The following is a 57671-nucleotide window of genomic DNA, read 5'->3' on the forward strand; positions in this document are numbered from 1 at the left end:
GAGAATACACTAATGCAATTCTATATTCTGGGAGCTATTTTTATGATTTTAACGATCCTTATTTTTGGAAGCGTAGCTTTACTCGCTGGAAAGATATCTACCTATCTTAAAAAACACAGGCAATCGGGATTGGTTCTAAAATGGTTGCAGATTATAGTTTTTTTAGGAATTGCTGTATTTATTATAGTTTAAATTAGGAGGAGAAGTTTTATAAGAAACTTAATATTAGGGAAGATAAAGTGATTTAGCTTTAATAAAACGAAATTTTTAAAGCTGTTTTTAAATATTCCTTAAAATACTATCTTTGGAGGTATGGATAAAATTAAGCTTATCGAGTGTCCGCGAGATGCCATGCAGGGAATTAAAACTTTTATTCCTACCGAAAAAAAAGTGCAGTATATTCAGTCTTTACTGCGCTGTGGATTTGACACCATAGATTTTGGAAGTTTCGTTTCCCCAAAGGCGATTCCTCAAATGGCGGATTCTGCTGAAGTTTTATCCAAATTAGATCTCTCTACCACCAAAAGTAAACTACTTGCCATTGTTGCAAATACGCGGGGTGCGCAAGATGCTTCGGTACACCCAGAAATTGATTATTTGGGTTATCCGTTTTCTATTTCTGAAAATTTCCAGATGCGGAATACCCATAAAACTATAGCCGAATCTGTGGAGATTTTAAAAGAAATTCTTGAAATAGCTGATAGATCTAATAAAGAAGTAGTAGCTTATCTTTCAATGGGCTTCGGGAATCCTTACGGTGATCCCTGGAATGTGGAAATTGTAGGGGAATGGACTGAAAAACTTTCGGGAATGGGAGTGAAAATTCTTTCTTTATCTGACACCATAGGGAGTTCAACTCCAGATATTATAGATTATCTTTTTGCAAATTTAATTCCGGAATATCCCGAAATTGAATTTGGGGCACATCTTCATACCACACCTTCTAAGTGGCACGAAAAAATTGACGCAGCTTACAAGGCCGGCTGTAAAAGGTTTGATGGGGCAATCCAGGGGTTTGGAGGCTGCCCAATGGCTAAAGACGAATTAACCGGAAATATGCCTTCAGAAAAAATGCTTTCTTATTTCAATTCAAAAAAAGCAGATTCCAATATTAAAATGACCAGTTTTGAATCTTCCTACAACGAAGCCTCAAAGATTTTCGGTGCTTATCATTAACAATCTGATTTCAGCAAAAAATAAAAAAGCCGGAAATTTATCATTTCCGGCTTTATCTTTTTTAGAACCTTATCTTTTAAAATCTTGCGCTTATTCCGCCATAGATTCCCATTGGGTGTCCAGGTCTAAGACCTGCAGGAACCCTTGCTACTGCATAATCATTATCCAGAAGGTTAATTGCGTTTGCAGTTAGACTTAAATATTCATTTAAATGATATTTAGCTGAAAGATCTACAACAAAATTACTTTCAATTTTTTGATTGGCAGCAATAGCACCACTACCAACCATAGTTCTAAATTCTCCCATATAGCGACCGCTTAAATGGGTTTCAAATTTGTTGTGTTCCAGGCTAATCCCTGCGTTGAATTGATGATTTGGAATGTAAGGCATTTCATCACCTTCATTTACCACACCCCAAATATCTACAGCGCTATCAAAACTGTTTTGAAACTCTGTGTTGGTATAGGTGTAAGCGAAACTTAACGGCAATCTAAAATCACTATTAGATTTTAGAAGATCGTAATTAAGTAATAACTCAACTCCACGAACTAAAACTTCACCTGCGTTAAACTGCTCTAAAGTTCCGGTTCCTCCGGTTGCGGCCAGGTCACTTCCTAACAAATTGCTATAGTCATTATAGAAACCTACAATTTCACCCTGGAAACCTGCAAAATTAAATCTGGAACCTAACTCCACATTAATACTTTCTTCTGCATCTTCTCCGGTTGAGTTCCCTGGAGGTGAGAAGCCTTTATGAACGCCTCCAAAAAAGCTTAGACTGGGATTTGTTTTATAGTTAAAACCAACTCCGGGTATAAATACATCTATTTTATTTTCTCTCGTGCTAAGATCGCTACCCGTTCTGTCCAGATCTTCAGTTCCGTAATTTGTTCTCCCCAGGGTGATATTTTCATATCTAAGTCCGGGGGTGAAAGTCCACTTCTTATATTTTAATTTATATAATGCGTGGGTAGCAAAAGCCTTAGCATCACTTATACGGTTGGCATCGGTACCGGGAATTCCGGCATTACTTAGTTGCATTTGTCCATTAATCATTTGGTAATCGTCTACCCATTGGAAACGATCTTCTTCATCTACGTGATAACGTAATCCAACTTCAAGATCGTGCGAAACTTTTCCTGTTGCCCAATGGTAGTCTAGTTTTGTTTGCACTCCCTGGGAAAGATATTCCCGGTTATTGTTTTTAACAACAAGGACGTCACCTGGTTCAGAATTTCCCCCGGTAACCAAATTAAAAGCACTTGCAAATCCTACCGGGTTGTCCAATAAATCAGAGATCCCAACATTTACATCATTTGCGGTTACATCATTTAACTTATACCAGTTTCTACTGAATTCATTACGGTATCCTGTAGTGGTGATTCTAAAATAATCGTTGAAGTTTAATGTGTGGGTAGCCATATACTGAAGGTGATCTGCATTCATCTGGTCTCTTTGCGAGCCTGCATATCTTCTGTAGGGGTCGGCAGCATAATCATCTGCAGTTAAACCTAAATACGTTTCATCAGATACTTCATCAGAATATTGAAACTTTAAATCTAAAGATTGCTGAATGCTGGCATCTGCACTGGTATTTAATCTGAACTTGGCTACCAGGTCGTCTTTGTTAAACCCTGTATCTCCACCACCATCAAGGTTTTTAAACCCGTCAGAACGGTAATTCTGGTATTCAATCATGTAGCCAATATTTTCATAAGAATTACCTACCCTGGCATGTAAGTTTGAGGTATTATAACTACCATAATTAGCAATTAAAGAGCCAGAAAAGTCTTCAGGAATTTGGGAAGAGATAAAATTTATAGCGCCTCCCGTAGTATTGGGGCCATATTGAACCTGGCTACTTCCCTTGAGTACTTCTACAGCCTGCATTCTTCCTACAGATGGGAAATAGTAAGCTGCCGGGGCGCTATAGGGGGCAGGAGCAATTAATACTCCATCTTCCATAATGGTAATTTTAGAACTTCTTTCTGGCGAAGTTCCACGTAAACTAATGTTTGGTCGAAGACCAAAACCGTCTTCCTCATAAATATTTACACCCGGTATTTCGCGGAATACCCTGTTAATATCGGTGTAGTTATGCTTTTGTAAGTCTTTTTGAGAAACATAATAGGCAGAACCAGTTCGGTTTCTTGCTTCAAATTTACTTCCAAAAAACACATTTGCCGAGATTACTACCTCTCGAAGGTTTTCAATACTATCATTCTTTTTATTATTCTCCTTGTCCTGGGCATTTAGGAGTCCGGTGAAGCATAGGCATAGAGAAAAAAGTAGTAGCTTTTTCATTTTAATTTAGATTAGTTTTAAATAGTTCGGCAAAAATATATTCCCCTCTAGAATTGCGCAAACTTATTTAGACTTAATTTAAATAGAAATTTAAAATTTACACTGAAACAGTTATTTACGCGGAATATTTAACTTTTGTTCGATTTAAATTCCCTCATATTTTTCAAATATTTTATTTAAACCTATTCTAAATAATTATATTTGAACCGAAATTTAAAACCTCAAAAAATGAAAAAAACGCTTATTGGGCTTTTAGCTTTAACTCTAATGTTCTCTTGTAAAAATGCTGAGGATAAAAATGAAAATGCTGAGAATGAAAAGCAGGAATTAAATGTCTATACCCATAGACACTATGAATCTGATCAGGATTTGTTTAAGCAATTTGAAGAGGAAACCGGAATAAAGGTAAATGTGATAAATGCCAGTGCAGATGAGCTTATTCAAAAGATGCGCATGGAAGGTGAGCAATCTCCGGCAGATGTTTTAATTACTGTAGATGCAGGTAGGTTGGAAAGAGCAAAAAGCAGTGATCTTTTACAGGCAGTTTCATCAGATATTTTGGAAGAAACCATTCCTTCACACCTTAAAGATGCCGATAATTACTGGTTCGGACTTACTAAAAGAGCCAGGGTTATTGCTTATGCGAAAGACCGGGTAGATGAAAATGAATTATCTACTTATGAAGATCTGGCTTCAGATAAATGGAACGATAAATTATTGATTCGTTCTTCAGGAAACATCTACAATCAATCTTTAATGGCATCTATAATTGTTCATAATGGTGAAGAAGAAGCTAAAAAATGGGCTGAGGCCGTAGTTGAAAATATGGCTCGCGCTCCAAAAGGAAATGATCGTGACCAGGTAAAAGCCGTGGTTGCCGGAGAAGGTGATCTTGCCGTGGTGAATACATATTATATAGGTAAACTTCTAAACTCTGAAGATCCTGAAGAAGTGAAGGCAGGAGAAAGTATTGAACTTTTCTTTCCAAACCAGGAGGGTCGTGGTACCCATATAAATGTTAGTGGTGCCGGAGTTGCAAAACACGCTCCCAATAAAGAAAACGCGGTTAAGTTTATTGAATTTCTAATTTCTGAGGAAGCCCAAAAAATATTCGCGCATTCTAATTATGAATATCCGGTGAACGAAGATGTAGCTCCTGCAACTTTACTCCAGGAGTGGGGAGAATTTAAAGAAGACACCCTTAATTTATCTACACTGGGAGAAAATAATAAAAAAGCAGTAATGCTATTTGATGAAGCAGGCTGGAAGTAGTGATATATTTTCGATAAAATCAAGGTTAAGGCGACTTAAAAGAGATACAAATCGATGGTCAATATTTACATTGGCCATCGTTCTTTTTATTGCCTTACCGGTCATTGCTATTGCCTTAAAATTACTGGAAGGTCCGGGGGAAACCTGGCAGCATCTGGTGAATAACCTCCTGGTAGATTATATTGGGAATTCGTTCTTTTTGATTTTTGCCTGTAGTGTACTGGTACTTATCCTGGGCGTGGGTAGTGCCTGGCTGGTAGCCCGATTTGAATTTCCGCTTAGAAAGCAGCTGGAATGGTTGTTAATTTTACCGCTCGCTATTCCCTCTTATATTGTTGCATACGCCTACGCAGGGGTTTTTGATTACGGCGGTAGCCTCGAGCTTATCTTAAGAGGATTAAACCTCGAATTTATTCGTATAGATATCATGAATAAATTCGGATTGGCCTTTGTACTTAGTATTTCCCTTTTTCCTTATGTGTATGTGAGTTCTCGTGCATTCTTTTTAAATCAAGCCGGGAATTTACTGGAAGCTTCCACAATGCTTGGTGTTGGGGAGTTCAAATCTTTTTTTAGGTTGATGCTGCCTTTGGCCAGGCCGGCAATTATCGCCGGACTTATCCTGGTTTTAATGGAAGTTTTAAACGATTATGGTGCTGCTCAGTATTTTGGAGTCAATACTTTTACCACCGGAATTTTCAGGGCCTGGTTCTCCTTAGAAGAGCCGGAAACCGCAGTTTACCTTTCTGCATTGCTTATTTTTATTGTTTTTGCACTTATTTTATTCGAAAAATGGCAAAGGAAACACATACAGGTTACGGGAAATAAAGCCTCCGGCCGTACCCATAGAAAATTGGGAACAAAACCCATGCAATGGCTAAAGTTTATCCTGGTTTTAATTCCTGTAATGTTAGGGTTTTTTATCCCGGTAGGGCAATTGATGTACTGGGCTTTTTTAACGGCAGAAAAAGTATTCGATTTCGATTTTATTCTTCTTTCGTTACAAAGTTTTGGGATTGCTTTAGTTACTTCGATGGTAACCGTGCTTTTTGCAACTTTACTTATATATTTTGCGAAGTGGAGCAGTATAAATGGTATTAAAAGTATATCCAGGTTAGGGATTTTAGGTTACGCCATTCCCGGCGCGGTTGTGGCGATTGGAATTATGATTCCTACCCTGGCTTTTGATAAGTGGTTTATTAACACAATGGATTCGGTCTTTGGTGTAAAAACCGGTTTTTTATTTAACGGAACGCTGGTGGCATTGGTTTATGCATATTGCGTTAGGTTTTTAGCGGTAGCTTACAACCCTATAGAATCTACAGCTTTAAAAGTAAGTAATAGCATTCCAGATTCTTCTAAAATGCTGGGTGTGGGAAATTTTAAAACCTTCTTTAAAATAGAATTTCCGCTTATTAAAACAGGAATTTTAAGCGCAGTAATCCTTGTGTTTATAGATGTTTTAAAGGAATTACCATTAACCTTAATATTAAAGCCATTTCATATTAATACGCTTGCTGTGAAAGCTTTTGAGTATGCGAGTGACGAAATGGTTATGGAGGCCGCAATTCCTTCATTATTTATTATCTTCACGGCTACCATTCCCGTGATATTTTTGAACAGGTTATTGATAAAAGAATAAGATGCTAAGCATAAATTCCATTTCTAAAAGCTTCGATAAAGGCAAAACTTTTGCTCTTAAAGAAGTCTCATTTAAGCTAAAAGAAGGAGATGTATGTGCTATAGTGGGCGAAAGCGGAAGTGGAAAAACAACGCTGGTTAGGCTCATTGCCGGTTTGGAACGACCCGATCACGGGAGTATTATTCTCAATAATAAAGAGCTTTCTTCAGTAAAAAAGCTTGTTCCGCCCGAAAAGCGTAAAATAGGGCTGGTATTCCAGGAATACGCCTTGTTTCCCCATTTCGATCTTCTTAAAAATGTGAGCTACGGAATTTCAAAACTTAAAAATAAAAAAGAACGTGCATTGGAAATGCTGGAGCTGGTAGGACTTAGCGGACTTGAAAAACGCTATCCGCATCAACTTTCTGGTGGGCAGCAGCAACGCGTGGCCCTGGCCAGGGCATTGGCACCAAATCCATCTTTGTTGATCTTAGACGAGCCTTTTAGTAACCTGGATGCTATGCTTAGAATGCAATTGCGTAGTCAGGTTTTTGAGATTATAAAGAAAACCGGTGTTACGGCAATCTTTGTAACCCATGATACGCAGGACGCACTTTCTGTGGCCGATGAAATCCTTATCCTTCAGCATGGGAAAGTAATTCAAAAAGACCAGGCTTCAAATTTGTACATCAAACCTAATTCGGTTTACGTGGCTTCACTTTTTGGAAATACCATTCAGCTGAATAAAGAGCTGCAAACAGCTTTTAATTGCCCATTAAATCCTAATTGTAATCACGCAATTCGTAACGAAAACCTTAGTATTAACGAGGAATGTGAGTATATAACTCACGCCCGGGTTTTGAAAAAAACCTTTTTAGGTAACGCTACACAATTACTGCTGAAACTTGATAACGGTCAAAAAATTTCAGTAGTCACAAAAGATACTAATGTGGCAGATCTAATAAAAATTGGATTCAATTCTACCGATGTCCTGGAATTCGCCGGATAAGTCTTCCCAAGTAATTTTCTGATAACTAAAAGCTTTTAAGCCTGTTTTTCCTATAAAAAACGTATATTTGCACGCAATTAAATCTTTAATTGCTATGATCGCACACGAATCCAAAATCTTAGGAGAAGGCCTTACTTACGACGATGTACTGCTTGTTCCCGCTTATTCTGAAGTATTACCTAGAGAAGTAAGCATTCGCACAAAATTCACCAAAAATATTTCTATAAACGTTCCAATTGTTTCTGCAGCAATGGATACGGTTACTGAATCAAGAATGGCAATTGCTATGGCTCGTGAAGGTGGAATTGGTGTTTTGCACAAAAATATGACTGCCGAGCAGCAAGCGCTTAAAGTAAGAAAAGTGAAAAGAGCAGAAAGTGGGATGATTATAGACCCCGTTACTTTGCCAATTACCGCTACTGTAAGTGATGCTAAAGCAAGTATGCGAGAGCATAGCATTGGAGGAATTCCTATTGTAGATGAAGAAGGGAAATTGTTAGGAATTGTCACGAACAGGGATCTGCGATTTGAGAAAAACAACAAAAGACCTATTTCAGAAGTGATGACTTCTGAGAACCTGGTTACCGTTGCTGAAGGTACTTCACTGGATGAGGCAGAAGATATTTTACAGGAATATAAAATTGAAAAGTTACCTGTAATAAACGAAAATAAAAAATTGGTTGGACTTATCACTTTTAGAGATATAACCAAACTTACCCAAAAGCCAAATGCCAATAAAGATAGCTTCGGAAGACTTCGTGTAGCAGCTGCTATTGGCGTAACTGCTGATGCTGTAGAACGGGCTAAAGCCTTAGTAAATGCAGGAGTAGATGCTATAATAATTGATACCGCACATGGGCATACCAGGGGTGTGGTATCGGTATTAAAAGACGTGAAATCTAAATTCCCCGATTTGGAAGTGGTTGTAGGAAATATTGCCACTGCCGAAGCTGCAAAATACCTTGCTGAAGCTGGTGCAGATGCGGTAAAAGTAGGGATTGGTCCTGGTTCTATTTGTACTACAAGAGTAGTAGCAGGTGTTGGTTTTCCTCAATTTTCAGCGGTACTTGAAGTAGCTGCAGCTTTGAAGGGAAGTGGTGTGCCGGTGATTGCCGATGGTGGAATTCGTTATACAGGAGATATCCCAAAAGCACTAGCTGCAGGAGCCGATTGTGTGATGCTTGGTTCTTTACTTGCCGGGACTAAAGAGTCGCCTGGGGAAACCATTATTTACGAAGGAAGAAAATTTAAATCTTATCGTGGTATGGGATCGGTAGAGGCGATGCAAAAAGGTTCTAAAGATCGCTATTTCCAGGATGTGGAAGATGATATCAAAAAGTTGGTTCCAGAAGGAATTGTTGGTCGAGTTCCATATAAAGGTGAATTAGAAGAAAGTATTCATCAGTTTGTTGGTGGCTTAAAAGCTGGAATGGGATACTGTGGCGCTAAAGATGTAGAAACTTTAAAAGAGACTGCAAAATTCGTGAAAATTACTGCTTCGGGAATTCACGAGAGCCATCCTCACGATGTAGCTATTACTAACGAATCTCCTAATTATAGTAGATAGATCTATTGCCTTATAAATATAAAAAGCCCTCTCAAATTTTATAATCTGAGAGGGCTTTTTTTAATACCTCATCCTTAACTTGTTTCAGGATCTAACTCCCTAGTGCTTGAGAAGCTGAAACAAGTTTAGCTTGACGAAAGATTTTCAGGGCTTAAAATATTAGCTTATTCTTGCTCGGCTTCAGTCTGGGCGGTAGGTTCAATTCCCAATTTTTTCAATACTTTATCTGTAATATCGTATTCTTCTGCTGAAAAGGCGAGGCTATTTCCACCTGCATGAAGAATTTGAGTAAAACCTTCTTCCTGAATTACAGAACGCATTGCGGCATCAATCTTTTTATAAAGCGGATCGGTGAGTTCGTTTCTTCGCATTTGCATCATTACCTGGGCCCTTTGTCTAAATTGTTTGATTTGGTTCTCCAATTCAATTATTTCAGATTCACTTTCCTGCCGGGCTTCTTCTGCAAGAGTTTCAGCATTAGACTGATAGCTTTTTACCAGAGTATCATATTGTTTTACATTTGCCTGAAAATCCTGTTGAAGTTCCTGGTCGTAGGTTTTTAATCCAGAATTTACTTCTTCCATTTCCGGCATTTGTGAAATGATAAAGTCAGTATCTATGGTTCCTACTTTGGTTTGTGCGTTTAGAACAACGCTAAAGCATAAAAAGACAATTAATAAACTGCTTCGTATCATAATAATATTGTTTTTGGCAAATATAATCGCAGCTTTTAATTTTTCATATTAATTCTCTTAAAACTATTTTAATGATAGGAAATAATTTTAAAAATATTATTTTTTATATCCTGTAATCGATTAAGTATAAGCTTGTAGAACCTAAAGGAATTCTTATTTTTGCTCACTCGCAAATTACAGGTTGTTAGTTATTTGAAAATGGTATGTAAATTGCTAGTCTCAATAATGATGAGTTTGAAGAAATTACCTGTTTTAGTCGTTTTTTTTCTGTCCGGTTTTATATTGGCAGGTTGTTCCTATTTTGAAAGCGAAGACAATCGTAAAGTTCTGGTAAGGGTGAATGATTCTTATTTGTACGAAGAAGATATTAATGCACTTATAAACGAGAATACTTCTAAAGAAGATAGCGCGGTAATTGTTTCTAATTATATAACCCGTTGGGCCACGCAGAAACTGCTTATAGACAGAGCGCAACTAAATCTTCCTGAAAGTCAACAAAGAGAATTCAGGGATCTTATTGAGAATTATAAGAATGAACTATTTACCAGTGCTTATAAAGACGCCGTAGTTAGTAGAAAGTTGGATAGCTCTTTAAGTTTGGAAGAAAAAACCGCTTATTTTGAAGAAAACAAGGGGAATTTTAAACTAACAGAAGATCTATTGAAGCTAAGATATGTGAATCTTGAAGAGAATAATACCAATAGAGATGAAATAAAATCCTATTTAATTCGCTTTAATGATGAGGATAGGCAGAAGCTGGATAAGCTTTCGCTTCAGTTTAAGAATTATTCTTTAAACGATTCGGTTTGGGTGAAAATAAAAACGGTTTACGACAAAATTCCTACATTATCATCTAATCATAGGGATAAACTTTTAAACAAATCTAATTTTCTTCAGGTAGAAGATTCATTAGGTGTATATTTGATTTATATAAATGACGTTTTAGAGCGAGGGCAGGATGCTCCTTATGAGTATGCAGAGCCTACAATAGAAAAGATTTTGCTTAATAAGCGAAAGCTTAATTTAATAAAAGAACTGGAAAAAGATATTACTAAAGATGCAATTAAAAATGAACATTTTGAAATCTATAATTAAAACAATCGGCTTTGTTTTGGCCGTTTTATTTGGGATTACCGGTTATTCACAAGATGTGATTGTTACCGACAGTACTTCCATACAACCAGAAGACGAAATCGCGCAAAATACAGTGGTTGAAGAAAATACTTCAGAACGCAGAAAAGTAGATGGGATTGCGGCTGTTATTGGGGATTATATAATCCTTGACAGCGATGTTGATATGATGTATAAGGATATGCAAAGCCAGGGAATGTCTACTGCCGATGTTACCGATTGCCAACTTGCAGGTTCTCTTATGGAAAACAAACTATATGCTCACCACGCTATTCAGGATAGTATTATTGTGATGGATGCTGAGGTTAATAATTATATAGATCAGCAAATTTCTGAAATGGTTCGCCAGGTAGGTTCTATAGAGAAAGTTCTTGAATTTTATAATAAAGAAAATGAAGCTGAATTTAGAAGTGAATTATTCAACTTAAATAAAGAGCGCCAATTGGCCAGCCGTATGCAACAGCAAATTGTTGAAATGGTAGAAATAACTCCTGAAGAAGTACGGGCTTATTACGAAAGTATTTCTGAAGATGAACTTCCGGTTTTTGGAGAAGAAGTAGAACTTTCTCAAATTATAGTAGAGCCTGAAATTCCTGAAAGTGAAAAGCAGAAAGTGATTGATCGTCTAAACGATTTTAGAGCCGATGTTTTAGATAATGATGCCAGTTTTGCTACAAAAGCTGTGCTATATTCTCAGGATCCAGGAAGTGCAAAAGATGGTGGTAGAATTTCGCTATCAAGGAAAGACAATTTTGTAAAGGAATTTAAAGATGTGGCCTTTGCGCTGCAGGAAGGCGAAGTTAGTGAACCTTTTGAAACTGAATTTGGATACCATATTATACAGGTAGAGCGTATTAGAGGACAAAATGTAGATTTAAGACATATATTGCTTATTCCAGATGTTACCAATGCATCTGTAGAAGAGGCCAAAGCAAAAATTGACAGCATTCGAAAGAGAGTCGATGAAGGCGTTTTAGATTTTGCAGAAGCTGCTCGTGAATTTTCTGATGAAGAAGAGACAAAATCTGATGGAGGTAAACTTATAAATCCAAGAACCGGTGATACTCGTTTTGAACTTTCTAAAATAGATCCTAAGCTTTACGATGATGTTGGTGATTTACAGGAAGGTGAACTTTCGTTGAGAATTCGCGAACAGGATAGAACTGGGCGCCCTTTCTATAAACTTATTATGGTGAATAAAAGAATTACTGAGCATGAGGCAAATTATGCAACAGATTTTACGAAGATAAAAGAACTAGCCTTACGCGATAAGCAATTAGAAGTGATTGAAGAATGGCAAAAAGATAAAATTGGCGATACTTATATTAAAGTGAACGGAAGATTTAAGGACTGTGAGTATAGTAGTAACTGGTTAAAAAAATAGTTCTTTATCAATGTCAGACGTTGCTCTTGTAGAAAAACTGGTAGTTAAACATCAGGATTTAAAAAAGGAAATTGCCAAAGTAATTGTAGGGCAGGATGTGGTTGTAGACCAAATCCTGCTTTCTGTTTTTTCAGGAGGGCATTCATTGCTTGTTGGAGTTCCCGGTTTGGCGAAAACGCTAATGGTAAATACCATTTCGCAAGCCCTGGGTCTCGATTTTAAAAGAATACAATTTACGCCAGATCTTATGCCCAGTGATATTCTTGGTGCCGAAATTCTGGATGAGAATAGAACATTCAAATTTATTAAAGGACCCGTATTTTCAAATATAGTTCTTGCCGATGAAATTAACCGAACGCCACCTAAAACCCAGGCAGCTCTTTTAGAAGCTATGCAGGAGCGATCTGTAACTGTAGCCGGTCATAACTATAAATTGGCAAATCCTTATTTTGTTTTGGCTACTCAAAACCCAATCGAGCAGGAAGGAACCTATCCTTTGCCTGAAGCCCAGTTAGATAGATTTATGTTTTCTATTTTGTTGGAATATCCAAGTTTTCAGGAAGAAGTAGACGTGGTAAAAAACACAACTTCAGATAAGTCACAACAAATAAATGCGCTGTTTTCTGCAGAAGAAATAGTGGAAATTCAGCAGTTAATTAGAAGAATTCCTGTTGCCGATAATGTGGTTGAATACGCGGTTAGATTGGTTGGTAAAACCAGGCCAGATTCTGCTGAAGCGCCAGAATTTGTGAAGAACTATTTAGATTGGGGAGCAGGCCCAAGAGCTTCGCAAAACCTAATCCTTGCAGCCAAATCTCACGCCGCCGTAAACGGAAAATTCTCACCAGATATTGAAGACGTGCAAGCCGTTGCCATTGGCATTTTACGGCATAGAATTATTAAAAATTACAAAGCTGAAGCCGAAGGAATTTCCGAAGAAAAAATAATTCGTGACCTATTTTAATGATACGTACCTTTATTAAATATAGGGTTTTAGTTAGTGTGATTTTCTATATTTTATGGGGAAGCGATTTTATTACAAATGTTTTTGGCTTAAGTGAAGAAATAAGCACTTTTTTAAACTGGACCGCAGTTGCGATTCTATTTGTTTTCTGGTTAATGATTCTGGTAGATATGGTTAAGCAGAAATTGAAAAACAAAGCCTTCTGGATTCTCTCTATGTTTTTTGTTCCATTTTTCGCACCAGTGGTGTATTTATTCAGAAGAAAGAATCTTTTGCACTTGCGAAATAATAAATTCACCAATTCAAAATTGCCTTGATTGCTGCTCCTTATCAAGAATGGGTTTAAATTCAGATTTCTTTCCATCTATACCTTGATTTTTTATCAATTCTGCTTTTTTAATTTACGAAATTCATAATATTTCACCTTATTTTTATGTTTAGTTAATTTTAGACTACCATAAATTGAGAATTGCAAAATTATTTTCACTAAATTTTGATAATCACTTCTTATTTTCAAAATCCACTCGAAATCCTTAAATTTGCTAGACTTTTTTAGAACTAAATACACAATAATATGGCATACGATATTGATATGATCAAAAAGGTGTACAGCCAAATGGCCGAACGTGTTAATACTGCACGTGAGGTGGTTGGAAAACCTTTAACCCTTTCAGAAAAAATCCTTTATTCGCATTTATGGGATGGAGCGGCCAAAGAGGCTTACCAAAGAGGAAAAGACTATGTAGAATTTGCACCAGATAGGATTGCCTGCCAGGATGCAACTGCCCAAATGGCTTTGCTTCAATTTATGCAGGCTGGGAAAAAACAGGTTGCTGTGCCAACTACAGTGCATTGTGATCACCTTATCCAGGCCAAAATGGGAGCCGCAATAGATTTGCAAGCTGCTAATAAATCCAGTAGTGAAGTTTTTGATTTTTTGGAATCTGTTTCTAATAAATACGGAATAGGTTTCTGGAAACCAGGAGCAGGAATTATTCACCAGGTAGTATTAGAGAATTACGCATTCCCTGGAGGAATGATGATTGGTACTGATTCTCACACGGTAAATGCCGGTGGTCTTGGAATGGTTGCCATAGGTGTTGGTGGTGCTGATGCAGTAGATGTAATGGCAGGAATGCCATGGGAACTTAAATTCCCAAAACTTATTGGGGTTAAATTAACCGGAAAACTTTCTGGATGGACTTCCTCTAAAGATGTTATTTTAAAAGTAGCCGGTATTCTTACCGTAAAAGGTGGAACCGGATCAATTATAGAATATTTTGGCGAAGGAGCTCGCTCTATGTCAGCTACCGGAAAAGGAACTATTTGTAATATGGGAGCTGAAGTTGGTGCAACCACTTCAACTTTTGGTTACGATGAGTCGATGTCACGTTACTTAAAAGCTACAGATCGTGCCGATGTTGCAGATGCCGCCAATAAAATTAAGGAACACCTTACCGGAGATGATGAGGTTTACGCAAATCCCGAACAATATTTTGACGAGGTAATTGAGATTAATCTTTCAGAATTAAAACCTCACCTTAATGGACCTTTTACTCCAGATTTGGCGACACCGATTTCAGAAATGGCTGCAAAAGCGAAAGAAAACGACTGGCCAATTAATGTAGATTGGGGATTAATAGGTTCTTGTACCAACTCTTCTTACGAAGATTTAACCAGGGCTGCCTCAATCGCAAAACAGGCGGTTGAAAAAAAGGTAAAGGCAAAATCAGATTTTGGTATTAATCCTGGATCTGAACAAATCAGGTTTACTGCAGAGCGCGACGGCTTGCTAAAGATTTTTGAAGATCTTGATGCTACAATTTTCACTAATGCCTGTGGTCCTTGTATTGGCCAGTGGGATAGAAGTGACAGAAAGGGCGAAGAGAAAAACACCATTGTGCATTCTTTTAACCGTAACTTCTCAAAACGTGCTGATGGAAACCCAAATACCCATGCCTTTGTAGGTTCTCCAGAAATGGTGGCCGCAATTGCAATCTCAGGACGTTTAGATTTTGATCCAACTCGCGATAAGTTGATGAATGAAGATGGTGAAGAAGTAATGTTGGATGAGCCAACAGGAATTGAATTACCTTCAGATGGCTTTGATGTGGAAGAAGATGGTTATGTACCACCAAATGAAGATGGAAGCTCTGTTGAAGTAAAAGTAGCTGAAGATAGCGAAAGACTTCAATTGTTAACTCCGTTTGAGCCATGGGATGGTAAAAACCTAACCGGCGCGAAATTGCTAATTAAAGCCTTCGGAAAATGTACAACTGACCATATTTCTATGGCAGGACCCTGGTTGCGTTACAGAGGACACTTAGATAATATTTCTAACAACTGTCTAATTGGAGCAATCAATGCATTTAATAAAAAGACAAACTTTGTAAAGAACCAACTTACCGGAGAGTATGATGGTGTTCCAGCGGTACAAAGAGAATACAAAAAGGAAGGTGTTCCAACGGTTGTTGTGGGAGATCATAATTATGGTGAAGGTTCTTCTCGAGAGCACGCGGCTATGGAGCCTCGTCACCTTGGAGTGAAAGTGGTATTGGTTAAATCTTTTGCCCGTATTCACGAAACAAACCTTAAAAAACAAGGTATGTTAGGATTGACTTTTGCTAATGAGGCCGATTATGACCTTATCCAGGAAGACGATACCTTTAACTTTATAGATCTTGAAGATTTTGCTCCAGACAAGCAAATTACGGTAGAAATCGTACATGCCGATGGTAGCAAAGACACTATTAAAACAAACCATACTTATAACAAACCTCAAATTGAGTGGTATAAGCACGGTTCAGCACTTAACTTGATTAAGAAGCAAAATGCGGCTTAATTAGTTAAGGATTATATTTTATAAAGAGGGCTGATTAATATTTGATCGTTTCGTCATTCTGAACTCGTTTCAGAATCTAGAATTCTTAGGAATTATACCCTGAAACAAGTTCAGGGTGACGTGGTGAAAAATCAATATTAATCAGCCTATTTTTTATGCTTACAATTTAGATGTTAAGTACCTTTGTTTTCTACGTCTAAATATTCAAATTCAGTAATGAAGCCGGCATAATGCTGGACGTTAGAATTTTCAAATTGTTTATTTATAGAATTTGAAAATTTCTAACTTTTTGATCAAAATTAAACTAGATGAAAAAGCTTTTTAGTAACCAGTGGGCCAATATTATTTTTATTGTTCTTATTCTAGTGATGATTATACCACAAACCAGAAAACCTATTCAGATTGTGGTGAATAAGATTTTCGCCTTTAGTCCTTCGGTAACCGATGAAGAAGATAGAAAAGAACTGGAAACTTATAATTGGACTTTGGAAACAGAATCTGGTAAAAAAGTAGATTTTGCTGAATCTAAAGGAAAAGTAATTATCGTAAATTATTGGGCAACCTGGTGCCCGCCCTGTATTGCCGAAATGCCAAGTTTCCAGGAGCTTTATACCGATTATAAAGATGAGGTTGAATTTTATTTTATATCCGGAGAGGACCATGAAACCACCAATAACTTCCTAAAACGTAAAGGCTATAATTTTAATAGTTATAGAATGTTATCTGAAGATCCTAAACCTTTAGATGGTTATACCTTACCATCAACTTATGTGATTGATAAAAAAGGAACTATTGTAGTGGATAAAAAAGGTGCAGCCGACTGGAACAGTCAAAATTTTAGAAATACCTTAGATCAATTATTAACTGATTAGGTCTATAAGCATTTTCTAAAAAAGGACTTTACAAAATCGAAATTATTGAGAGACAACATAATTTTTATATCCTCTGAAACTGAAGTTTCTTCATCTAGATACTTAAAAATATCCTGCGGGGTGTTTTTGGTGTAGAATTTAGAGAAAATAGCCTCTCCTTTATGGTTGTTTTGCGCGAGAACATCTAAAAAAATAGCATCGTATTTTCTGAATTTTTTATTGATTAAATTCTCACCCGGAAGTTTTCCGCTTTTTATATTTTCAATAATTTTCGCAATCCGTTTTTCGGTATTTTTAAAGGAGTATCCTGTAGAAGGTTTTACCCAACCGCCACCAGTACCAATTTTTGTAATTTTTCTACTATTGGATTTATCAAATGGAAAGTCTGTCATGGGAATTACACCGGCTTCAGTACTTTTTATCTCAAAGTCTTTTGTTTTCAGGATATTTTGAAAATATTTCTGAAGCATCTCATCATAAACTTTATCTTCAGTTAAAAAGGGAGTAAAAAACGTATATTCAACTAAGGCTTTTGTTTCGGTAAAGGGGAGGATATAGGTAAATGCAGTAGCTTCTGGATATTTAATGCGGTAGTCCATCATCGTAAAAGAATCAGGATTAAAGACAGGCTCTTTAGTTTCTACTTCCCAGCCTTTAAAATGTTGAAAAATAGTATTGTGTTTTTTACTTTCCAGGTAAGAGGGATCTACTCGACTATCAAAAAAATGAGTGGCACTATAGGTGTCTTTATCGCCCTTAGCTTTCATCGTTACAGGATCTATTTCTTTAATTTCATCTGTAATAAAGACAATATCCCCAGATTGTTCTATTTCCTTCTGTAAATCCTGATGATATTTTGCTGAATTTATCATCTTGTAATTGTAAGGGGATAAGGATAAATCTATATTATCTTCAGAGGAAATAAATTTGCCCTTTTTCCAGCTTTTGGTCATCAGCTCGTCCCATTTTCCAGAACCTTTTTCCCAAAAACACCAGGTTTTAACAGGCAATGAGAAGTCTGAATCTATAACGGCTATTTTTTTTCCTTTAAAAAAAACATCCCGGCTAAGTTGCCGGGCGAGTTGTAAGCCTGCGAGTCCTCCTCCAATGATTACATAAAAATATTTTGGGACAATCATAAGCTTAGAAACAGCATTAGCTGATTATTTTTTAAAGTATTTGGAAGGTACGAATAACATTCCAAAACATTCTCCATCATCTTTCCCAAGATGTTTGTGATGCATCTTATGTGCTCTTCTTATTCCTTTAGCATACCTATTTTTTGCATTTCTAAAAATCTTAAAACGCTGGTGTATAAAAATATCATGAACCGCAAAATAAGTAATGCCATAAGCTAATATTCCAAGACCAATAGGCAAACCTACCCAAAGATCTTCAAAACGCCATAACATAATAAAAGTTATACTTACTAGTGCGTAAAATATGAAGAAAAGATCATTGCGTTCCCACCAGTGGCTGTGATCTTTATGATGATGATCTTTATGCAATTTCCATAGTACACCATGCATAATGTATTTATGGGTGAACCAGGCCATTCCTTCCATACCTGCAAAAGTGGCCAGGAATATCAAGATCCAAAATAAAATATCCATATTAAATAAGTTTTAATCTATAAGAAATATAAGATTTGGCTAAAAGACCCGCCTTTTGATAATCTGGAACTCTAACTCTACTATTCCTAATTTCCAGGGATGGTACTTTCTTTAATTTATGTAATAATTTTCTATAATAAATATAAGCCGTATAAACACCAAATTTAGCTTCTACTGGTAAATGTGCAATGCCGTTTAAGCCGTGTTTAAAATCTTCTTCAATTTCTTCTATAATTCTTTGTTTACTTTCTTCATCTAATTGTGCAAGATTTGTGCCCGGAAAATAACTACGGCTAAGATCTTCAAAATCGGCTTTCAGGTCTCTTAAAAAATTTACTTTTTGAAAAGCAGAGCCTAAACTCATCGCCGATTGCTTTAGTTCCTCATATTTTTTGTTGTCCCCATTAACAAAGACCTTTAAGCACATAAGGCCTACAACATCTGCACTGCCGTAAATATATTCTTTATATTCTGCTACGCTAAGATAATCAGATTTATGCAAATCTAAACGCATACTTTTCATAAAGGAGTGATAAAGTGACCTGTCTATTTCATACTTATGAACGGTCTCCTGAAAAGCATTTAAAATTGGATTTAAACTAATTTTATTTTCAATTGCTTTATAGAGATCTACTTCAAAATCGTTGAAGAGTTTTTCTTTATCATAATCGTGAAAAGTATCAACGATTTCATCGGCAAAGCGTACAAAACCATAAATATTATAAATATCCTGCCGAATGGTTGGGGCAAGCATCCTGGTTGCAGTAGAAAAGGATGTGCTGTATTGATGCGTAACAGTTTTACTACAAGCCCGTGATACGTTGTCAAAAATGGCTTTCATAATTTAATCTTCTTTTTGAATTAAACCGGCGGCTAACTTTCCTGAGATTAAGGAAGGGGGCACCCCGGGACCGGGAACACTTAGTTGCCCGGTAAAAAATAATTTATGCACTTTTTTACTCTTCAATTTAGGTCTTAAAAATGCAGTTTGCAAGAGGGTATTTGCCAGGCCATAGGCATTACCCTTGTAGGAATTATAATCTTCTTTAAAATCATTTACACAAAAGGATTCTTTAAAAAGAATATGATCGGTTACGTTTTGGTTGGTTAAACTTTCAAAACGGTTAATAATTTTTTGAAAATACTTCTCTCTTTTTTCTGGAGTATCTTCAACATCTGGTGCAAGGGGAATTAAAAATATACCAGCTTCTTTATCTTTAGGCGCAGCCACTTCATCTGTTACTGAAGGGAAACTAGCGTAAAAAAGTGGATTTTCAGGCCATTCTGCATCATCGTAAATCGCTCTGGCGTGTTTCTCGAAATCTGTATCAAAAAACAAAGTGTGATGCGTTACATTTTCGAGTTTCTTATCAAATCCTACAAAGAATAACAGGGCAGAGGGAGCAAAGGTTTTCTTGGCCCAGTACGATTCTTTATACTGTCTTTTATATTCCGGCAACAAAGTTTCGGTATGATGATAATCGGCACCGCTAAGAATATAATCTGCTTCAATTTTCTTATCGTTCACCTGCATCCCGGTTGCAGTATTATTTTCTACAAAGATCTCAGAGACCGGTGCATTAGTATTTATCTTAATACCTAAAGATTTAGCCAGGCTCTCCATGCCTTCAATTACCTTATACATCCCACCTTTTGGATGCCAGGTCCCCAGACCAAAATCGGCATAATTCATAAAACTATAAAAAGCCGGAGTATTGCTGGCTTTAGCTCCCAGAAATAACACTGGAAATTCAAGAATCTGAATCAATTTTGGATTGGTGAATTCTTTTCTAACTTCTTTAGAGATCGTACTAAAAAACTGACCTATTTTTCCTGCAGTGGTTGGAGTCACCAATTCTAATGGAGATACACCTGGGCGATAAACCAGATCTTTTATAGCGATGTCATAATTAGTTTTAGCTTCTTCTATAAATTGTTTAAGCTTTTTGGAACTTCCGGGTTCTTCAGCTTCAAAAGCAGTGCAAATCTTCTCGAGACTGTCTTCTATAGTGATGTTATCATCTTTTCCGAAGAAAACTTTATATGCGGGGCTTAACTTTTCTAATTCATAATAATCTGAAGGCTTTTTGCCAAAATCGGCGAAAAAACGCTCAAAAACATCTGGCATCCAATACCAGGTTGGACCTATATCAAAACAAAACCCGTCTTTTTTTAACTGCCGCGCTCTACCGCCTACGTTAGCATTTTTCTCAAATATTTCTACTTCATAACCATCTCTTGCCAGGTAACATGCTGCGGCAAGGGAGGCAAAGCCTGAACCAATTATAGCAACTTTTTTTTTCATAATAATTTAAAGGGTGTCTATAAATTGGTTCATATTAATATGGGTTTTTACAAAAGAAGGAACTTCCTTATGTTGTATTTCCCTTATTTTATGGCCGAATAATAATAATTCGTAAGATTTCTTTTCGCAAACCTGTTCGTTAAATTGAGTAATAAAATCTTCAACATCACCAGGTGCGGTAGTAAAATAACTAACAAAACTTATATTATCGTGACGTTCTAATAGATAGCCAAGATCTGTTAGCGGTAAGCTTGGCCCCAGGTAAATTGCTTTGTTCCCGTGATATAATAGTTCGTAATATAAATAAATAATTCCAATATCATGAATTTCGTTTTCAGGTAGGAAAAGCACATATAATTTATCAGAACTAGGTTTAACCTCCCGTTTTATTTCCGCAAGATTAAAATAAAGCTTTTGTTTAATTAGATCTACTATATAGTGCTCGTGAATTGGTTTTATGGTATCGGTTTGCCAAAGCATACCTATTTGTTCCAGTAATGGTAAAAATACCTGGTGAAAGATTTCGCGAAAACTTTTATCTTTTTGAAGGGTTTCATAAGTTTTGTTGAATAAATCTTCATCAAAATTCATCATAGAAAGTTTAAATGAATTCTGAGCGCGATTTTCCTTACTTGAACTTGCAGAGATACCTCGCACCATTTTAGAAATTTCTTCGTCACTCAACTTAGAAATCCTGGAGATCTTATAACCGTGTTCGTTTAGGAAGGCGACGTTTAAAATCTTCTGTAAATTAGAACTATCATATGTTCTTATATTTGTTGAAGTGCGATCGGGATTTAGGATACTGTATCTTTTTTCCCAAATCCTTATAGTATGAGCCTTGATACCGCTTAAATTCTCAAGGTCCTTAATGCTGAAGTTTTGTTTTATTAGTTCCATAATATTATTAAGATCCTCAAATCTAGTTAAAATTGAACATTAAACAGTTTATGGAATTGTTAAAATGTTTAATCGTTTAGTTAAAAAGTTAAACAGTGAATTTTTATGACGAAAATATCCTCTAAGCTTGTGCTTATAACCGGTGGAGCTTCCGGTATTGGCAAATTAATGGGCCGTGAAATTTTAAAGCGCGGTGGCAGGTTAGTGATTTGGGATTTAAATAAAATCCATCTTCAACAAACACTTAATGAATTTGAAGAACTTGGAGATGTTTATGGCTATACCGTAGATATAACCAATACGCTGTGGGTGAAAGAAATGGCAAAACAGGTGGAAGATGAAATTGGGCCGGTAGATATTTTGATAAATAATGCCGGAATAGTCTACGGGGGATATTTTCACGAAAATACTTCAGAAAAAATAGATAAAACAATGAAGGTAAATGCTATTGCGCCAATGCAGCTTGCCTTAAATTTTCTTGCCGGAATGATGAATAGAAAGCTGGGGCATATATGCAATATTACATCTTCTGCCGGCCTGGTCTCAAATCCTAAAATGGCGGTTTATGCAGGGAGTAAGTGGGCAGCAACCGGCTGGTCTGATAGTTTACGCCTGGAGATGAAACAGCTAAAAACAGGCGTTGCAGTAACCACAGTAACTCCTTATTATATAAATACAGGAATGTTTGCAGGTGTAAAATCTAATATTCCAATTCTTGATCAACATAAAGTAGCATTAAAGGTGATTAGGGCAATTGAAAGGAATAAGGTATATTTAAGTATGCCTTGGAGTATGCGTTTTGTAAGATTTTCGCAAGGGCTTTTTCCTATTTGGTTTTACGACTGGTTCGTTGGGGGTGTAATTGGCGTCTATAAAACTATGGATGATTTTAAAGGTCGAAAATAATAAGCCCTGGAAACTAACTTGAAGCCCGGCTTTAAAATAGTAAAATAATTCCTTTATTGAATAAAAGTTAAAAGATGAAAGAGACTTCAGCAGAAAGCATATCGCAAAATTTTAAGGCACAAAAGGCCTTTTTTAATTCTCAGGAAACAAAAGATCCTGAATTTAGGATTAAACAGTTAAAGAGGCTAAAGGAGGCAATCTATAAATATGAAGAGAAAGTGAACGAAGCGCTGTGGCAAGACCTTCATAAGTCTAAAGAAGAAGCTTTTCTTACCGAAACGAGTTTATTGATTGAAGAGATTAATTATCATATAAAAAATCTTAAATCCTGGATGAAACCCAAAAAGGTGGGAACCCCATTGCAGATTAAGCCTTCCAGATCAAAAATTCTTTACGAGCCGCTTGGGATAGGTTTAATAATCGCTCCCTGGAATTATCCGTTTCAGCTCACCATCAACCCTTTAATAGGTGCAATATCTGCAGGTTGCTGTGCCGTTCTAAAACCTTCACCAGATACGCCAAATGTAGCCAGCGTGATAGAAGAAATGATTTCAGAGTGTTTTCCATCCGATTATATTTCGGTAGTGCAGGGAGGGAAAGAAGCGAACCAGGAGTTGTTTAAATTTCCGTTTGATATTATGTTCTTCACGGGGAGCTCAACTGTAGGTAAAATTGTAATGAAAGCCGCTGCGGAGCATTTAAGTCGAGTTGTATTGGAATTAGGGGGCAAAAGCCCGTGTATTGTTAATAAAGACGCCAATTTAAAAATTGCCGGAAAACGTATTGCCTGGGGAAAAATTATAAATGCCGGTCAAACCTGTATCGCGCCAGATTATCTATTGGTGCACCAGGATGTAAAAAAAGATTTACTAGTTGAAATCGCTAAGGCTTTTGAAGAAATGCTGGGAGAAGATATTGCAAATTGTAATTATTATGGGAGAATTGTAAGTGAGAACGCAGTGAGGCGATTAATGAAATATTTAGACGGAGATATTTATTATGGAGGAAAAGTAAATTTGGAAGAAAAATATATAGAACCCACCATTTTAAACAATGTACAGTCTGAAGATGAAATTATGCAGGAAGAGATCTTCGGGCCAATTTTACCGGTAATGGAATTTGGAGAAATGGAGGAAGCTTTGTCTTATATCAACAAAAATAAAAAACCGCTCGCGCTATATTATTTTGGAAAGAATGCTGAAGGAATATTGAAACAAACAAGTTCTGGTGGTGCTTGTATAAATGATACTCTTTTACACGTAGCAAATCATAAATTACCCTTTGGCGGGGTAGGAAATAGCGGTATGGGAAAATATCACGGCAAAGAAAGTTTTTTAGCTTTTACCCACGAAAGAGGAGTGGTGAATTCTTCAGCAAAATTAGATATACCATTTAAATATCCGCCTTATAAGTTTTTTGGTTTAATAAAGAAAATAGTGGGGTAGTAATTTAGTGCCCGGAGCGGGAGTCGAACCCGCACGCCCTAATGGACACATGGCCCTCAACCATGCCTGTCTACCAGTTCCAGCACCCGGGCTTAAAACAAGTCTGGAAATAGAGAATTTCCAAGGGCTGTAATAAAAAAATGAATTCTAAAAGAAAGAATTCTGAACTTAAAAATGTGATCTGGCTGGGGCTTTCCGATATTTCGCTATCACTTAAATCGGAATAAACTTCTCGCCCAACAAAATCTGAACTTAAAAATGTGATCTGGCTGGGGCTCGAACCCAGGACCCTCTCCTTAAAAGGGAGATGCTCTACCAACTGAGCTACCAGATCGGTTTTGATTATTTCAAAAATTTCAAAAAATAAATTCTACAAGAGAGAATTCTGAACTTAAAAAGTGATCTGGCTGGGGCTCGAACCCAGGACCCTCTCCTTAAAAGGGAGATGCTCTACCAACTGAGCTACCAGATCAATAAAAAGCATCCGTCTTTTTGCGAATGCGGGTGCAAATATACATTCATTAATTTATTTATCAAGCTTAATTTGCGATAAATTTATATTAGATTTGAATCCTTCTAATAATAAGTACTTTAACTATGAAAATATTTCTAACGGGCTATATGGGATCGGGTAAGTCGGTGATAGGAGAGAAGCTTGCTAAAAAACTGAATTACAAATATGTAGATCTCGATGACCAGATTGAAGTGATCCAGGGGAAGAGCATTAATGATATTTTTGAAGACAGGGGTGAATTATATTTTAGAAAACTCGAATCTCAAATTTTAGACGATATTTTAGAAGATAATTCTAACATGATTATTTCTTTGGGTGGCGGTACTCCATGCTATGGGAATAATTTCGATCGAATTTGTGAGCAAAAAGATACCACAACAGTTTATTTAAAAGCTTCCGTTCAAACTTTAACCGATAGACTTTTTGTTGAAAAAATCCATCGCCCCGTAATTAGTCATTTGGAAACACGGGAAGCTTTAGAAGAATTTATTAGAAAACACGTTTTTGAACGAGCTTACTACTATATGCAGTCAGACATTACCGTGAATGTGGATGAAAAGAATCCTGAATTAATTGTGAAGCAAATAATAGAAAAGCTATAGCAATTCCGCTTTAAATTTATTTTTTTCCAGAGAAACCTTTACCGTTTCGCTTAATGAGGTTGAGAGTGAGATTCCTTTAAAATCTACTTTTACAGGGTATTTTTTATGATTTCTATCTACTAAAACCGCAGTCTTAAATTGCTTTAGTGGAACTTCTAAAAAATGTCTTACACCATAAATTAAGGTAGTTCCGGAATTTAGTACATCATCTACCAAAATAACCGATTTATCCTGATAAATTTTAGCTTCCAGAGAAGTAGTAATCTTTTCAAGAGGATTTTTCTTATTTACCTGAACTTCGCATAACTGCACTTTTAGCGGTGAAATTTTCTCTACAGCTGCTTTTAAATGTGTGGCTAATTGAAAGCCTTTATTTGCAATACCGGCCAGGATAATCTCATGTTCATCAATATTGCTTTCGTAAACCTGGTAAGCAATACGTTTAATTTTATGTTGAATTTCCTCGTGATTTAAAATTAGTACCCGTTCTTTCATTTTTCTACAATTTATATAGCTTTTCCTTAATTTGAAGGTATTTATAGTTTTCTGAATTTAAAAAACAGTTCATTTCCCTGTCTTGGTTTTATAGAATTATAGCAAGGTTCAAGAATGTCAATTTTAAAATACGGGGCAAAATACGCTAAATATTCTTCTTTGCTACCACCAAATGGCGGCCCTTGTTCAGTAAGCGGGAAGTTAAAAAGCAATCCGCATAATATTCCATTTTGGGTTAAAAGTTCAGCAGATTTTTTTGCATACTCCTTTCTGGAATCAATAGGGAGAGCACAAAAGAAGGTTTGTTCCAAAATAAGATCAAACCGGTCTTTAATTTCAAAAAAATTAATATGTAATAATTGCGCTTCCGGAAAATCGGGTACGCGAGATTTTAAATTTTCCAGCGGCTTTTTGCTGATATCGGCAACGTAAACATTTTTGTAGCCCTGTTTCATTAAATATTCGGCCTCGTAAGCGTTTCCGGCACCCGGGATTAAAATTTTAAGTTCTTTGTTTTCTAGCTGGTCTATATAAGCTTTTAAAGGTCTGGAAATCTCGCCAATATCCCATCCCGTTTGGTTTTGTTCGTAGCGCTGTGACCAAAACTCTGAAGAAAAACTATGCTTCTTTATCATTTGCATCAGGATTTGTGTCTGTATCTTCAAACCATTCATCTATATCGCGGCGGTCTTTTTTGGTAGGTCTTCCGGTTCCTTTTTTGCGATAATAATCTTTAGAATATTTTAAAAGCTCCAGCTTTTCAAAAGCTTCTTTTGGCGTGACGTCTATAAGATAAAGGTTTACCAGTTTTGCACCCACCCTGCTTGGAGGGAGGTCTAAAACTTCAATTTGGTAATCTATCTGGTTTTTACGTATTTTAAGTTTATCGGCTGGAAAAACTTCTTTAGATGGTTTTACACTTACGCCATCCATTTTTACTTTTCCCTGTTTACAAGCATTGGTCGCAATGCTCCGTGTTTTAAAATATCTTACGCACCATAAAAACTTATCAACTCTCATAAAATCTCTCCTTTAAAACTGCGTTAATCTTAAACAAAAATACAAGAATATTGTATCTTGCGCGCCAAAATAAATAGACAATGCAATTAAACAAATTTTTTATTCTAAGCTTTATATTCGCTTTAACTTTAATTTCTTGTGGGGATGATGATAATAATAATCCTCGGGAAATTGAAGTAAGAGATCCCGAGGAGCAGGCATTAACTGATGCAGATTCCATAAATAATTTTCTGGATACTCATTTTTACAATTATGAGGAGTTCGAAAATCCAGATGAGGATTTCGATTATATGGTTCGGTTCGATACTATAGCTGGAGATAATGCTGATAAGAGACCACTTTCTGAAGAAGAAAATCTTATTATGAAAAAGGTGGTAAATAATGATGTAGAATATAATATGTATGTTCTTAAGGTGAGAGAAGGAGAAGGGCAGCAGCCAAGATTTACCGATTCTACCCTTGTGAGTTATCGTGGCGAATTATTAGACCTCTCTGCTTTTGATAATGCTAATACACCGGTTTGGTTTGATTTGGGAAATCCCAATCTGAGAATTGGTTTTAGGGAAGGAATTATAGAATTCAAAGCTGCAAATGGTTTTACTGTTAATCCCGATAATAGTGTAGATTTTAGCGATGATTTTGGTATAGGAGCACTTATATTTCCTTCAGGTCTTGGCTATTTTTCCAGTTCTCAACCCTCTATACCACCTTATAGTCCGTTAATTTTTACTATCAATTTATACAGAGTGAATGAAGCCGATCATGATGGTGATGGTATCCCTAGCTGGATGGAAGATATAAATGGAAATAGAAATATTTTTGATGATGATACTGATGGCGATGGTACTCCAAACTTCGCTGATATTGATGATGATGGGGATGGGAAACCTACCAGGGAAGAGATAATAATTAATGAAGATGGAAGTATAGAATTCCCGGATACTAATGGGAATGGTACTCCAGATTATTTAGATCCAGATACTTTTGAATAAGTAAAAGTTTAAGAATTTTAATAATAAAAAAGGTTGAGTAGAAAGTCTTTCTACTCAACCTTTTTTATATTATCGCTAAGATTTAATCCCGATTCTAATAGAATTGGCATATTAGATTAATGAGATCCAGATACTTTTAAGAACATATTAAATAAGGAAAAATCATTTTTAATTCCGATCAAATGTATGAATAATCGATAAAAGTATAGTTTAACATTTTTTATTTGTTAATGAATAGTTAATTAGAGAGTTTTGTGTTATAATTTTAAATATAACACCTATGAGAAAATTTATTACCTTATTATTTATTGTTACGCTACTAGCTTGTAGTAAAGACGAAATAAATAAAGATGAAAGTAGTTTAGAGCAAGTTTCTGTTATTAAAAAATCTGACGGGACAATTTTATCATTTCCAAGCACTGATTCCTTTTTAAAAGAATATTCAAAACTTACAATGTTAGGTTCTGAAAATGATTTTAAAAAATGGATAGATGAAAAAGGACACGGTTCTTTGCTAAATAAATCAGATAGTATTTATAGAGTCTCTGATAGTATAGGTGTGACCTATTCTAATCCTATTATGGCTATTTTCAATGAGGAAGGCGAAGTAATTATTGATGATAAGAGAATTTGGTTAAATGGGAATTCACTTTTTGTATTACCTAAAGATGAGATTAAGGAGAATAGCACTTTTAAGCTTGATCTAGATTCTAGTAAAATGAAATTATTTGGTACGGTAAATAATTTAAGCCATAACCAAAAATATAATTTGCAGGATTTGGAATCTTCTGCAAAAAATAAAATTGAAAATGCAAATAGATGGAGAACTTTTGTTGAGAATTATGAAAGTAGGAGGCTTATAACGGAGCTTTACAATGAAACAATTACATTTTCTGATGGGAATGTATCGAGTAAAATGTATTTAAGACTTAGAATGAATTATGAATCTTGTTCTTTTTGGAGATGTACGTGGAAAAATGCTTTATATCGTCGAAAAATTACACTGAATTTGGATATAGATAATATTCACTGGAATAGATACAATTCGAGTGTTGTAAATACAATTTTTTATGCAGAAGGAACTTATAACTTTTTTCTTGCGAATTATCAGCACGTTAATCCTTATCAGATAGATTCTAACTTTAGGATTTCAGGAACTATTATGACGGAAGTTTTAAACGATACTGCAGGACCATATACTTGGATCCATAATGATATTTCTTGGTACGCAGGAGAATAAGTTTTCTATAATGTACTGATAAAACCCGTTTAATTTTTTTAAAAAAAATAGACGGGTTTTTTTATATCTCCTTTACTAATCTAAAAAGCATAAGATAAACTCAAGATCCATTGTGAAGGTCTTGAATCAATAGAAAAATTTTCTTGAGCAGTTTCAGTTGCTCCAAAAGCAGTATTTTCTGTAAAAGCGCCTTCATACCTTACATCAAACCCTAAACGGCCAAGATTTATACCGGCACCAACCTGGTAGCCTACAGTAATATCTTTTTCTACATCCCCAATTTTAAGTGTGGTGTCTTCAAGTTCGTTGTTCATAATATATTGAAAAGAAGGCCCTGCCTTAATGTTTAGCGGTCCAAAGACATTAATACCAACTAGAATTGGAGCGTCTATTTTATCAATTTTATAATTGAAATTTTCATATTCTGTGTTTAAACGGGTGAACATTAATTCTGGTTGAAGAAAAATTCCCACGATCTCAAATCGACTGAAAAAACCTATGTGGTACCCAGATTTCTCTTTCCCCTCAATGATTTGTCCAAGGTCGCTTGCTCCGTCTCCAAAGCTTTCATAATTACCGGTTGCACCGTAGTTGAAACCACCCTTGATTCCAAAATCTGCTTCCTGTGCCATAAGCCCAAAGGAGGAGCAAACAAAAAGAGCAATAAACATTAATTTTTTCATAGTAGATTGTTTTATTGTTAGGTTTTGATAACGCACAAATAGTGCTTCTTATTCTATTTATAATGAAAAGAGGCTATTTAAAAAGTCTTGTCTCGTCAAGCTGAACTTGTTTCAGCTTCTAACATGTTTTAAAAATAAACATATTATATCCTGAAATTAATTCAGGATGACGATTTTAAAAACTTTTAAAATAGCCCCTTAAAATACGTAAAAAGAATTTTTATTTTCTTTTTAAAACTTTTTCTGTGGCTTTAATTATCGCATCTGCGTTAAGTCCATATTTCGCAAACAGTTGATCTGGCGTACCACTTTCTCCAAAAGTATCCTGAGTAGCCACAAATTCTTGTGGTGCAGGATTATTTTCAGCTAAGGTACGGGCAACGCTTTCTCCAAGTCCGCCGAGAAAGTTATGCTCTTCCGCAGTTACCACGCAACCGGTTTTTTTAACCGATTTGATAATGGCAGCTTCATCCAAAGGCTTAATCGTGTGAATGTTAATCACATCAGCACTAATTCCTTTTTCTGCAAGCTTTTGTGCTGCCTGTATCGCTTCCCAAACCAGGTGGCCGGTAGCAATTATAGTCACATCTTCTCCTTCATAAAGTTGAACAGCTTTCCCTATTTCAAACTTTTGACCTTCTGCGGTGAAATTAGCTACTTTTGGTCTTCCAAATCTTAGGTAAACCGGGCCATCGTGCTCGGCGATCGCTAAAGTTGCAGCTTTGGTCTGGTTAAAATCGCAGGTATTGATTACCGTCATTCCCGGTAACATTTTCATAAGACCAATGTCTTCAAGGATCTGGTGGGTTGCCCCATCTTCACCCAAAGTTACTCCCGAGTGAGAAGCACAAATCTTTACATTTTTTCCTGAATAAGCGATAGATTGACGAATCTGGTCATAAACCCTTCCTGTTGCAAAATTGGCGAAGGTCCCGGCAAAAGGAATTTTCCCGCCTATGGTAAGACCTGCGGCCATTCCCATCATGTTGGCTTCGGCAATTCCTACCTGGAAGAAACGCTCTGGATTTTCATCAATAAAATCCTGCATTTTAAGCGATCCTACAAGGTCGGCACAAAGTGCTACCACATTAGGATTGGTTCTGCCAAGTTCGGTAAGTCCTGCACCAAAACCGGAACGGGTATCTTTTTTTCCTGTATCTGTATATGTTTTCATTCTTATAATTCTTTGTCATTTCCAATTCTTTGGAAATCTATATTATTTTATATCCATTCCCCTTAAAATAATTTCTCCCCTTCGGAGAGGCTAGGTGGGGCTTTAATAATCTCCTAAAGTTTCAGGATTTTGAGAAAGCGCGGTTTCTAATTGCTCATCATCAGGCGCTTTTCCGTGCCAGGCGTGGGTGTGCATCATAAAATCAACACCATTACCCATCATGGTAGTCATTAGTACACAAACCGGTTTTCCTTTTCCGGTTCGGGTTTTAGCTTCATTTAAACCGTCAATGACTTGTTGCATATTATTACCATCTTCAATCTCCATCACATCCCAACCAAAAGCTTCAAATTTAGCTTTTAGATTCCCCATTGGTAAAACGGTTTCTGTACTTCCGTCAATTTGTTGACCGTTAACGTCTACTGTTGAAATAAGATTATCTACCTTATTTCCGGCGGCATACATAATGGCTTCCCAGTTTTGGCCTTCCTGCAATTCGCCATCACCGTGAAGGGAGAATACCAAATGATTATCTTTATTCAGCTTTTTAGCCTGAGCAGCTCCAAGAGCAACCGACATTCCCTGGCCCAGTGAACCTGAGGCTACGCGAATGCCCGGTAGGCCTTCGTGCGTTGTAGGGTGTCCCTGTAACCTGGAATCTATAAGACGGAAAGTATTTAATTCATCTACAGGAAAATAACCGCTACGGGCTAAAACGCTATAAAATACCGGAGAAATATGACCGTTGGAAAGAAAGAAAAGGTCCTCGTCTTTCCCGTCCATATTAAACTCGGGTTTGTGTTCCATAATTCCGCCCTGGTACAAAGCGGTAAAAAATTCAGTACAACCAAGCGAACCTCCGGGGTGTCCCGAATTCACTTTATGAACCTGCCTTAAAATATCCCGGCGAACCTGGGTAGCAAAATCTTCTAATTCTTTGATTTTTGACATTAAAGTAAAATTGTGTTGTTAAAATAATAGCCACAAAAATAGGTTTTTATAAGGCTTTGTCAAAGTGCTTGCCTACCAGTTATTAAGAAAACTAATGAAGTAACTAACAATTGTCTATTTTTATTCTTTTTTATTTGATTTTCATCCCAGGATAGAAACTTAATTGCCCGAGAATTTCTTGGAAATCAAAAAAATATCATTAATTGCCTTATGTGTTTGCCTAAAGGTAGTTTACTTGAGTATCTTTGCAATCACTTAAAAAGAACTATGAAATTTGATTTGTTGAGTACCGATGCCGGTAGTAAAGCCCGTGCAGGGACCATTACAACCGATCACGGTAAGATTGAAACCCCTATTTTTATGCCAGTTGGTACAGTAGCTTCTGTTAAAGGTGTACACCAACGGGAGCTTAAAGAAGACATTAATCCTGATATTATATTGGGGAATACCTACCACCTATATTTACGCCCCCAGACCGAAATTCTTAAGAAAGCCGGTGGTTTACATAAGTTTATGAATTGGGATAGAAATATACTTACCGATAGCGGAGGTTACCAGGTATATTCCCTTTCTGCACGTAGAAAAATTAAAGAGGAAGGCGTAAAATTCAAATCGCATATAGATGGGTCTTACCATACTTTCACTCCTGAGAATGTGATGGAAATTCAGCGTACTATTGGTGCCGATATCATTATGGCATTTGACGAATGTACACCATATCCCTGCGATTATAAATACGCAAAACGCTCTATGCATATGACACATAGGTGGTTAGACAGGTGTGTAAGTCATTTGGATAAAGTTGATCCTCTATATGGATTTAACCAGACGCTTTTTCCAATCGTTCAGGGGAGTACTTATAAGGATTTAAGAAAACAATCGGCAGAATATATCGCTTCAGTTGGAGCAGAGGGTAATGCGATTGGCGGACTTTCAGTTGGAGAACCTGCTGAAGAAATGTACGCGATGACAGAAGTTGTGACTGAGATACTTCCGGAAGATAAACCTAGATATTTAATGGGCGTGGGTACTCCAATTAATATTTTGGAAAATATTGCACTGGGAGTAGATATGTTTGATTGTGTGATGCCAACCAGGAATGCTCGTAACGGGATGCTTTTTACTGCGCATGGTACCATTAATATTAAAAATAAAAAATGGGAAGACGATTTTTCGCCTATAGATGAAATGGGTATCACTTTTGTAGACACCGAATACAGCAAAGCTTATGTTAGACATTTATTTAGTGTAAACGAGCTTCTCGGCAAGCAAATTGCTACCATTCATAATCTCGGATTCTATATGTGGTTGGTGCGAGAAGCCAGAAAACATATCTTAGCCGGAGATTTTACCAGCTGGAAAAATATGATGGTAAAGCAAATGGATAAAAGACTATAGAATTTGAAAATATTAGATTGGTACATATTAAAGCGCTATTTGGGAACTTTTTTCCTAATGCTTTTACTTTTTATACCAATTGGGATCACGGTAAATCTTGCCGAAAAAATTGGGAAAATACTCGATAATGAAGTGCCTTTTATAGAAGTAGCACTCTATTATGTAGATTTCACTATTTATTTTGCAAATTTATTGTTTCCGTTATTTCTGTTTTTATCGGTGATTTGGTTTACTTCCAAACTTGCCAATAATACCGAAATAATTGCCTTTTTAAGTAGTGGAGTTTCCTTCTGGCGATTTCTACGGCCATATCTTATTGGCGCTACCATCGTTTGTATTTTAGCTCTGGTTTTAGGAATGTTTCTGGCACCAAAAGCCAGTAAAGGTTTTAATGAATTTAAATATGAATATCTTAAGAAGAACGAACAAACCCAGGAAACCAGGGATGTTTATCGCCAAATAAACGACAACGAATTTATTTATGCCAGCCATTTTCAGCCACTGGGGAAATCAGCGAGAAATTTCACTTTAGAACATTTTGAAGGAAATAAACTGGAATATAAAATTAGTGCCTCCAGCCTAAAGTTTAATCCAGAAGATACTACTTATTCACTTACAAATGTAAATAGGAGGATAGTTGGAGTAGATGAAGATTCTATAATTCATCAAAATAAATTAGACACCATTCTCCCTTTTGAATTTGATGAATTAACGCCAGAAACCTATATCGCAGAGACTTTAAATTATACCGAATTGAATGAATTTATTGCTAAAGAGCGTCAAAGGGGATCTGGAAATATTAATAGGTATTTGGTTGTAGCCTATAAAAGATGGAGTATTCCGGTTTCAGCCTTTATTCTAACTATAATTGCCGTAGCTGTTTCTTCAATGAAACGCCGTGGAGGTATGGGGGTAAACCTGGCCGTAGGAATTACACTGGCTTTTGTCTTTATATTTTTTGATAAAGTTTTTGGGACCATGGCAGAGCAATCTACTTTTTCGCCATTAATTGCAGTATGGTTTCCAAATATCAGCTTTGGTATTCTCGCTATTTTTCTACTTTACAGGGCTAAAAGGTAAGCTTGGAAATTTGTCGAAAATTAATGGTCTTTCTGCATAATTCTTCCTTTTAAAGTTTGTTATATTTGTAAGCTAATAAAAAACTAAGCATAACAACTTATGGAATATTTAGAATTTGAATTACCCATTAAAGAGTTGGAAGAGCAGTACGCAAAAGCCTGTAACATAGGTGAAGAAAGCGATGTTGATGTTACGGCTACCTGTAGACAAATTGAAAAGAAATTAAAGGAGACCCGAAAGGATATATATAAGAATCTAACTGCCTGGCAACGGGTTCAGCTTTCCAGGCATCCAAACCGTCCCTATACTCTAGATTATATAAACGCAATTTGTGGAGATACATTTTTAGAACTTCACGGGGATAGAAATGTAAAAGACGATAAAGCGATGATTGGTGGTCTTGGTAAAATTGAAGATCAAAGTTTTATGTTTATTGGCCAGCAAAAAGGCTATAATACGAAAACTAGACAATACAGAAATTTTGGGATGGCAAATCCCGAAGGATATCGTAAAGCTTTACGCCTAATGAAATCTGCAGAGAAGTTTGGACTTCCTGTGGTTACATTGGTTGATACGCCGGGAGCTTACCCAGGACTTGAAGCCGAAGAACGTGGGCAGGGAGAAGCTATTGCCAGAAATATTCTGGAGATGACAAGATTAAAAGTGCCAATTATTGTAGTGATAATTGGTGAAGGTGCCAGTGGTGGCGCTTTAGGAATAGGTGTTGGAGATAAGGTGATGATGCTTGAAAATACCTGGTACTCGGTAATTTCTCCAGAATCCTGTTCTTCTATACTCTGGAGAAGTTGGGAATATAAAGAGCAGGCAGCAGATGCTTTGAAGCTTACCGCAAAGGATATGAAAAAACAAAAGCTGATTGATGAGATTGTAAAAGAACCAATTGGAGGTGCCCATAGCAATAGGGAAGAGACTTTTGATACGGTAAAAAATGCAATTTTAGGAGCATATTCTGAATTTAAAAACTTATCACCAACAGATTTAGTGAATAAAAGAATGGATAAGTATTTAGATATGGGCGTTTTTAAAGGCTAAAACCTTACATATCATATATTCTTAAATTTCCGAAACCCTGGTTTCGGTTTTTTTTGCACTTATCAACACTATTATTAAGTTTTCAACAGGTGAATTGTTGATGACTGGTTAATTAAGTTCATCATTTAAAATTAAGATGCTCTTAACAAATTTTATACTTTCGTACTATGGATAAAATGACCGCCCCGCAGCAATTTTCAGCTAAAAAAAGTAATGTAATTAGTCTTGAAAAAGGCAAACTTCCACCGCAAGCTGTTGATTTAGAGGAAGTTGTATTAGGGGCAATGATGATTGATAAAAAAGGGGTAGATGAGATTATTGATATTCTAAGCCCGGATGCTTTCTATAAAAATTCCCATAAATTAATTTTTGAAGCTATACATAAACTCTTCGAAAACACAGAGGCGATTGACTTATTAACCGTTTCTAACCAATTAAAGAAAGATGGGAATTTTGAAAAAACCGGGGGTGATTATTACCTGATTCAGTTAACCCAAAAAGTATCATCTTCTGCGCATATTGAGTTCCATGCGCGTATTATTCTTCAAAAATATATTCAGCGTAGCCTTATTAAGATTTCAAACGAAATAATTGAAGAAGCTTATGATGAATCTACCGATGTTTTTGATCTTTTAGATAGCGCTGAAGCTAAATTATATGAAGTAACCCAGGGTAATATTCAAAAATCTACCGAGACTGCTCAAAGTTTGGTGATCCAGGCGAAGAATAGAATTGAAGAAATCTCAAATAAAGAAGGTTTAAGTGGTGTTCCTTCAGGTTTCGATAAGTTAGACCAGTTAACTTCTGGTTGGCAGCCCAGTGACCTTATTATTGTTGCAGCGCGTCCAGGTATGGGTAAAACGGCTTTAACTTTGTCTATGGCCAGAAATATTTCTGTCGGGCAAAATATGCCGGTAGCATTTTTCTCTTTAGAGATGTCTGCAGTACAGCTAATCACCCGATTAATTTCTTCGGAAACCGGTCTTTCCTCAGAAAAATTAAGAACCGGTAATCTTGAAAAACACGAATGGGAGCAACTTAACGTAAAGGTGAAAGATTTAGAAAACGCACCTTTATTTATAGATGATACGCCTTCACTTTCAATTTTTGATCTTAGAGCAAAAGCCAGAAGGTTAGCTTCTCAACACGGGATTAAGCTTATTGTAATTGATTATTTGCAGTTAATGACCGCCGGTGGAAGTCAAAAAGGAGGTGGAAATAGGGAACAGGAAATTTCTACAATTTCCCGAAACCTAAAAGCCCTGGCAAAAGAACTAAATATCCCGGTGATTGCACTTTCCCAGTTATCGCGTGCGGTAGAAACCAGGGGAGGAAGCAAGCGACCATTGCTTTCTGACCTTAGGGAATCTGGAGCGATTGAGCAGGATGCCGATATTGTATCCTTTATTTATCGTCCAGAATACTATAAAATTGAAGAATGGGATGATGAGGAAAGAACACCAACCGATGGGCAGGGTGAATTTATCGTAGCCAAGCACAGAAACGGTGGACTGGAAAATATACGTCTTAAATTCATTGGTCATCTTGGTAAATTTGATAACTTAGAAGAGTTCGATTCGCCTTTTGAATATCATTCAAAAATGAATACCGGCGAAAATGATGAAAATGAATTTAATTCGCCAAACCTGCCAAATCCAAGTGCGAATGAAGCCTTTGGTAGTTCTATGAACGGCGGGTTTAATAATGATGACGATGACGAAGTGCCATTTTAGTAGTACTAATAAAATAAAGAAAAACACTTTAAATAAAAATTCTAAAAAAGGCCAGAAGAACGGTGGTTTTACCGTTTTTCTGGCCTTTTTTGTTTTCCTGTTTTTAAATGCGCTCCAGGTTTCAGCATCACAATTGCTAATTCCTATGGATGAAGATTCTCAAAAGAATCATTTAAAAGCCTACGGAATAACCTATTTTGCTTTAGAAGAAGAATTAGAAGTTAGGTGGTTGCTAAACTATCGTGGAGGCTCATTTTTAATTTCTGATACAGAGGAACTTCGAAAGGAATGCAAAATACGCGGAGTTTCTTTTGAAATAATCAGCAATGATAAAATGCAGGAAATTCTGGAAGAAATCAGTAGTCCTTCACAGAATATGGAGACTGTGGTGTTAGAGAAAGCTCCAAAAATTGCGGTGTATTCGCCACAGGGAAATAAACCCTGGGACGATGCGGTTACAATGGCTTTGACTTACGCTGAAATTCCTTATGAAACCATTTATGATGAAGCGGTGCTGAATGATGCACTTGTTTTATATGATTGGTTGCACCTGCATCACGAAGATTTTACCGGCCAGTACGGCAAATTCTATAGAACATTTAGAACTACGCCCTGGTATATTCAGGAAAAAGAAGAAGCTGAGGCTTTAGCCAAGAAGTTAGGATATAATAAGGTTTCTGAAGAAAAGCGGGATGTTGCTTTAAAAATTAGAGATTATGTAGTTGGCGGCGGCTTTATGTTTGCCATGTGCAGTGCTACCGATAGTTTTGATATTGCCCTCGCTGCAAAGGGGGTTGATATTGCCGAAACTATGTTTGATGGCGATCCCAGCGAACCCGGTTATCAATCTAAAATTGATTTTAATAATACTTTCGCGTTTACAGATTTCGCCCTGGAACGAAGTCCGATGGTCTATGAGTTTTCTTCAATAGATATGACTTCAAAAAGAAACATTCCGAAGGAATCTGATTATTTTACCTTAATGGATTTTTCAGCTAAATGGGATGTAGTGCCAACTATGTTAACTCAGAATCATACGAGATTGGTCAAAGGATTTATGGGCCAAACTACTGCTTATAATCCCGATAATATAAAAGCAAACGTTTTGGTGATGGGAGAAAGTAAATTAAATGGTGAAGCTCGTTACATTCACGGAATAAAAGGAAAAGGATTTTTTACTTTTTATGGAGGCCACGATCCTGAAGATTATCAGCATAGAGTAGGGGATCCAAAGACCGAACTTGATTTGCATCCAACTTCACCGGGCTATCGACTAATTTTAAATAATGTACTTTTCCCGGCGGCAAAGAAAAAGCCTCAAAAAACTTAAAATGAAACTAAGTCTTTTGCTGAAAATTCTAAGTGTCATCAACTTGATTTTGGTGGTATTTCTCATTTTAGATCTGACTAATTTAATTACATTGCCTTCTTCGGTATATGGAATATTATTAATTTCAGTCGGAATTTTAACTGCAACAGGAATTTATCTAAAAGAAAATAATAAGAAGTAACTATGAAATTTTTTCAGAAGGAAATAAAATTAAAAGCGAGGTCTCGAGGATTTCATTTGGTGACAGATGAGATTGAAAGTCAATTGGAGGAGCTAAAAGAAATAAATTCAGGAATATTAAATGTGTTTATAAAACATACTTCAGCAGGAATAACCATTAATGAAAACGCCGATCCTACGGTTCGGGAAGATTTTGAAAGTCATTTTAATGAAATGGTTCCAGAAAATATGCCATATTACAAACATACTTTGGAAGGATCTGATGACATGCCTGCGCATATTAAGGCTTCACTACTTGGCAGTTCGCTCCACATTCCGGTAACTAACGGAAGATTAAATTTAGGAACCTGGCAGGGAATTTACCTGGCAGAACATAGAAATAATGGCGGTTCTCGAAAATTGGTTTTAAATCTATACGGAGTTTAAATTTATTAGTTTGTTTGCGATAAGGCTGATAGGAGGATAATTCACTAATAAATTCTATAAAGATATTTGTGCATTTGTGGCAAAAAACTTAAAGGTGATTTTTCAAAAATAGTGTTTAAAAAGAATGCGATAATTCTATTTTAGAAGAAAATAAAAGCATAAAAAAATCCGGTTCAATTAAGAACCGGATTTTTTAAATAAGAGAGTATAACTAATTTGTAATTACTTTACTTTATCTACAATTGCTTTAAAAGCATCTGGATGGTTCATTGCCAAATCGGCAAGTACCTTACGGTTTAAACCTATTCCTCCAGCTTTTGCAGCTCCCATAAATTGAGAATAAGACATACCGTGTTCACGGGCTGCAGCGTTAATACGCATTATCCATAGTGAACGGAAATTACGTTTCTTTACTTTGCGGTCTCTGTATGCATAAAGCATAGCTTTGTCTACCGCGTTTTTGGCTACTGTCCAAACGTTTTTACGACGTCCGAAATAACCTTTTGCTTGCTTAAGAACCTTTTTTCTTCTGGCTCTCTTAGCAACTGAATTTACTGATCTTGGCATATTTTAATGTGTTTTGTAGCAGGCGGTCGATAATCGACTCTTTTAACTTAAACTTTAAACTAATTATAAATGTAGTTTAGAGTGTTGCCCAACTCCAGGGTTTTTAAATTTATTAAACCGTTAAGAGCTTAATGTTACTTTAAACGCAACATAAGTTTAACATTGTCCTTATCAGCATCATGTACTAATGTACTATGCGTCAAGGCTAGCTTACGTTTTTTAGACTTCTTTGTTAAGATGTGGCTTTTAAACGCGTGCTTTCTTTTTATTTTCCCAGTACCGGTAAGCTTAAAACGCTTTTTAGCACTAGATTTTGTTTTCATTTTCGGCATGTTATCCTCTTTTTTATATTATAACTCTCTTATTATACTATTTCGCTTTTCTTGGAGATAAAAACATAGTCATACGTTTTCCTTCCAATTTTGGCATCTGCTCTACTTTTCCAAGCTCTTCAAGATCTTGAGCTAATCTTAATAACAAGATTTCTCCTTTATCTTTAAATACGATAGATCGACCCTTGAAAAATACGAAGGCCTTTAATTTCGCTCCATCTTTTAAAAATTTCTCTGCATTACGCTTTTTAAATTCGTAATCGTGATCATCAGTATTGGGTCCAAAACGTATTTCTTTTACGACAACTTTACTCGCTTTGGCTTTCATAGCCTTTTCACGTTTCTTTTGTTCGTAAAGGAACTTTTTGTAATCCATCGCTTTTACAACCGGAGGTTTAGCATCTGGAGATATTTCTACCAAATCCAGGCCTAATTCTTCGGCTATAGATAATGCTTGTTTAGTTGGGTAAACGCCCATTTCTACATTATCACCTACAAGACGAACTTCTTCTGCCCTGATTTTTTGGTTAATCCGGTGTTGATCCTCTTTAACTGCTCTAAGCGGTCTCTTCGATTTTTTTCTACGTATTGCTATGGCTGATCTATTTTTGGTTAAACTTCAAACGTCTTCAACGTTTTTTTGATTTCATTATTTATAATTGCGGCAAAGTCTTCTACTGGCATAATGCCTATATCGCCTTCCCCTCTCTTTCGTACAGAAACCGTACCATCTTGTTCTTCCTGTTCCCCTATAATCAACATATATGGGAATTTGTTCATTTCGGCTTCCCTTATTTTCTTCCCAATGGTTTCATTTCGGTTATCTGCCAAAGCGCGAATTTCGTTATTTTCCAGCAAAGTTAAAACTTTTTGAGCGTATTTTTCATATTTCTCACTGATTGAGAGCACCATAGCCTGCTCGGGCATTAACCATAATGGAAAGTTACCTGCTGTATGTTCCAGTAATATGGCGATAAAACGTTCCATACTACCAAATGGCGCACGGTGAATCATTACCGGGCGGTGTGTCTCATTGTCACTTCCCTTATAGCTAAGTTCAAATCTTTCTGGCAGGTTGTAGTCTACCTGAATGGTGCCAAGTTGCCAGCTTCTGCCAAGTGCATCTTTCACCATAAAGTCTAACTTAGGCCCGTAAAACGCGGCTTCCCCGGTTTCAACAACATAATTTAGTCCTTTCTCTTTTGCTGCATTAATTATGGCAGTTTCGGCTTTCTCCCAAACATCATCAGATCCTATATACTTTTCTTTATTCTCCGGATCTCTTAAAGAAACCTGTGCGGTAAAGTTTTCAAAACCCAAAGAATCGAATACATATAAGGTAAGGTCTATTACTTTTTTGAATTCCTCATCTAATTGATCTGGAGTACAAAAAATATGTGCATCATCCTGCGTAAAACCTCTTACCCTGGTTAATCCGTGCAATTCCCCGCTTTGTTCATAACGATAAACGGTACCAAATTCAGCAAAACGTTTTGGAAGATCACGGTAACTCCAGGAGCTTGCGTTATAAATCTCACAGTGATGCGGGCAGTTCATAGGTTTCAATAAAAATTCCTCACCTTCATTTGGAGTATGAATTGGCTGGAAACTGTCTTCGCCGTATTTAGCATAGTGTCCTGAGGTTACATAAAGTTCTTTTTGACCAATATGCGGACTTACCACCATCTCGTAACCTGCTTTTTTCTGTGCCTTTTTTAAGAAATCTTCCAGTCGTTCTCTTAAAGCCGCTCCTTTTGGTAACCATAATGGAAGTCCCTGTCCAACCTTTTGAGAAAAAGTAAATAATTCAAGTTCTTTCCCTAGCTTACGGTGATCTCTTTTCTTGGCTTCTTCCAGCAGTTCTAAATATTCTTTTAATTCCTTTTGCTTCGGAAATGAAACTCCATAAACACGAGTTAACTGTGGATTGTTTTCATCGCCGCGCCAGTAAGCACCGGCAACACTCATTAACTTCACCGCTTTAATAAAGCCGGTATTTGGAATATGGCCTCCTCGGCAAAGATCTGTAAAGTTGTCGTGATCGCAGAAAGTGATCTCACCATCTTCCAGGTTCTCTATTAATTCAACCTTAAATTGATTATTTTGTTCCTTATAATAGGAAAGGGCATCAGCTTTAGAAACTTCACGAAGTTTGAAATCATGTTTTTCGCGAGCAATCTCAAGCATTCGGTCTTCGATCTTCTTAAAATCGTTTTCCGAAATTTTATGTTCGCCAAAATCTACATCATAATAGAATCCATTTTCAATGGCCGGCCCAATAGTTAATTTAGAACCGGGGTACATTTCTTCTATCGCCTGGGCCATTACGTGAGAGGTAGAATGCCAAAAGGCTTTTTTACCTTCATCGTCTTTCCAGGTATATAAGGTTAAACTGCCATCTGTTGTTAATGGCGTAGAAACTTCTACAATATTTTTATTGAATTTTGCTGAAATTACGTTTCGGGCGAGTCCAGAGCTAATGCTGTTAGCAACATCCATTGGAGTGGTACCTTTTTCAAATTCTTTTATACTGCCATCAGGCAAGCTTACCTTAATCATGTATATGTAGTTTTAATGAGCGCAAAGATAATAGGTTGATTTTGCCTGCGCAATATACTTATATATAAAGGAGAATATTTATTGCTTAAATATTAAAAAGGAGTAGTTTTTCTTTATGCTGAAACATTAACTTTTGTCTTCCCAATATTTCTTTAAAATTTTTTATCTTACAACTTCCTTTTATTGAGAAGCTTAGGGTTTTATTTTAAGTTTTCTTTAAAAAATTGTTATTTGAAGCTTGCTGGGGAATAAAACAGCAGTATATTTGCACCCGCTTTGAGACACAACAAGGGTTGGGGATGAAGCGGAGAAGTTCATTACATATTGGGATACGGTGTTTTTTAAGGTTGAAAAAAGCTTTAAAAAAATAAAAGTAAAAAAACTTATTTTTTTACTTGCCAGAATCAAAAGAGGGTGTATATTTGCAGCCGCAAAAACAGCGAAGGTTTTTGATTAAAACGGCAGTTGTTTTTAAAGTTCTTTTGAGAATGGAAAGCTTTAAAAAAAAGTCAAAAATTTTTCTAAAAAAGATTTGGCAGATAAAGAAAAAGTAGTGTATATTTGCAGCCGCTTACGGCGCAAACGAGTTCCCAAAAATACTGAAAAGAAATCCCGGGTGGGTTAATATAGAGTTAAGGTTCGAGTCCTTTGTTTTCGACAAGAATATCCCGAGTAATATCGGGGAAGTTCATTGATTTATTGAATTGACAGCGCGTACATTTTTCTTCGGAAAAATGATACAAATAATTTAGAATTAAGACTAGAGAAGTCATCTTTGAGTACAGACGATTTGATTGTTGTAATTATATTTAAGAAACAACGATGAAGAGTTTGATCCTGGCTCAGGATGAACGCTAGCGGCAGGCCTAACACATGCAAGTCGAGGGGTAACAGGGAAGAGCTTGCTCTTTCGCTGACGACCGGCGCACGGGTGCGTAACGCGTATACAACCTACCTTTTAGCGGGGAATAGCCCAGGGAAACTTGGATTAATGCCCCATAGTATGGAGGTCTCACCTGAGACCATCATTAAACATTTATGGCTATTAGATGGGTATGCGTCCTATTAGTTAGTTGGTAAGGTAACGGCTTACCAAGGCAGCGATAGGTAGGGGTCCTGAGAGGGAGATCCCCCACACTGGTACTGAGACACGGACCAGACTCCTACGGGAGGCAGCAGTGAGGAATATTGGACAATGGGCGAGAGCCTGATCCAGCCATGCCGCGTGCAGGAAGACTGCCCTATGGGTTGTAAACTGCTTTTACAGAGGAAGAACCACCCCCACGTGTGGGGGTTTGACGGTACTCTGCGAATAAGGATCGGCTAACTCCGTGCCAGCAGCCGCGGTAATACGGAGGATCCAAGCGTTATCCGGAATCATTGGGTTTAAAGGGTCCGTAGGCGGGCAGTTAAGTCAGTGGTGAAAGTCTTCCGCTCAACGGGAGAACTGCCATTGATACTGATTGTCTTGAGTTATTATGAAGTGGTTAGAATGAGTAGTGTAGCGGTGAAATGCATAGATATTACTCAGAATACCGATTGCGAAGGCAGATCACTAATAATATACTGACGCTGATGGACGAAAGCGTAGGTAGCGAACAGGATTAGATACCCTGGTAGTCTACGCCGTAAACGATGGTTACTAGCTGTTCGGATCGATTGAGATCTGAGTGGTTAAGCGAAAGTGATAAGTAACCCACCTGGGGAGTACGTTCGCAAGAATGAAACTCAAAGGAATTGACGGGGGCCCGCACAAGCGGTGGAGCATGTGGTTTAATTCGATGATACGCGAGGAACCTTACCAGGGCTTAAATGTAGTCTGACAGGGGTGGAAACACCCTTTTCTTCGGACAGATTACAAGGTGCTGCATGGTTGTCGTCAGCTCGTGCCGTGAGGTGTCAGGTTAAGTCCTATAACGAGCGCAACCCCTGTGGTTAGTTGCCAGCGAGTAATGTCGGGAACTCTAGCCAGACTGCCGGTGCAAACCGTGAGGAAGGTGGGGATGACGTCAAATCATCACGGCCCTTACGTCCTGGGCCACACACGTGCTACAATGGTAGGGACAGAGAGCAGCCACTTCGCGAGAAGGAGCGAATCTACAAACCCTATCACAGTTCGGATCGCAGTCTGCAACTCGACTGCGTGAAGCTGGAATCGCTAGTAATCGCATATCAGCCATGATGCGGTGAATACGTTCCCGGGCCTTGTACACACCGCCCGTCAAGCCATGGAAGCCGGGGGTACCTGAAGTCGGTCACCGCAAGGAGCCGCCTAGGGTAAAACTGGTAACTGGGGCTAAGTCGTAACAAGGTAGCCGTACCGGAAGGTGCGGCTGGAACACCTCCTTTCTAGAGCAACGCCTTTTAAGGCAATGCGCAATAATCAAAAGGGAAGTTCTTAAAGACCTTTTTTGGTTTTGATTCTAAGCTGTCGATTTAATATTTAAAGAATAAAGGACAGTCTCATAGCTCAGCTGGTTAGAGCGCTACACTGATAATGTAGAGGTCGGCAGTTCGAGTCTGCCTGAGACTACGACGCGCTAAAGCGCAGTTTAAAGTTAAAGGTTCATAGTTCAAAGTAATTTGAATTTGAGACAACAACGTTCATTACAAATTGAAAGGAAATTTTAGAAGTTGGGAATCCCAGGTTGACATATAGGTCATCAATTAACTGATAACTGTTAACTGATACCTGACAACTGAAAAACGGGGGATTAGCTCAGCTGGCTAGAGCGCCTGCCTTGCACGCAGGAGGTCATCGGTTCGACTCCGATATTCTCCACGATTCCTTAAGATCTAAGGGAGATAGGTAATTTAAACAATCAGGAAATGCGTAAAGCATATTCGTTTGGTTATCATTGAAATTAGATTGTTAGAGAGGAAAAAAGTTCATTGACATATTGAGAAACAAAGAATACGAGAAAACTACAGTTATAGAAGTTAAATTTTATAACGAGGTAAATTAAATTAATAGAATACATTGTGATTAAGGTCACGAGAAATTCGAGCATAAGCAAGAAGCATACAAGCTAGATAAGGGCGTATGGGGAATGCCTAGGCTCTCAGAGGCGAAGAAGGACGTGATAAGCTGCGAAAAGCTGCGGGGATTGGCACATACAAGTTGATCCGCAGATATCCGAATGGGGCAACCCGGTATACTGAAGGTATATCATCCGCAAGGAGGCAAACCCGGAGAACTGAAACATCTAAGTACCCGGAGGAAGAGAAAACAATAGTGATTGCGCTAGTAGCGGCGAGCGAACGCGCATTAGCCCAAACCATAAGGTTTACGGACCTTATGGGGTTGTAGGACCACAATATTTGTTACAAACAGAATTAGAACAGGTTGGAAAGCCTGGCCATAGACGGTGACAGCCCGGTATAGGTAAAGAATGTAACGATAGTGGTATCCTGAGTAGTGCGGGGCACGAGAAACCCTGTATGAATCCGGCGGGACCATCCGCCAAGGCTAAATACTCCTGAGAGACCGATAGTGAACCAGTACCGTGAGGGAAAGGTGAAAAGAACCCTGAACAAGGGAGTGAAATAGATCCTGAAACCATACGCTTACAAGCGGTCGGAGCCCTTAGGGGTGACGGCGTGCCTTTTGCATAATGAGCCTACGAGTTACCGTTTCCAGCAAGGTTAAGCAGTTCAGCTGTGGAGCCGTAGCGAAAGCGAGTCTTAATAGGGCGTTTTAAGTTGGTAATGGTAGACGCGAAACCGTGTGATCTACCCTTGGGCAGGTTGAAGCTGTGGTAACACATAGTGGAGGACCGAACCCGTTGACGTTGAAAAGTCTTGGGATGACCTGAGGGTAGGGGTGAAAGGCCAATCAAACTCGGAAATAGCTCGTACTCCCCGAAATGCATTTAGGTGCAGCGGTATAATAGTTTTATAGAGGTAGAGCTACTGATTGGATGCGGGGGCTTCACCGCCTACCAATTCCTGACAAACTCCGAATGCTATAAAATGTTTTATATCAGTGAGGGCATGGGTGCTAAGGTCCGTGTCCGAGAGGGAAAGAACCCAGACCATCAGCTAAGGTCCCCAAATATATGTTAAGTTGAAGAAACGCGGTTGGACTGCCCAGACAGCTAGGATGTTGGCTTGGAAGCAGCCATTCATTTAAAGAGTGCGTAACAGCTCACTAGTCGAGCGGTCCGGCATGGATAATAATCGGGCATAAACATATTACCGAAGCTATGGATTTCATATTTAAATATGGAGTGGTAGGGGAGCATTGTAACAGAGATGAAGGTGTACTGCGAGGTATGCTGGATTGGTTACAAAAGAAAATGTAGGCATAAGTAACGATAATGCAGGCGAGAAACCTGCACACCGAAAGACTAAGGTTTCCCCAGCTATGCTAATCAGCTGGGGGTTAGTCGGGACCTAAGGCGAACCCGAAAGGGGTAGTCGATGGACAACAGATTAATATTTCTGTACTTGCCCCACGTTAAAGCGGACGGAGGCGAACAGTTGGTGCGTGCTGACGGAATAGCACGTTGAAGGGAGTGGTAACACCCCGATAGTACACAAAAGCTTCGGCCGGCGTGATAATCCAGCGAATCGACTTCCAAGAAAAGCGAGTGGATGCAACCCGTACCGTAAACCGACACAGGTAGTTGGGATGAGAATTCTAAGGTGCTCGAGAGATTCATGGCTAAGGAACTAGGCAAAATGGGCCCGTAACTTCGGGAGAAGGGTCGCCCCGCTTCGGCGGGGCCGCAGTGAAGAGGTCCAGGCGACTGTTTATCAAAAACACAGGGCTCTGCTAAATCGAAAGATGATGTATAGGGCCTGACACCTGCCCGGTGCTGGAAGGTTAAGAGGAGATGTTAGCATTAGCGAAGCATTGAATTGAAGCCCCAGTAAACGGCGGCCGTAACTATAACGGTCCTAAGGTAGCGAAATTCCTTGTCGGGTAAGTTCCGACCTGCACGAATGGTGCAACGATCTGGACACTGTCTCAGCCATGAGCTCGGTGAAATTGTAGTATCGGTGAAGATGCCGATTACCCGCTACGGGACGAAAAGACCCCGTGCACCTTTACTATAGCTTAGTATTGACTTTGGACAAGTGATGTGTAGGATAGGTGGGAGACTTTGAAGCGCCGTCGCCAGGCGGTGTGGAGTCATTGTTGAAATACCACCCTTTACTTGTTCGAAGCCTAACCTCATTATTGAGGGACAGTGCTTGGTGGGTAGTTTGACTGGGGTGGTCGCCTCCAAAAGAGTAACGGAGGCTTCTAAAGGTTCCCTCAGCACGCTTGGTAACCGTGCGTAGAGTGCAATGGCAAAAGGGAGCTTGACTGAGAGACATACAGGTCGATCAGGTACGAAAGTAGAGCATAGTGATCCGGTGACACCGCATGGAAGGGTCATCGCTCAAAGGATAAAAGGTACGCCGGGGATAACAGGCTGATCTCCCCCAAGAGCTCACATCGACGGGGGGGTTTGGCACCTCGATGTCGGCTCGTCACATCCTGGGGCTGGAGAAGGTCCCAAGGGTTGGGCTGTTCGCCCATTAAAGTGGCACGCGAGCTGGGTTCAGAACGTCGTGAGACAGTTCGGTCTCTATCTGTAGTGGGCGTTAGAAATTTGAGTGGACCTGATCCTAGTACGAGAGGACCGGATTGGACCAACCTCTGGTGCACCAGTTGTTCCGCCAGGAGCATTGCTGGGTAGCTACGTTGGGAAGGGATAAGCGCTGAAAGCATATAAGCGCGAAACCCACCACAAGATGAGATTTCTTTAAAGGACCGTGGGAGACGACCACGTTGATAGGCCACAGGTGTAAAGGCAGCAATGTCATAGCCGAGTGGTACTAATAATCCGTAAAGCTTGATGCGATTCCCACGCCTGCAAAGGTGTGGGGACTTGAATGCTTTATCTTGAAGTTCTTCTATATTCTTTGTTTCTTAAATATGTCAACTTATTAGGAGTTGGATAGGACGTTTAAAGACGTGTTATGCCAAACTCAAAGACTTAAGGTGGTTATGGCAACGGGGCTCACCTCTTCCCATTCCGAACAGAGAAGTTAAGCCCGTTAGCGCAGATGGTACTGCTATTTGTGGGAGAGTATGTCACCGCCTTTTTTTTAAAGACCCTTACATTAACTTGTAAGGGTCTTTTTTTTTTTTGAATAAACTGAAGTAACTTAGGATCTTTAATCTTGGATGCTACTGCTACTTAAAGGATAGTCCGGTTCTTTTTAATCAGAGTCGAAAATTTATTTTTTTTAACCCTTCATCCTTGTGTTTTACGGAGTAGCCATTGAATGATTAGGCTTAAAGATCAGGCTACATTCTTTATACTTTCATCTTGTTTTTATAGGATCCTCGATAATCTTAGAATCTGATCTAAATTTATTCTTTGGAACCGAATATTAGAATTTGAAATAATTCAGCTTGCCTAAAAAAGAACAAGTATTGCTAAATCGTAATAAGTGGAAGATTACTAATTGACCGCCTGATAGTATACCTAATGTTTAGCTGATTAATCAAATATAGCTTTTACCACCGTCATAATTCCTCTAAATATGAGAAATATGGCAGCAATTAATGCGAGGATGCCGATAATTAATACAGGAATGTAATAAGGGTGATCTTGATTATTAAAAGCCGTAAATAATACTGACGGACCAATTAAAGTTAATGGTAAGGCAAAAGCCAGATATTTAATTCCTTTACTTAATATTCTCTTATTGGTATGTTTCATTTTTTCTTCTCTACTGAACAATATAAGAGGTTGAATCTACTTCTGAAAGTCTAAAATATCCGAAAGGATAATTATCAGGATTTGTTTCATTTATAATATTTCCTTTTACCGTAGCTGGTTGTGACTGGAAAGGGCCTCCTCCATTGTCTCCGCCCTGGGAACGTAAGATGAATAAATATTCATAGAATGCTTTTGTAATACCTTCCATGGTTATAAAAATCTCATCACCTTCGGTTAATTCATCGTTAGAGTAGGTAGCTGAGACCTGGTTACCATCTGTAAATTCATCCTCATAAATTTCCAGTGATATTTTTGCGCTGGAAAAATTTCGAAAGCTAAAAAGATAGAAATTATCTTCACCTGCAGGATCTGTGAAAAAAGCTTCAACTTCAAGATCTTCTCTACTGAATCCCCCTTCGTTATTTTGTTCAATAAAATCAATACCCGCTACGGGAACAAAACTATTGCTTGCAGTATAAATTTCTTCCTGATAGTTTATTTCTAAAGTATAATTCTCTTGAAATTGGGGATTGAAATCAGAATTTGTATAAAAACCCTGATCATCATGTTGAAAAATGAATTCCTCGCCGCTATTTGATGTAATACTAACTGTGGCATCGGTAACAGGTGAATTTTCTTCTTCGTAAAAACCTATAGTTTGGGATAGTTGTATTTGTTGATTGTCTCCAGGAGTATCTGTATACCAAAGTATAGAAGCATTTATCACCAAACGAGGATCATTCTCCTGGAGATCCAAATCTATAACTTCCTCACAAGAATTTAATGTGACTGCCAGTATTAATAGTAATATTAGGTTTAAATTTTTCATCTTAAAATTTAAAATTATAGGTAACTGATGGTATTATTCCGAAGAGGCTTAATTTTGCTGCTTCGTTACGTCCAGTATCATCATTCTGCCTGAAACTTATTGAATTTGCATTCATTCTATTATAAATATTATAAATACCAAAATTCCAGGAGGATTGAAGACCTTCCTTTTTATCTGGTTTTGGAATATAGGTTGCTGAAATGTCTAATCTATGATAGGCAGGTAACCTATTACTATTTCTATCCCCATATACAGGGACATTAATCCCGTTAAAGTTATACTGACCGCTTGGGTAGGTCACCGGCAAACCTGTTTGAAAGGAAAAATTAGCACTAAAATCCCATTTTTTATTATACTCATAATTTGCAGTTAGGCTTATATCATGAGTCTTGTCGAAGTTTGTAGCATACCATTTTCCGTTATTTATTCCACTTTCTTCAGGAGTTCTCCCGGGTGTTTGTTGTTCTGAACGAGATAGGGTATAAGCTAACCATCCCGTTAAACGACCTTCATTTTTCTTTGCCAAAAACTCCAAACCATAAGCACGCGATTTTCCATTTAGTATTATAGTTTCAATATTATTGTTTGCAATTAAATTGGCTCCGTTTACGTAATCAATTCTATTTTGAATATCCTTGTAAAAAGCTTCTGTTTCAAAAGAATATTTTCCTTCCTTAAAATTACGGAAATATCCTATGGCATATTGATCAAGAATTTGAGGTCTTATAAATGGTCCACTTGGTGCCCAAACATCAAGCGGGGTGGGGGAGCTGGTATTAGAAATTAAATGAAGGTATTGCGCCATTCTATTATAACTTGCCTTTATGGACTGGTCATCATTGAAACTATATGCCAGTGCCAATCGCGGTTCCAGATTAGAGTACGTTTTTATAACTTCTGATCTGGAATATGATTGTGTATTAATAGGCGCTGCCTCTTCATAAATATCGAGGGCAGCATTATATGTTATGGGTTGGTTATTTGCATACTCATTCAAGCTTTCCTGGCCCAGTCTGAAGAAATTACTAAATCTCAATCCATATTCTGCGGAAAATTTATTAGAGATGTTGTGCTCTACTGAAAAGTAAGTTGCATTTTCCAATGCATATTTATTGGTAAGTTTAAAGAAATTTATTCCTGAATCTTCATCTGAAGGGGATATTTCTCCAGGGTTAAACTCGTAATAAGTATTATGAATTCCGTATTTCAGCTGAAATGAATCGTTTAGATAATGGTTGAAGTCGTATTTAATGTTAAGATTTTTAATCCCGCTATCCCAGTCAAATCCAACAAAATTAAGGGTTAAGCCGTAGTAATAATCACTGTAAATTAAAGAAAGATTTGTAAAAATATCATCTGATACTACATGATTCCATCTAAGATTAAATACTGAATTTCCGTAGGTGTTTAGGAAATTCTGGTTGATATCAAAAACATCCCGACCAAAATAACCTGAAAATAATAGCTTGTTATCATCATCCAGGGTATAACTTAGTTTCGTGTTGAGATCATAGAAATATGCTGAATTCGGGTTGTCGGCTAATTTCAGGAATAAATGCGCATAGGAACTTCTCCCACCTATTAGAAAAGAACCTTTATCTTTTACGATAGGCCCTTCAGCCAATAGCCGACTGGAAATTACTCCAATACCACCCTGAGCTTTAAATTCTTTGCTATTGCCATCTCGCTGATATATATCTAAAACCGATGAAACCCTCCCGCCATATTTTGCGGGAATTCCTCCTTTATACAATTTCAGATCTTTTACTGCATCAGGATTAAAAACCGAAAAGAATCCAAAAAGGTGGGAAGAATTAAAAATTGTGGCTTCATCTAATAAAACCAGGTTTTGATCTACGGCGCCACCTCGAACATTAAAGCCTGAAGCTCCTTCTCCAGCATTAGAAACACCCGGTAATAGCAATAGTGATTTTATAATATCTACCTCTCCAAATACCACGGGTAATTTTTGAATGGTATTGATAGAAAGTTTATTTACGCTCATTTCCGGACTTTTGATATTCAAGCCAGAATTTCTGGAGCTAATAACTACTTCATCTAGATTTTCTGAACTTTCAGTAAGTTCTGTATTAAATGTTGTGTCTTCAGTAATAGAAATTGTCTCTTTTATGCTTTGAAAACCAAGATAGGTGATTTCTATAGTATAAGTCCCTTCTGGAAGTTTAATAGAATAAAAACCATATTCGTTGGTTACCACGCCTTTATTTTCTTCGGGAATAATAATATTTACGCCTATTAAAGTTTCATTACTGGATGAATTTGTAATAGTTCCGTTTAGAGTATATGTTTTCTGAGCTATTAAATCTATGCTGGAAAATAGAAATAACAGTAGAAACAGGAAAGAAAAAGTAGATTTCAATTTTTTATGTAAATATAGTGTAGAAGCTAATTAATTTAAAGCTTAATATAAATATTAAGACTTGTTAAAGTAAAAAAGAGGATGTCTGAAAAGTTTTGAAAATCGTCATCCTGAATTTATTTCAGGATCTAAAATGTTAATAATCAAAACAAGTTAGAAGCTGAAACAAGTTCAGCTTGACGAAGCTAGACTTTTCAGACAACCTCTTAAATATAATTAGAACGAATTTATCCTAAAATATCATTCAAAAGCTTGCTGGGTCTCATTGCTTTAGAAGTAGCCTCTTCATTAGGCATATAATAACCTCCAATATCTACAGAAGATCCTTGCGCATCAATTAGTTCTTTATTGATTTGCTCTTCATTTTGTTCTAATTTAGAAGCTACATCAGCAAAATGTTTCTTTAAATCTGCATCTTTATCCTGAGCGGCTAGTGCCTGAGCCCAATATAAAGCCAAATAAAAATGGCTGCCACGATTATCCAGTTCATTTACCTTTCTAGATGGAGATTTACTATTTTCTAAAAATTTATTAGTTGCTTCATCTAAAGCTTCAGAAAGTACAAGGGCTTTCTTATTCTCGTATTTTTCGCCTAAATGTTCCAGAGAAGCTGCAAGCGCAAGAAATTCTCCCAGAGAGTCCCAACGCAAGTGACCTTCTTCAAGGAATTGTTGCACGTGCTTGGGAGCAGAACCTCCGGCACCGGTTTCAAACAATCCGCCACCATTCATAAGTGGTACAATAGAAAGCATTTTTGCACTGGTTCCTACTTCTAAAATTGGGAAAAGATCGGTTAAGTAATCTCTTAATACATTTCCGGTTACAGAAATTGTATTTTCTCCTGCTTTTACACGTTCTAAAGTATATTTAGTAGCTTCAGCAACCGACATTATTTTAATGTCTACTCCTGTAGTATCGTGATTTGGCAAATATTGATTTACTTTTTTGATTAGTTCGGCATCGTGAGCGCGGTTTTTGTCTAACCAGAAAATTGCTGGCCACCCGGTTGCTTTTGCCCTATTTACTGCCAGTTTAATCCAGTCCTGAACAGGAGCATCTTTTACCTGGCACATTCTCCAAATATCACCTTCTTCAACTTCGTGTTCGGTTAAAGTTTTTCCACTTTTATCAATTACACGAACAGTTCCGGCAGCTGGAATTTCAAACGTTTTATCATGAGAACCGTATTCTTCAGCTTTTTGAGCCATTAGGCCTACGTTTGGAACAGTTCCCATAGTAGTAGGATCGAAAGCGCCGTGTTTTTGGCAGAACTCAATAGTTTCCTGGTAAAGTGGGGCATAACTACTATCGGGAATTACCGCTTTGACATCCTGAGTTTCGTCATTCTTATTCCACATTTGCCCGGAAGTTCTAATCATTGCTGGCATAGAAGCATCAATAATCACATCACTTGGTACGTGAAGGTTGGTAATTCCTTTATCAGAATTCACCATTGCTATATCAGGCCCTTGTTTAAGATCGGCTTTAATCTTAGACTCTATCTCCGATTTTTTATCAGCAGGAAGTTTTTCAATAGCATTTAAAATATCTCCCAGTCCGCTATTTGGATCTCCACCGGCATTTTTGATATCTTCTCCATATTCATTGAAAACGTCTTCAAAAAATACTTTCACGGCGTGGCCAAAAATAATAGGGTCAGATACCTTCATCATTGTAGCTTTCATATGCAGTGAAAATAGCACACCTTTTGCTTTTGCATCTTTTACCTGTTCTCTTAGAAACTTCAAAAGTGCGTTTTTACTCATTAGGCTGGCATCAATAACTTCCCCTTTAAGTAGGTGCAGGTTATCTTTAAGCACTTTTTTATCACCACTTTTAGAGGTGAATTCAATTTTTACATCGGTTTCTTCGTTAATGGTTAACGATTTTTCATTGGCTTTAAAATCTCCACCGTCCATAGTCGCTACGTGAGACTTGGAGTCTGAGCTCCACTTACCCATAGAATGCGGATGTTTTTTAGCAAAATTCTTTACCGCTTTTGGTGCTCTTCTGTCTGAATTTCCTTCTCGAAGTACAGGGTTTACCGCACTACCTTTTACTTTATCGTATGTAGCCTGAATTTTCTTCTCATCATCATTACCAGGCTCGTCTGGATAATCAGGTAGTTTGTAGCCTTTTTCTTGAAGTTCTTTGATAGCCGCTTTTAACTGCGGGATAGATGCACTAATATTTGGCAACTTGATGATGTTAGCTTCAGGCTTCTTGGCTAATTCTCCAAGTTCTGCTAAATCATCGCTTACTTTTTGATCTTCTGAAAGGTATTGTGGAAACTGCGATAGAATTCTTCCGGCAAGGGAAATATCTTTAGTTTCCATGCCTACATTCGCCGCTTTTGTATAAGATGCGACTATAGGATAAAAAGAATAAGTAGCTAAAGCCGGGGCTTCATCTGTTTTGGTATAAATGATCTTTCCAATCTGTGTCATTTTGTAAATTTTATAGCTGATTAATTATGAATAGTCTAAACTCAATGAACGCCCAATTTTCATCGGGCGTTCGAGCTATGCGCAATATAATATTTTTCAAGCTTTTATCATAGTTGAAGCAGCATTAAAGGCTGTTAATTATTACTAAAAAGGCATAAAAAAAGCCATTTCATCTTAGTAACTAAAATGAAATGGCTTCAACTGAAATAATACGTGCTCACTGAATTTTCGAAATTCTTTAAGGGAAAAATCCCGGTGTGTATTATTTCAATGATTCAAAAAATAAAACTCAATAAAGTTATATTTTTGAATCTAGTGGGTTTTTATCCTTCAAACTATTCTTGACCTGGCAAAAAATAAGCGTTATATAGAAGATAAAAACCATATGTAAAGATTTTTAAGCTTTACCTTGAATTAGTTTCCTAGAAATCCTTTTGTTATTCTATTTAACTTAAATTCCATTCTAAATATACAACCAAAAAGAAGTTTTAGCAATAAATTTAACTTTTTGTTAGGCAGTATTTTACAGCCGGTTAGGGTTAAAATAAGCATATAAAAAAAGCCCCATAAATTGGGGCTTTCTATAATTTTAATAAGATGTATCTTATCTTTTAGCTTCCTTAATACGGGCTTTTTTCCCAGTAAGTTCTCTAAAGTAATAGATACGAGCTCTTCTTACTTTTCCTCGTTTGTTCAATTCAATTTTTTGAATTGCAGGAAGGTTTAAAGGAAAAATTCTTTCAACACCTACAGTACCACTCATTTTTCTAATGGTGAAAGTCTGTGAAGCACCGCTACCTCTTTTCTGAATTACTACCCCTTTAAAAAACTGGGTACGGGTTTTTTGACCCTCTTTAATTTCGTAATACACAGTAATGGTATCACCTGCAGAAAATTCAGGTAAATCTTTTCTTTCAACGAATTCGTCTTGTACGTACTTAATTAACGATTCCATAATATTTTATTTAATGTAAAACCTAAAACAACATTCACGGACCTCGCCAGAGGTTATTTTAGAACGAGTGCAAAAGTATTAATTTTAATTTATAATGCAACTTAGAAATTGTAATTATTTTTCTGTTTCATCCAAAAGATCAGGCCTTAAGCGTTTGGTTCGTTCCCAGGCTTTTTCTTCTCTCCATGCTTCAATTTTTGGAAAATTACCTGAGGTTAATATTTCGGGCACTTTCCAACCTTTATATTCGGCAGGTCTTGTATAAACCGGGGGAGCGAGTAGGTTATCCTGAAAAGAATCGGTTAAAGCTGAAGTTTCATTTCCTAAAACTCCTGGAATTAATCTTATGATTGCATCACAAACTACCGCCGCACCAAGCTCTCCGCCAGAAAGTACATAATCACCTATAGAAATCTCCTTGGTAATAAAATGGTCACGAACCCGCTGATCTACTCCTTTATAATGCCCGCAAAGAATTATGATATTTTCTTTTAAAGAAAGTGTATTGGCAGTTTTTTGATTAAAACGATCGCCATCTGGGCTCATATAGATTACTTCGTCATAATCCCGTTGACTTTTAAGATCTGAAATGCACTTATCAATAGGCTCTACCATCATAACCATCCCGGCACCACCGCCAAACTGATAATCATCAATCTGTTTGTAATTATCAGTTACATAATCTCTTAAATTATGAAGATGAATTTCTACATGACCGCTTTCTATAGCTCTTTTTAAAATAGAAGCCTCAAAAGGACTTTTAAGTAGATCTGGAACTACGGTAATTATATCTATGCGCATATTTTCTAATAAAATGCAAAGATGCTAATAAAAATTTAAGCTGAAGGCGGATTAGTCTTTGGCTTTGTTCTTTTCATCCTGAAGCATTCTACCTAAACGCTGTTCCTTTTCCAGGGCTTTAGCGCGGTAAGCGTCAAACTCTTTTTCGGTTTCGTTTAATCTATGTCTGGCTTCTTTAGTAGTGGCATTAGAATTTTTAAACTGATATATAAAGAATAGAAGCGCAAGAATTAGCACTCCAACAATTCCCCACATTAGGGCCATATAGCTTCCTTTGCTAAAAGGCATTCCAAGAAAATTTATAGCGTCTTTTTCTTCATTTACACGTTGAAGATCTTCCTGGGTATCGGCTAATTGATTTTCAAGATTTTTGATTTCTTCATTTTGGCTTGAAATAATGCCCTGTTCCTCCTGAAGCTCGTTTTTTAAATCCTGAACGTGACGTTTGGTATTATCTCTTAATTCGATTAAGGCATCATAATCCACTACTTTATAACCCTGGTAATTGTTAGAAGATTCAATAAGATTATCAAATTCATCCTCAATAAAATTAGAGGTTGCCAATGAATCTTGTGCGATTAAAACATTGACCGAAAATATTAAAAGTAAGCTTGAAAAAATAATATTACGCATCATTTGGGGTTTTTCTGGTTGAGATTTATATGCTTGAACGCCCACTTTTTTCAGTTATTGTAAGCGCTTTCATTATTTTGAATTTAATTTCCTAAATTCCTTTAAATTAAAAATTTGAGCGCGCAAATGTAAAGTATTCTAAATGAAAAACCCACCAAAATTAGGTGGGTTTTTCTGTAATTTTATAGCTAATCAATATTTAATTCTCTCGTACCTACATTTTTAGGAATCACAGGAAATTAAAAAATAGCTTTTGTGCGATTATTTGCTTACTCAAAGCTTACCTTCTAATAATAAGTAAATCTTCTCACCTTAGCGATATATTTTGCCAGTCTTATTAATTGATGACTGTAACCATATTCGTTATCATACCAAATATAAAGGATTACATTTTTCCCATCTGCCGAGACTATGGTTGCTTTACTATCATAAATTGACGGGGCGTTAGACCCTACAATGTCAGATGAAACCAATTCATTATCCAGGGAATATTTAATTTGCTCTACCAGTTCACCTTGTAGTGCGTATTTCTTTAAAATATTATTTACGCCCTCAACCGTAGTTTCAC

Annotated in this window: 48 protein-coding genes, 5 tRNA genes and 3 rRNA genes (2 of these 56 running past the window's edge); 28 read left to right on the top strand and 28 right to left on the bottom strand. The window is 37.2% G+C overall.

All coding sequences use genetic code 11. The features are described from left to right. Together FG27_RS13155 and FG27_RS13160 are read left to right on the top strand one after the other, a co-directional pair. Positions 1–192, top strand: the end of a protein-coding gene (locus tag FG27_RS13155; RefSeq protein ID WP_037319843.1) for a LysE family translocator. Its footprint begins 423 nt before the window's first position; 192 of the gene's 615 nt are visible here — the last part of the coding sequence; the start codon falls outside the window, past its left edge; its stop codon occupies positions 190–192. Positions 193–312: 120 nt separating this feature from the next. Then, positions 313–1176: a hydroxymethylglutaryl-CoA lyase gene (locus tag FG27_RS13160; protein ID WP_037319845.1), complete on the top strand. Its 864-nt coding sequence runs from the start codon at positions 313–315 to the stop codon at positions 1174–1176. A gap of 76 nt (positions 1177–1252) precedes the next feature. Here FG27_RS13160 and FG27_RS13165 read toward each other — a convergent pair whose 3' ends face one another. Beyond that, positions 1253–3481, bottom strand: coding sequence for a TonB-dependent receptor domain-containing protein (locus tag FG27_RS13165; RefSeq protein WP_037319847.1), 2229 nt, complete (start codon positions 3479–3481; stop codon positions 1253–1255). Positions 3482–3709: 228 nt separating this feature from the next. Between FG27_RS13165 and FG27_RS13170 the strand changes: the two genes are divergently transcribed. From FG27_RS13170 to guaB, 4 genes are all read left to right on the top strand, one after another. Further along, positions 3710–4753 carry a Fe(3+) ABC transporter substrate-binding protein gene (locus tag FG27_RS13170; protein WP_037319849.1) on the top strand — a complete coding sequence of 348 codons (1044 nt, stop codon included), beginning with the start codon at positions 3710–3712 and terminating at the stop codon, positions 4751–4753. A gap of 70 nt (positions 4754–4823) precedes the next feature. Next, positions 4824–6395: an iron ABC transporter permease gene (locus FG27_RS13175; protein WP_231563325.1), complete on the top strand. Its 1572-nt coding sequence runs from the start codon at positions 4824–4826 to the stop codon at positions 6393–6395. A gap of 1 nt (position 6396) precedes the next feature. Beyond that, complete coding sequence (locus tag FG27_RS13180; protein ID WP_037319853.1) at positions 6397–7383, top strand: ABC transporter ATP-binding protein; 987 nt, start codon at positions 6397–6399, stop codon at positions 7381–7383. A gap of 94 nt (positions 7384–7477) precedes the next feature. Further along, on the top strand, positions 7478–8950 hold the full coding sequence (guaB, locus tag FG27_RS13185) for an IMP dehydrogenase (protein ID WP_037322299.1): 1473 nt from the start codon (positions 7478–7480) through the stop codon (positions 8948–8950). 164 nt (positions 8951–9114) lie between these two features. On the opposite strand, the gene FG27_RS13190 is transcribed toward guaB, so the two are convergent. After that, complete coding sequence (locus FG27_RS13190; RefSeq protein WP_037319855.1) at positions 9115–9645, bottom strand: OmpH family outer membrane protein; 531 nt, start codon at positions 9643–9645, stop codon at positions 9115–9117. A gap of 225 nt (positions 9646–9870) precedes the next feature. Here FG27_RS13190 and FG27_RS13195 point away from each other — a divergent pair, with 225 nt between their 5' ends. The 6 genes from FG27_RS13195 to FG27_RS13225 all read left to right on the top strand — a co-directional run bounded on the left by FG27_RS13195 (position 9871) and on the right by FG27_RS13225 (position 16838). Continuing rightward, positions 9871–10740 (top strand): peptidyl-prolyl cis-trans isomerase, encoded by an 870-nt coding sequence (locus tag FG27_RS13195; protein ID WP_231563326.1) that lies wholly within the window; start codon positions 9871–9873, stop codon positions 10738–10740. After that, positions 10703–12160: a peptidylprolyl isomerase gene (locus FG27_RS13200; protein ID WP_037319859.1), complete on the top strand. Its 1458-nt coding sequence runs from the start codon at positions 10703–10705 to the stop codon at positions 12158–12160. The genes FG27_RS13195 and FG27_RS13200 overlap by 38 nt, the downstream gene beginning before the upstream one ends. A gap of 10 nt (positions 12161–12170) precedes the next feature. Next, positions 12171–13124: a MoxR family ATPase gene (locus FG27_RS13205; protein WP_037319862.1), complete on the top strand. Its 954-nt coding sequence runs from the start codon at positions 12171–12173 to the stop codon at positions 13122–13124. Then, the gene (locus FG27_RS13210; protein WP_037319866.1) at positions 13124–13441 is read left to right on the top strand and encodes a PLDc N-terminal domain-containing protein; all 318 of its coding nucleotides are present in this window, start codon (positions 13124–13126) and stop codon (positions 13439–13441) included. The genes FG27_RS13205 and FG27_RS13210 overlap by 1 nt, the downstream gene beginning before the upstream one ends. 257 nt (positions 13442–13698) lie before the next feature. Further along, entirely contained in the window at positions 13699–15966 is a 2268-nt protein-coding gene (locus tag FG27_RS13220) for an aconitate hydratase (RefSeq protein WP_037319870.1), read from the top strand. Between the two features lie 308 nt (positions 15967–16274). Then, on the top strand, positions 16275–16838 hold the full coding sequence (locus FG27_RS13225) for a TlpA disulfide reductase family protein (RefSeq protein WP_037319872.1): 564 nt from the start codon (positions 16275–16277) through the stop codon (positions 16836–16838). Positions 16839–16840: 2 nt separating this feature from the next. On the opposite strand, the gene FG27_RS13230 is transcribed toward FG27_RS13225, so the two are convergent. From FG27_RS13230 to FG27_RS13250, 5 genes are read right to left on the bottom strand one after another with little or no spacing between them, the layout of a single operon-like run. Then, positions 16841–17977, bottom strand: coding sequence for a lycopene cyclase family protein (locus tag FG27_RS13230; protein WP_037319874.1), 1137 nt, complete (start codon positions 17975–17977; stop codon positions 16841–16843). Positions 17978–18001: 24 nt separating this feature from the next. Further along, entirely contained in the window at positions 18002–18451 is a 450-nt protein-coding gene (locus FG27_RS13235) for a sterol desaturase family protein (RefSeq protein ID WP_037319877.1), read from the bottom strand. Between the two features lies 1 nt (position 18452). After that, the gene (locus tag FG27_RS13240) at positions 18453–19292 is read right to left on the bottom strand and encodes a phytoene/squalene synthase family protein (RefSeq protein ID WP_037319879.1); all 840 of its coding nucleotides are present in this window, start codon (positions 19290–19292) and stop codon (positions 18453–18455) included. Positions 19293–19295: 3 nt separating this feature from the next. Further along, complete coding sequence (locus tag FG27_RS13245; protein ID WP_037319881.1) at positions 19296–20756, bottom strand: NAD(P)/FAD-dependent oxidoreductase; 1461 nt, start codon at positions 20754–20756, stop codon at positions 19296–19298. Between the two features lie 6 nt (positions 20757–20762). After that, the gene (locus tag FG27_RS13250; protein WP_037319883.1) at positions 20763–21656 is read right to left on the bottom strand and encodes a MerR family transcriptional regulator; all 894 of its coding nucleotides are present in this window, start codon (positions 21654–21656) and stop codon (positions 20763–20765) included. Positions 21657–21761: 105 nt separating this feature from the next. Between FG27_RS13250 and FG27_RS13255 the strand changes: the two genes are divergently transcribed. Next, on the top strand, positions 21762–22562 hold the full coding sequence (locus tag FG27_RS13255; protein WP_037319886.1) for an SDR family oxidoreductase: 801 nt from the start codon (positions 21762–21764) through the stop codon (positions 22560–22562). A 74-nt stretch (positions 22563–22636) separates the two neighbouring features. Continuing rightward, positions 22637–24007 (top strand): aldehyde dehydrogenase, encoded by a 1371-nt coding sequence (locus FG27_RS13260; protein WP_037319887.1) that lies wholly within the window; start codon positions 22637–22639, stop codon positions 24005–24007. A gap of 8 nt (positions 24008–24015) precedes the next feature. Here the strand turns inward: FG27_RS13260 and FG27_RS13265 are convergent. The 3 genes from FG27_RS13265 to FG27_RS13275 form a co-directional block, all read right to left on the bottom strand. Further along, positions 24016–24099 (bottom strand) — tRNA-Leu (locus FG27_RS13265). 169 nt (positions 24100–24268) lie between these two features. After that, a tRNA-Lys gene (locus FG27_RS13270) sits at positions 24269–24341 on the bottom strand. A 65-nt stretch (positions 24342–24406) separates the two neighbouring features. Further along, positions 24407–24479: transfer RNA gene (locus FG27_RS13275), tRNA-Lys, on the bottom strand. A gap of 125 nt (positions 24480–24604) precedes the next feature. Here FG27_RS13275 and FG27_RS13280 point away from each other — a divergent pair. Beyond that, positions 24605–25123 carry a shikimate kinase gene (locus FG27_RS13280; protein WP_037319888.1) on the top strand — a complete coding sequence of 173 codons (519 nt, stop codon included), beginning with the start codon at positions 24605–24607 and terminating at the stop codon, positions 25121–25123. On the opposite strand, the gene FG27_RS13285 is transcribed toward FG27_RS13280, so the two are convergent. Genes FG27_RS13285 through FG27_RS13295 form a run of 3 tightly spaced genes read right to left on the bottom strand, consistent with a single transcriptional unit; the run spans position 25118 to position 26638 of the window. Next, positions 25118–25618 carry a phosphoribosyltransferase family protein gene (locus FG27_RS13285; RefSeq protein WP_037319889.1) on the bottom strand — a complete coding sequence of 167 codons (501 nt, stop codon included), beginning with the start codon at positions 25616–25618 and terminating at the stop codon, positions 25118–25120. The two genes, FG27_RS13280 and FG27_RS13285, sit on opposite strands and share 6 nt — an antisense overlap. Before the next feature lie 41 nt (positions 25619–25659). Next, positions 25660–26259, bottom strand: a complete 600-nt coding sequence (locus FG27_RS13290; RefSeq protein ID WP_037319891.1) for a methyltransferase domain-containing protein — start codon at positions 26257–26259, stop codon at positions 25660–25662. After that, positions 26237–26638 carry an RNA-binding S4 domain-containing protein gene (locus tag FG27_RS13295; RefSeq protein WP_037319893.1) on the bottom strand — a complete coding sequence of 134 codons (402 nt, stop codon included), beginning with the start codon at positions 26636–26638 and terminating at the stop codon, positions 26237–26239. Before FG27_RS13295 ends, FG27_RS13290 begins: the two co-directional genes overlap by 23 nt. An 80-nt stretch (positions 26639–26718) precedes the next feature. On the opposite strand from FG27_RS13295, the gene FG27_RS13300 reads away from it, so the two are divergent. Next, positions 26719–27630, top strand: coding sequence for an FKBP-type peptidyl-prolyl cis-trans isomerase (locus FG27_RS13300; protein ID WP_037319895.1), 912 nt, complete (start codon positions 26719–26721; stop codon positions 27628–27630). Between the two features lie 280 nt (positions 27631–27910). Next, on the top strand, positions 27911–28870 hold the full coding sequence (locus FG27_RS13305) for a hypothetical protein (protein WP_037319898.1): 960 nt from the start codon (positions 27911–27913) through the stop codon (positions 28868–28870). An 80-nt stretch (positions 28871–28950) separates the two neighbouring features. Here FG27_RS13305 and FG27_RS13310 read toward each other — a convergent pair whose 3' ends face one another. From FG27_RS13310 to FG27_RS13320, 3 genes are all read right to left on the bottom strand, one after another. After that, a complete protein-coding gene (locus FG27_RS13310; RefSeq protein WP_037319900.1) occupies positions 28951–29553 on the bottom strand; it encodes an outer membrane beta-barrel protein in 603 nt (200 codons plus the stop codon). 220 nt (positions 29554–29773) lie between these two features. Continuing rightward, positions 29774–30727: a transketolase family protein gene (locus tag FG27_RS13315; protein ID WP_037319902.1), complete on the bottom strand. Its 954-nt coding sequence runs from the start codon at positions 30725–30727 to the stop codon at positions 29774–29776. Positions 30728–30829: 102 nt separating this feature from the next. Further along, positions 30830–31678: a transketolase gene (locus tag FG27_RS13320; RefSeq protein WP_037319904.1), complete on the bottom strand. Its 849-nt coding sequence runs from the start codon at positions 31676–31678 to the stop codon at positions 30830–30832. A 267-nt stretch (positions 31679–31945) separates the two neighbouring features. Between FG27_RS13320 and tgt the strand changes: the two genes are divergently transcribed. The 6 genes from tgt (at position 31946) to FG27_RS13355 (ending at position 38878) form a co-directional block, all read left to right on the top strand. Next, a complete protein-coding gene (gene tgt / locus FG27_RS13325; RefSeq protein WP_037319907.1) occupies positions 31946–33076 on the top strand; it encodes a tRNA guanosine(34) transglycosylase Tgt in 1131 nt (376 codons plus the stop codon). Between the two features lie 3 nt (positions 33077–33079). Beyond that, positions 33080–34156 (top strand): LptF/LptG family permease, encoded by a 1077-nt coding sequence (locus tag FG27_RS13330; protein WP_037319909.1) that lies wholly within the window; start codon positions 33080–33082, stop codon positions 34154–34156. 99 nt (positions 34157–34255) lie between these two features. Then, the gene (locus FG27_RS13335; protein ID WP_037319911.1) at positions 34256–35209 is read left to right on the top strand and encodes an acetyl-CoA carboxylase carboxyltransferase subunit alpha; all 954 of its coding nucleotides are present in this window, start codon (positions 34256–34258) and stop codon (positions 35207–35209) included. A gap of 167 nt (positions 35210–35376) precedes the next feature. Further along, positions 35377–36942 (top strand): replicative DNA helicase, encoded by a 1566-nt coding sequence (gene dnaB / locus FG27_RS13340; RefSeq protein WP_037319913.1) that lies wholly within the window; start codon positions 35377–35379, stop codon positions 36940–36942. Positions 36943–37087: 145 nt separating this feature from the next. Continuing rightward, positions 37088–38272, top strand: coding sequence for a hypothetical protein (locus tag FG27_RS13345; RefSeq protein ID WP_037322300.1), 1185 nt, complete (start codon positions 37088–37090; stop codon positions 38270–38272). Between the two features lie 183 nt (positions 38273–38455). Beyond that, positions 38456–38878, top strand: a complete 423-nt coding sequence (locus FG27_RS13355) for a secondary thiamine-phosphate synthase enzyme YjbQ (protein ID WP_037319918.1) — start codon at positions 38456–38458, stop codon at positions 38876–38878. Positions 38879–39100: 222 nt separating this feature from the next. Here FG27_RS13355 and rplT read toward each other — a convergent pair whose 3' ends face one another. The 4 genes from rplT to thrS form a co-directional block, all read right to left on the bottom strand. Further along, positions 39101–39445, bottom strand: a complete 345-nt coding sequence (rplT, locus tag FG27_RS13360; protein WP_037319920.1) for a 50S ribosomal protein L20 — start codon at positions 39443–39445, stop codon at positions 39101–39103. Positions 39446–39579: 134 nt separating this feature from the next. Further along, positions 39580–39777 (bottom strand): 50S ribosomal protein L35, encoded by a 198-nt coding sequence (gene rpmI / locus FG27_RS13365; protein WP_037319922.1) that lies wholly within the window; start codon positions 39775–39777, stop codon positions 39580–39582. Between the two features lie 37 nt (positions 39778–39814). After that, complete coding sequence (infC, locus tag FG27_RS13370; protein ID WP_079711114.1) at positions 39815–40366, bottom strand: translation initiation factor IF-3; 552 nt, start codon at positions 40364–40366, stop codon at positions 39815–39817. A gap of 23 nt (positions 40367–40389) precedes the next feature. After that, positions 40390–42336, bottom strand: coding sequence for a threonine--tRNA ligase (gene thrS / locus FG27_RS13375; RefSeq protein WP_037319928.1), 1947 nt, complete (start codon positions 42334–42336; stop codon positions 40390–40392). Between the two features lie 819 nt (positions 42337–43155). Here thrS and FG27_RS13380 point away from each other — a divergent pair. The 5 genes from FG27_RS13380 (at position 43156) to rrf (ending at position 48436) form a co-directional block, all read left to right on the top strand. Next, positions 43156–44685 (top strand): 16S ribosomal RNA (locus FG27_RS13380). A gap of 110 nt (positions 44686–44795) precedes the next feature. Continuing rightward, positions 44796–44869, top strand: a tRNA-Ile gene (locus FG27_RS13385). 175 nt (positions 44870–45044) lie between these two features. Continuing rightward, positions 45045–45118, top strand: a tRNA-Ala gene (locus FG27_RS13390). 239 nt (positions 45119–45357) lie between these two features. Continuing rightward, positions 45358–48190, top strand: a 23S ribosomal RNA gene (locus FG27_RS13395). A gap of 137 nt (positions 48191–48327) precedes the next feature. Continuing rightward, positions 48328–48436, top strand: a 5S ribosomal RNA gene (gene rrf / locus FG27_RS13400). Together the 16S, 23S and 5S rRNA genes with 2 tRNA genes alongside form the textbook arrangement of a ribosomal RNA operon. 400 nt (positions 48437–48836) lie before the next feature. Here rrf and FG27_RS13405 read toward each other — a convergent pair. The 8 genes from FG27_RS13405 to FG27_RS13440 form a co-directional block, all read right to left on the bottom strand. After that, entirely contained in the window at positions 48837–49058 is a 222-nt protein-coding gene (locus FG27_RS13405; protein ID WP_037322301.1) for a DUF6095 family protein, read from the bottom strand. Positions 49059–49068: 10 nt separating this feature from the next. After that, the gene (locus FG27_RS13410; RefSeq protein ID WP_037319930.1) at positions 49069–49887 is read right to left on the bottom strand and encodes a DUF4249 domain-containing protein; all 819 of its coding nucleotides are present in this window, start codon (positions 49885–49887) and stop codon (positions 49069–49071) included. Position 49888: 1 nt separating this feature from the next. Continuing rightward, the gene (locus FG27_RS13415; RefSeq protein WP_051935859.1) at positions 49889–52267 is read right to left on the bottom strand and encodes a TonB-dependent receptor; all 2379 of its coding nucleotides are present in this window, start codon (positions 52265–52267) and stop codon (positions 49889–49891) included. Positions 52268–52494: 227 nt separating this feature from the next. Next, positions 52495–54714 (bottom strand): NADP-dependent isocitrate dehydrogenase, encoded by a 2220-nt coding sequence (locus FG27_RS13420; RefSeq protein ID WP_037319933.1) that lies wholly within the window; start codon positions 54712–54714, stop codon positions 52495–52497. Positions 54715–55318: 604 nt separating this feature from the next. Beyond that, complete coding sequence (gene rplS, locus FG27_RS13425; RefSeq protein WP_037319936.1) at positions 55319–55669, bottom strand: 50S ribosomal protein L19; 351 nt, start codon at positions 55667–55669, stop codon at positions 55319–55321. Positions 55670–55783: 114 nt separating this feature from the next. Beyond that, on the bottom strand, positions 55784–56470 hold the full coding sequence (gene trmD, locus FG27_RS13430) for a tRNA (guanosine(37)-N1)-methyltransferase TrmD (protein WP_037319939.1): 687 nt from the start codon (positions 56468–56470) through the stop codon (positions 55784–55786). A 51-nt stretch (positions 56471–56521) separates the two neighbouring features. Then, entirely contained in the window at positions 56522–57148 is a 627-nt protein-coding gene (locus FG27_RS13435) for a hypothetical protein (RefSeq protein ID WP_231563328.1), read from the bottom strand. A gap of 242 nt (positions 57149–57390) precedes the next feature. Continuing rightward, on the bottom strand, positions 57391–57671 hold the 3' end of the coding sequence (locus FG27_RS13440; protein ID WP_037319941.1) for a glyceraldehyde-3-phosphate dehydrogenase. 1168 nt of this gene lie beyond the right edge of the window; the window shows 281 of its 1449 coding nt (coding positions 1169–1449); the start codon falls outside the window, past its right edge — the gene reads right to left on this strand; the stop codon is at positions 57391–57393.

It is taken from the genome of Salegentibacter sp. Hel_I_6 (assembly GCF_000745315.1).
Classification (GTDB): Bacteria; Bacteroidota; Bacteroidia; order Flavobacteriales; family Flavobacteriaceae; genus Salegentibacter.

Coding starts and splice junctions, on each gene's coding strand:
- dnaB (WP_037319913.1), top strand. CDS start 35,377: ATGGATAAAATGACCGCCCCGCAGCAATTTTCAGCTAAAAAAAGTAAT.
- FG27_RS13290 (WP_037319891.1), bottom strand. CDS start 26,259: ATGCAAATGATAAAGAAGCATAGTTTTTCTTCAGAGTTTTGGTCACAG.
- guaB (WP_037322299.1), top strand. CDS start 7,478: ATGATCGCACACGAATCCAAAATCTTAGGAGAAGGCCTTACTTACGAC.
- FG27_RS13320 (WP_037319904.1), bottom strand. CDS start 31,678: ATGTCAAAAATCAAAGAATTAGAAGATTTTGCTACCCAGGTTCGCCGG.
- FG27_RS13315 (WP_037319902.1), bottom strand. CDS start 30,727: ATGAAAACATATACAGATACAGGAAAAAAAGATACCCGTTCCGGTTTT.
- FG27_RS13405 (WP_037322301.1), bottom strand. CDS start 49,058: ATGAAACATACCAATAAGAGAATATTAAGTAAAGGAATTAAATATCTG.
- FG27_RS13245 (WP_037319881.1), bottom strand. CDS start 20,756: ATGAAAAAAAAAGTTGCTATAATTGGTTCAGGCTTTGCCTCCCTTGCC.
- FG27_RS13335 (WP_037319911.1), top strand. CDS start 34,256: ATGGAATATTTAGAATTTGAATTACCCATTAAAGAGTTGGAAGAGCAG.
- FG27_RS13230 (WP_037319874.1), bottom strand. CDS start 17,977: ATGATTGTCCCAAAATATTTTTATGTAATCATTGGAGGAGGACTCGCA.
- FG27_RS13420 (WP_037319933.1), bottom strand. CDS start 54,714: ATGACACAGATTGGAAAGATCATTTATACCAAAACAGATGAAGCCCCG.
- FG27_RS13280 (WP_037319888.1), top strand. CDS start 24,605: ATGAAAATATTTCTAACGGGCTATATGGGATCGGGTAAGTCGGTGATA.
- FG27_RS13310 (WP_037319900.1), bottom strand. CDS start 29,553: ATGAAAAAATTAATGTTTATTGCTCTTTTTGTTTGCTCCTCCTTTGGG.
- FG27_RS13240 (WP_037319879.1), bottom strand. CDS start 19,292: ATGAAAGCCATTTTTGACAACGTATCACGGGCTTGTAGTAAAACTGTT.
- FG27_RS13260 (WP_037319887.1), top strand. CDS start 22,637: ATGAAAGAGACTTCAGCAGAAAGCATATCGCAAAATTTTAAGGCACAA.
- FG27_RS13235 (WP_037319877.1), bottom strand. CDS start 18,451: ATGGATATTTTATTTTGGATCTTGATATTCCTGGCCACTTTTGCAGGT.
- FG27_RS13190 (WP_037319855.1), bottom strand. CDS start 9,645: ATGATACGAAGCAGTTTATTAATTGTCTTTTTATGCTTTAGCGTTGTT.
- FG27_RS13195 (WP_231563326.1), top strand. CDS start 9,871: ATGATGAGTTTGAAGAAATTACCTGTTTTAGTCGTTTTTTTTCTGTCC.
- FG27_RS13200 (WP_037319859.1), top strand. CDS start 10,703: ATGCAATTAAAAATGAACATTTTGAAATCTATAATTAAAACAATCGGC.
- FG27_RS13160 (WP_037319845.1), top strand. CDS start 313: ATGGATAAAATTAAGCTTATCGAGTGTCCGCGAGATGCCATGCAGGGA.
- FG27_RS13170 (WP_037319849.1), top strand. CDS start 3,710: ATGAAAAAAACGCTTATTGGGCTTTTAGCTTTAACTCTAATGTTCTCT.
- tgt (WP_037319907.1), top strand. CDS start 31,946: ATGAAATTTGATTTGTTGAGTACCGATGCCGGTAGTAAAGCCCGTGCA.
- FG27_RS13210 (WP_037319866.1), top strand. CDS start 13,124: ATGATACGTACCTTTATTAAATATAGGGTTTTAGTTAGTGTGATTTTC.
- FG27_RS13205 (WP_037319862.1), top strand. CDS start 12,171: ATGTCAGACGTTGCTCTTGTAGAAAAACTGGTAGTTAAACATCAGGAT.
- thrS (WP_037319928.1), bottom strand. CDS start 42,336: ATGATTAAGGTAAGCTTGCCTGATGGCAGTATAAAAGAATTTGAAAAA.
- FG27_RS13285 (WP_037319889.1), bottom strand. CDS start 25,618: ATGAAAGAACGGGTACTAATTTTAAATCACGAGGAAATTCAACATAAA.
- rplT (WP_037319920.1), bottom strand. CDS start 39,445: ATGCCAAGATCAGTAAATTCAGTTGCTAAGAGAGCCAGAAGAAAAAAG.
- FG27_RS13305 (WP_037319898.1), top strand. CDS start 27,911: ATGAGAAAATTTATTACCTTATTATTTATTGTTACGCTACTAGCTTGT.
- FG27_RS13295 (WP_037319893.1), bottom strand. CDS start 26,638: ATGAGAGTTGATAAGTTTTTATGGTGCGTAAGATATTTTAAAACACGG.
- rpmI (WP_037319922.1), bottom strand. CDS start 39,777: ATGCCGAAAATGAAAACAAAATCTAGTGCTAAAAAGCGTTTTAAGCTT.
- FG27_RS13410 (WP_037319930.1), bottom strand. CDS start 49,887: ATGAAAAATTTAAACCTAATATTACTATTAATACTGGCAGTCACATTA.
- rplS (WP_037319936.1), bottom strand. CDS start 55,669: ATGGAATCGTTAATTAAGTACGTACAAGACGAATTCGTTGAAAGAAAA.
- FG27_RS13165 (WP_037319847.1), bottom strand. CDS start 3,481: ATGAAAAAGCTACTACTTTTTTCTCTATGCCTATGCTTCACCGGACTC.
- FG27_RS13225 (WP_037319872.1), top strand. CDS start 16,275: ATGAAAAAGCTTTTTAGTAACCAGTGGGCCAATATTATTTTTATTGTT.
- FG27_RS13355 (WP_037319918.1), top strand. CDS start 38,456: ATGAAATTTTTTCAGAAGGAAATAAAATTAAAAGCGAGGTCTCGAGGA.
- FG27_RS13250 (WP_037319883.1), bottom strand. CDS start 21,656: ATGGAACTAATAAAACAAAACTTCAGCATTAAGGACCTTGAGAATTTA.
- FG27_RS13345 (WP_037322300.1), top strand. CDS start 37,088: ATGGATGAAGATTCTCAAAAGAATCATTTAAAAGCCTACGGAATAACC.
- FG27_RS13255 (WP_037319886.1), top strand. CDS start 21,762: ATGACGAAAATATCCTCTAAGCTTGTGCTTATAACCGGTGGAGCTTCC.
- FG27_RS13180 (WP_037319853.1), top strand. CDS start 6,397: ATGCTAAGCATAAATTCCATTTCTAAAAGCTTCGATAAAGGCAAAACT.
- FG27_RS13300 (WP_037319895.1), top strand. CDS start 26,719: ATGCAATTAAACAAATTTTTTATTCTAAGCTTTATATTCGCTTTAACT.
- FG27_RS13220 (WP_037319870.1), top strand. CDS start 13,699: ATGGCATACGATATTGATATGATCAAAAAGGTGTACAGCCAAATGGCC.
- trmD (WP_037319939.1), bottom strand. CDS start 56,470: ATGCGCATAGATATAATTACCGTAGTTCCAGATCTACTTAAAAGTCCT.